Annotated in this window: 53 protein-coding genes and 1 pseudogene (2 of these 54 running past the window's edge); 32 read left to right on the forward strand and 22 right to left on the reverse strand. The window is 74.3% G+C overall.

What is annotated here, in order from left to right:
- Positions 1 to 432 carry the end of an aspartate aminotransferase family protein gene (locus BLS43_RS13955; RefSeq protein WP_093083886.1) on the forward strand. It extends 825 nt beyond the left edge of the window, so the window shows 432 of its 1,257 coding nt (coding positions 826-1,257); the start codon falls outside the window, past its left edge; the stop codon is at positions 430 to 432.
- A 47-nt stretch (positions 433 to 479) separates the two neighbouring features.
- On the opposite strand, the gene BLS43_RS13960 is transcribed toward BLS43_RS13955, so the two are convergent.
- The gene (locus tag BLS43_RS13960; protein WP_176921326.1) at positions 480 to 1,634 is read right to left on the reverse strand and encodes an Mrp/NBP35 family ATP-binding protein; all 1,155 of its coding nucleotides are present in this window, start codon (positions 1,632 to 1,634) and stop codon (positions 480 to 482) included.
- Between the two features lie 172 nt (positions 1,635 to 1,806).
- On the opposite strand from BLS43_RS13960, the gene BLS43_RS13965 reads away from it, so the two are divergent.
- A complete protein-coding gene (locus BLS43_RS13965; protein ID WP_237193702.1) occupies positions 1,807 to 2,235 on the forward strand; it encodes a MarR family winged helix-turn-helix transcriptional regulator in 429 nt (142 codons plus the stop codon).
- Positions 2,236 to 2,287: 52 nt separating this feature from the next.
- Here the strand turns inward: BLS43_RS13965 and BLS43_RS13970 are convergent, their stop codons facing one another.
- Together BLS43_RS13970 and BLS43_RS13975 are read right to left on the reverse strand one after the other, a co-directional pair.
- Entirely contained in the window at positions 2,288 to 2,773 is a 486-nt protein-coding gene (locus tag BLS43_RS13970) for a DUF1003 domain-containing protein (RefSeq protein ID WP_093083894.1), read from the reverse strand.
- Entirely contained in the window at positions 2,766 to 4,022 is a 1,257-nt protein-coding gene (locus BLS43_RS13975; protein ID WP_093084282.1) for a magnesium transporter MgtE N-terminal domain-containing protein, read from the reverse strand. Before BLS43_RS13975 ends, BLS43_RS13970 begins: the two co-directional genes overlap by 8 nt.
- Positions 4,023 to 4,077: 55 nt before the next feature.
- Here BLS43_RS13975 and BLS43_RS13980 point away from each other — a divergent pair, with 55 nt between their 5' ends.
- The 3 genes from BLS43_RS13980 (at position 4,078) to BLS43_RS13990 (ending at position 7,221) form a co-directional block, all read left to right on the forward strand.
- Positions 4,078 to 4,926, forward strand: a complete 849-nt coding sequence (locus tag BLS43_RS13980; RefSeq protein ID WP_093084285.1) for a PhzF family phenazine biosynthesis protein — start codon at positions 4,078 to 4,080, stop codon at positions 4,924 to 4,926.
- 118 nt (positions 4,927 to 5,044) lie between these two features.
- Positions 5,045 to 6,016, forward strand: coding sequence for an HpcH/HpaI aldolase/citrate lyase family protein (locus tag BLS43_RS13985; RefSeq protein WP_093083897.1), 972 nt, complete (start codon positions 5,045 to 5,047; stop codon positions 6,014 to 6,016).
- An 11-nt stretch (positions 6,017 to 6,027) separates the two neighbouring features.
- A complete protein-coding gene (locus BLS43_RS13990; protein ID WP_093083899.1) occupies positions 6,028 to 7,221 on the forward strand; it encodes an acyl-CoA dehydrogenase family protein in 1,194 nt (397 codons plus the stop codon).
- A 52-nt stretch (positions 7,222 to 7,273) separates the two neighbouring features.
- Here BLS43_RS13990 and BLS43_RS13995 read toward each other — a convergent pair whose 3' ends face one another.
- Entirely contained in the window at positions 7,274 to 7,507 is a 234-nt protein-coding gene (locus BLS43_RS13995) for a hypothetical protein (protein WP_143030041.1), read from the reverse strand.
- 367 nt (positions 7,508 to 7,874) lie between these two features.
- Here BLS43_RS13995 and BLS43_RS14000 point away from each other — a divergent pair, with 367 nt between their 5' ends.
- Together BLS43_RS14000 and BLS43_RS14005 are read left to right on the forward strand one after the other, a co-directional pair.
- Positions 7,875 to 8,396 (forward strand): YflT domain-containing protein, encoded by a 522-nt coding sequence (locus BLS43_RS14000; protein ID WP_093083905.1) that lies wholly within the window; start codon positions 7,875 to 7,877, stop codon positions 8,394 to 8,396.
- A gap of 51 nt (positions 8,397 to 8,447) precedes the next feature.
- Positions 8,448 to 10,004 (forward strand): class I SAM-dependent methyltransferase, encoded by a 1,557-nt coding sequence (locus tag BLS43_RS14005; protein ID WP_093083907.1) that lies wholly within the window; start codon positions 8,448 to 8,450, stop codon positions 10,002 to 10,004.
- A gap of 135 nt (positions 10,005 to 10,139) precedes the next feature.
- Here BLS43_RS14005 and BLS43_RS14010 read toward each other — a convergent pair whose 3' ends face one another.
- Both BLS43_RS14010 and corA read right to left on the reverse strand, forming a co-directional pair.
- The gene (locus BLS43_RS14010) at positions 10,140 to 11,099 is read right to left on the reverse strand and encodes a DUF5914 domain-containing protein (protein ID WP_093083910.1); all 960 of its coding nucleotides are present in this window, start codon (positions 11,097 to 11,099) and stop codon (positions 10,140 to 10,142) included.
- A 53-nt stretch (positions 11,100 to 11,152) separates the two neighbouring features.
- Positions 11,153 to 12,175 carry a magnesium/cobalt transporter CorA gene (gene corA / locus BLS43_RS14015; RefSeq protein ID WP_093084288.1) on the reverse strand — a complete coding sequence of 341 codons (1,023 nt, stop codon included), beginning with the start codon at positions 12,173 to 12,175 and terminating at the stop codon, positions 11,153 to 11,155.
- Between the two features lie 316 nt (positions 12,176 to 12,491).
- Here corA and BLS43_RS14020 point away from each other — a divergent pair, with 316 nt between their 5' ends.
- Positions 12,492 to 12,995 carry a MaoC family dehydratase gene (locus tag BLS43_RS14020; protein WP_093084291.1) on the forward strand — a complete coding sequence of 168 codons (504 nt, stop codon included), beginning with the start codon at positions 12,492 to 12,494 and terminating at the stop codon, positions 12,993 to 12,995.
- On the opposite strand, the gene BLS43_RS14025 is transcribed toward BLS43_RS14020, so the two are convergent.
- The gene (locus tag BLS43_RS14025; protein ID WP_093083913.1) at positions 12,992 to 13,417 is read right to left on the reverse strand and encodes an NUDIX hydrolase; all 426 of its coding nucleotides are present in this window, start codon (positions 13,415 to 13,417) and stop codon (positions 12,992 to 12,994) included. The genes BLS43_RS14020 and BLS43_RS14025 overlap by 4 nt on opposite strands.
- A gap of 100 nt (positions 13,418 to 13,517) precedes the next feature.
- Between BLS43_RS14025 and BLS43_RS30000 the strand changes: the two genes are divergently transcribed.
- The 6 genes from BLS43_RS30000 to mgtE are packed head-to-tail and all read left to right on the forward strand — an operon-like array spanning position 13,518 to position 17,579.
- Positions 13,518 to 13,682, forward strand: coding sequence for a hypothetical protein (locus BLS43_RS30000; RefSeq protein ID WP_093083916.1), 165 nt, complete (start codon positions 13,518 to 13,520; stop codon positions 13,680 to 13,682).
- Positions 13,682 to 14,236 carry a PH domain-containing protein gene (locus tag BLS43_RS14035; protein ID WP_093083919.1) on the forward strand — a complete coding sequence of 185 codons (555 nt, stop codon included), beginning with the start codon at positions 13,682 to 13,684 and terminating at the stop codon, positions 14,234 to 14,236. The genes BLS43_RS30000 and BLS43_RS14035 overlap by 1 nt, the downstream gene beginning before the upstream one ends.
- A 7-nt stretch (positions 14,237 to 14,243) precedes the next feature.
- A complete protein-coding gene (locus tag BLS43_RS14040; RefSeq protein WP_093083922.1) occupies positions 14,244 to 15,119 on the forward strand; it encodes a PHP domain-containing protein in 876 nt (291 codons plus the stop codon).
- On the forward strand, positions 15,116 to 15,946 hold the full coding sequence (locus tag BLS43_RS14045; RefSeq protein ID WP_093083925.1) for a RecB family exonuclease: 831 nt from the start codon (positions 15,116 to 15,118) through the stop codon (positions 15,944 to 15,946). Before BLS43_RS14040 ends, BLS43_RS14045 begins: the two co-directional genes overlap by 4 nt.
- The gene (locus BLS43_RS14050; RefSeq protein ID WP_093083928.1) at positions 15,943 to 16,227 is read left to right on the forward strand and encodes a hypothetical protein; all 285 of its coding nucleotides are present in this window, start codon (positions 15,943 to 15,945) and stop codon (positions 16,225 to 16,227) included. The genes BLS43_RS14045 and BLS43_RS14050 overlap by 4 nt, the downstream gene beginning before the upstream one ends.
- Before the next feature lie 2 nt (positions 16,228 to 16,229).
- Positions 16,230 to 17,579: a magnesium transporter gene (gene mgtE, locus BLS43_RS14055; protein WP_093083931.1), complete on the forward strand. Its 1,350-nt coding sequence runs from the start codon at positions 16,230 to 16,232 to the stop codon at positions 17,577 to 17,579.
- A 160-nt stretch (positions 17,580 to 17,739) separates the two neighbouring features.
- On the opposite strand, the gene BLS43_RS14060 is transcribed toward mgtE, so the two are convergent.
- On the reverse strand, positions 17,740 to 18,984 hold the full coding sequence (locus BLS43_RS14060; protein ID WP_143030042.1) for an Rv3212 family protein: 1,245 nt from the start codon (positions 18,982 to 18,984) through the stop codon (positions 17,740 to 17,742).
- Positions 18,985 to 19,007: 23 nt separating this feature from the next.
- Complete coding sequence (locus tag BLS43_RS14065; RefSeq protein ID WP_176921327.1) at positions 19,008 to 20,717, reverse strand: DEAD/DEAH box helicase; 1,710 nt, start codon at positions 20,715 to 20,717, stop codon at positions 19,008 to 19,010.
- A gap of 287 nt (positions 20,718 to 21,004) precedes the next feature.
- Between BLS43_RS14065 and BLS43_RS14070 the strand changes: the two genes are divergently transcribed.
- Complete coding sequence (locus BLS43_RS14070) at positions 21,005 to 21,658, forward strand: ferritin-like fold-containing protein (RefSeq protein WP_093083939.1); 654 nt, start codon at positions 21,005 to 21,007, stop codon at positions 21,656 to 21,658.
- A gap of 97 nt (positions 21,659 to 21,755) precedes the next feature.
- Positions 21,756 to 21,980, forward strand: coding sequence for a DUF3107 domain-containing protein (locus BLS43_RS14075; RefSeq protein WP_093083942.1), 225 nt, complete (start codon positions 21,756 to 21,758; stop codon positions 21,978 to 21,980).
- A 16-nt stretch (positions 21,981 to 21,996) separates the two neighbouring features.
- On the opposite strand, the gene BLS43_RS14080 is transcribed toward BLS43_RS14075, so the two are convergent.
- Positions 21,997 to 22,311 carry a DUF4873 domain-containing protein gene (locus BLS43_RS14080; RefSeq protein WP_093083945.1) on the reverse strand — a complete coding sequence of 105 codons (315 nt, stop codon included), beginning with the start codon at positions 22,309 to 22,311 and terminating at the stop codon, positions 21,997 to 21,999.
- Positions 22,301 to 22,972 (reverse strand): TetR family transcriptional regulator, encoded by a 672-nt coding sequence (locus tag BLS43_RS14085; protein WP_245707490.1) that lies wholly within the window; start codon positions 22,970 to 22,972, stop codon positions 22,301 to 22,303. Before BLS43_RS14085 ends, BLS43_RS14080 begins: the two co-directional genes overlap by 11 nt.
- A gap of 62 nt (positions 22,973 to 23,034) precedes the next feature.
- Between BLS43_RS14085 and BLS43_RS14090 the strand changes: the two genes are divergently transcribed.
- Genes BLS43_RS14090 through BLS43_RS14100 form a run of 3 tightly spaced genes read left to right on the forward strand, consistent with a single transcriptional unit; the run spans position 23,035 to position 25,564 of the window.
- The gene (locus BLS43_RS14090) at positions 23,035 to 23,838 is read left to right on the forward strand and encodes an SDR family NAD(P)-dependent oxidoreductase (RefSeq protein WP_093083950.1); all 804 of its coding nucleotides are present in this window, start codon (positions 23,035 to 23,037) and stop codon (positions 23,836 to 23,838) included.
- Complete coding sequence (locus BLS43_RS14095; protein WP_093083953.1) at positions 23,835 to 24,731, forward strand: AurF N-oxygenase family protein; 897 nt, start codon at positions 23,835 to 23,837, stop codon at positions 24,729 to 24,731. Before BLS43_RS14090 ends, BLS43_RS14095 begins: the two co-directional genes overlap by 4 nt.
- The gene (locus BLS43_RS14100) at positions 24,728 to 25,564 is read left to right on the forward strand and encodes an alpha/beta fold hydrolase (RefSeq protein WP_093083955.1); all 837 of its coding nucleotides are present in this window, start codon (positions 24,728 to 24,730) and stop codon (positions 25,562 to 25,564) included. Before BLS43_RS14095 ends, BLS43_RS14100 begins: the two co-directional genes overlap by 4 nt.
- A gap of 82 nt (positions 25,565 to 25,646) precedes the next feature.
- On the opposite strand, the gene BLS43_RS14105 is transcribed toward BLS43_RS14100, so the two are convergent.
- The 3 genes from BLS43_RS14105 to BLS43_RS14115 form a co-directional block, all read right to left on the reverse strand.
- Positions 25,647 to 26,291 (reverse strand): TetR/AcrR family transcriptional regulator, encoded by a 645-nt coding sequence (locus tag BLS43_RS14105; protein WP_093084294.1) that lies wholly within the window; start codon positions 26,289 to 26,291, stop codon positions 25,647 to 25,649.
- A 34-nt stretch (positions 26,292 to 26,325) separates the two neighbouring features.
- Positions 26,326 to 28,704, reverse strand: a complete 2,379-nt coding sequence (locus tag BLS43_RS14110; RefSeq protein WP_093084297.1) for a heavy metal translocating P-type ATPase — start codon at positions 28,702 to 28,704, stop codon at positions 26,326 to 26,328.
- Positions 28,705 to 28,766: 62 nt separating this feature from the next.
- Positions 28,767 to 29,681: a hypothetical protein gene (locus BLS43_RS14115; protein ID WP_093083958.1), complete on the reverse strand. Its 915-nt coding sequence runs from the start codon at positions 29,679 to 29,681 to the stop codon at positions 28,767 to 28,769.
- Between the two features lie 190 nt (positions 29,682 to 29,871).
- Here BLS43_RS14115 and BLS43_RS14120 point away from each other — a divergent pair, with 190 nt between their 5' ends.
- From BLS43_RS14120 to BLS43_RS31675, 6 genes and pseudogenes are all read left to right on the forward strand, one after another.
- A complete protein-coding gene (locus tag BLS43_RS14120) occupies positions 29,872 to 30,840 on the forward strand; it encodes an alpha/beta fold hydrolase (protein ID WP_093083961.1) in 969 nt (322 codons plus the stop codon).
- Positions 30,841 to 30,888: 48 nt separating this feature from the next.
- Entirely contained in the window at positions 30,889 to 32,061 is a 1,173-nt protein-coding gene (moeZ, locus tag BLS43_RS14125; protein WP_093083963.1) for an adenylyltransferase/sulfurtransferase MoeZ, read from the forward strand.
- Between the two features lie 2,240 nt (positions 32,062 to 34,301).
- A pseudogene (locus BLS43_RS32015) lies at positions 34,302 to 34,697 on the forward strand (hypothetical protein); the annotation flags it as partial.
- A 975-nt stretch (positions 34,698 to 35,672) separates the two neighbouring features.
- Positions 35,673 to 36,491: a TIGR02569 family protein gene (locus BLS43_RS14135; protein ID WP_093084300.1), complete on the forward strand. Its 819-nt coding sequence runs from the start codon at positions 35,673 to 35,675 to the stop codon at positions 36,489 to 36,491.
- 85 nt (positions 36,492 to 36,576) lie between these two features.
- The gene (locus BLS43_RS14140; RefSeq protein WP_093083968.1) at positions 36,577 to 37,755 is read left to right on the forward strand and encodes a uroporphyrinogen-III synthase; all 1,179 of its coding nucleotides are present in this window, start codon (positions 36,577 to 36,579) and stop codon (positions 37,753 to 37,755) included.
- Positions 37,752 to 37,883, forward strand: a complete 132-nt coding sequence (locus BLS43_RS31675) for a hypothetical protein (protein WP_281245834.1) — start codon at positions 37,752 to 37,754, stop codon at positions 37,881 to 37,883. The genes BLS43_RS14140 and BLS43_RS31675 overlap by 4 nt, the downstream gene beginning before the upstream one ends.
- 12 nt (positions 37,884 to 37,895) lie before the next feature.
- Here the strand turns inward: BLS43_RS31675 and BLS43_RS14145 are convergent, their stop codons facing one another.
- Together BLS43_RS14145 and BLS43_RS14150 are read right to left on the reverse strand one after the other, a co-directional pair.
- On the reverse strand, positions 37,896 to 38,189 hold the full coding sequence (locus tag BLS43_RS14145; protein WP_093083971.1) for an MGMT family protein: 294 nt from the start codon (positions 38,187 to 38,189) through the stop codon (positions 37,896 to 37,898).
- A gap of 13 nt (positions 38,190 to 38,202) precedes the next feature.
- Positions 38,203 to 38,973 (reverse strand): alpha/beta fold hydrolase, encoded by a 771-nt coding sequence (locus BLS43_RS14150; protein ID WP_093083974.1) that lies wholly within the window; start codon positions 38,971 to 38,973, stop codon positions 38,203 to 38,205.
- Between the two features lie 130 nt (positions 38,974 to 39,103).
- On the opposite strand from BLS43_RS14150, the gene BLS43_RS31680 reads away from it, so the two are divergent.
- The 3 genes from BLS43_RS31680 (at position 39,104) to BLS43_RS14165 (ending at position 47,123) form a co-directional block, all read left to right on the forward strand.
- Positions 39,104 to 42,682 carry an ATP-dependent helicase gene (locus BLS43_RS31680; protein ID WP_281245835.1) on the forward strand — a complete coding sequence of 1,193 codons (3,579 nt, stop codon included), beginning with the start codon at positions 39,104 to 39,106 and terminating at the stop codon, positions 42,680 to 42,682.
- A gap of 192 nt (positions 42,683 to 42,874) precedes the next feature.
- A complete protein-coding gene (locus BLS43_RS14160) occupies positions 42,875 to 43,804 on the forward strand; it encodes a glycoside hydrolase family 16 protein (RefSeq protein WP_143030046.1) in 930 nt (309 codons plus the stop codon).
- A gap of 31 nt (positions 43,805 to 43,835) precedes the next feature.
- The gene (locus BLS43_RS14165) at positions 43,836 to 47,123 is read left to right on the forward strand and encodes an ATP-dependent helicase (protein WP_093083980.1); all 3,288 of its coding nucleotides are present in this window, start codon (positions 43,836 to 43,838) and stop codon (positions 47,121 to 47,123) included.
- 31 nt (positions 47,124 to 47,154) lie between these two features.
- Here BLS43_RS14165 and BLS43_RS14170 read toward each other — a convergent pair whose 3' ends face one another.
- From BLS43_RS14170 to BLS43_RS14195, 6 genes are all read right to left on the reverse strand, one after another.
- Positions 47,155 to 48,804, reverse strand: a complete 1,650-nt coding sequence (locus tag BLS43_RS14170; protein ID WP_093083982.1) for a solute symporter family protein — start codon at positions 48,802 to 48,804, stop codon at positions 47,155 to 47,157.
- Positions 48,801 to 49,154, reverse strand: coding sequence for a DUF485 domain-containing protein (locus BLS43_RS14175; RefSeq protein WP_245707491.1), 354 nt, complete (start codon positions 49,152 to 49,154; stop codon positions 48,801 to 48,803). Before BLS43_RS14175 ends, BLS43_RS14170 begins: the two co-directional genes overlap by 4 nt.
- An 82-nt stretch (positions 49,155 to 49,236) precedes the next feature.
- Complete coding sequence (locus BLS43_RS14180) at positions 49,237 to 50,937, reverse strand: sodium/solute symporter (protein WP_245707492.1); 1,701 nt, start codon at positions 50,935 to 50,937, stop codon at positions 49,237 to 49,239.
- Entirely contained in the window at positions 50,934 to 51,242 is a 309-nt protein-coding gene (locus BLS43_RS14185; RefSeq protein WP_245707493.1) for a hypothetical protein, read from the reverse strand. Before BLS43_RS14185 ends, BLS43_RS14180 begins: the two co-directional genes overlap by 4 nt.
- A gap of 175 nt (positions 51,243 to 51,417) precedes the next feature.
- Positions 51,418 to 52,182, reverse strand: coding sequence for a LytR/AlgR family response regulator transcription factor (locus BLS43_RS14190; protein WP_093083989.1), 765 nt, complete (start codon positions 52,180 to 52,182; stop codon positions 51,418 to 51,420).
- Complete coding sequence (locus tag BLS43_RS14195) at positions 52,179 to 53,258, reverse strand: sensor histidine kinase (protein WP_093083992.1); 1,080 nt, start codon at positions 53,256 to 53,258, stop codon at positions 52,179 to 52,181. Before BLS43_RS14195 ends, BLS43_RS14190 begins: the two co-directional genes overlap by 4 nt.
- A 68-nt stretch (positions 53,259 to 53,326) precedes the next feature.
- On the opposite strand from BLS43_RS14195, the gene BLS43_RS14200 reads away from it, so the two are divergent.
- The 4 genes from BLS43_RS14200 to BLS43_RS14215 all read left to right on the forward strand — a co-directional run.
- A complete protein-coding gene (locus BLS43_RS14200) occupies positions 53,327 to 54,379 on the forward strand; it encodes an NAD(P)H-binding protein (RefSeq protein WP_218129819.1) in 1,053 nt (350 codons plus the stop codon).
- Positions 54,380 to 54,454: 75 nt separating this feature from the next.
- Entirely contained in the window at positions 54,455 to 55,510 is a 1,056-nt protein-coding gene (locus tag BLS43_RS14205; RefSeq protein ID WP_093083995.1) for a potassium channel family protein, read from the forward strand.
- An 11-nt stretch (positions 55,511 to 55,521) separates the two neighbouring features.
- Positions 55,522 to 56,370 carry an exodeoxyribonuclease III gene (locus BLS43_RS14210; protein ID WP_093083998.1) on the forward strand — a complete coding sequence of 283 codons (849 nt, stop codon included), beginning with the start codon at positions 55,522 to 55,524 and terminating at the stop codon, positions 56,368 to 56,370.
- A 117-nt stretch (positions 56,371 to 56,487) separates the two neighbouring features.
- Positions 56,488 to 57,059, forward strand: partial view of a DUF4142 domain-containing protein gene (locus BLS43_RS14215; RefSeq protein ID WP_176921328.1) — the 5' portion only. It continues 163 nt past the right edge of the window; 572 of the gene's 735 nt are visible here — the first part of the coding sequence; it begins with the start codon at positions 56,488 to 56,490; its stop codon lies beyond the right edge, outside the window.

A 57,059-nucleotide genomic window follows, 5' to 3' on the forward strand; every position in this document is an offset into this window, starting at 1 on the left:
TCGACCGAGCTGATGAGCAAGGCCCGCCCGGGGTCCCAGGGCGGCACCTACGGCGGGAACGCCGTGGCCTGCGCCGCCGCCCTGGCCACGCTCGACGTGGTGCAGGAGGAGGGCCTGGTCGACAACGCCCGGGTGAACGGGGCACGCCTGCTCGACGGGGTCGCGTCGGTGTCGAAGGGGGTCGGCACGGTCGGCGACGTCCGCGGGCTGGGCTTCATGGTCGCCGTCGAGTTCACGAACCCGGACGGCACCCCGGACCCGACCACCGCCGTCCAGGCGCACAAGGCCGCCGCCGACCACGGCCTGCTGCTGCTGACCTGCGGCCCCTACAACAACTGCGTGCGGTTCATCCCGCCGCTGATCACGACCGCCGAGCAGGTGGACGAGGGCGTGGCGCTGTGGAGCAAGGCGCTCTCGGACGCCACCGCCTGACCTCGTGAGTGGCGATGGTCGCCATGGCGACCATCGCCACTCACAGCTCACTTGCGGACGGGGCTCAGACCCAGGGACATGCCCGCCAGGCCGCGGGAGCGGACGGTGAGCTTGTCCGCGATGCCGCTGAGCACCCGCGCCGCCGGGGAGTCCGGGCTGCGCAGCACGATCGGGGTGCCGGAGTCGCCGCTCTCGCGCACGCCCGCCTCCAGCGGGACCTGCCCGAGCAGCGGGACCGAGGCGCCCAGGGTGCGGGTCAGGCGGTCGACGACGGTCTGACCGCCGCCCGCGCCGAAGACCTCCATGCGGCTGCCGTCGGGCATCTCGAGCCACGACATGTTCTCGATGACGCCCGCGATCCGCTGCCGCGTCTGCACGGCGATCGAGCCGGCCCGCTCGGCCACCTCGGCGGCGGCCTGCTGCGGCGTGGTGACGACGAGCAGCTCGGCGTTGGGGATCAGCTGCGACGTGGAGATCGCGATGTCACCGGTGCCCGGGGGCAGGTCCAGGAGCAGGACGTCCAGGTCACCCCAGAACACGTCCCCGAGGAACTGGGCGAGGGCCCGGTGCAGCATCGGCCCGCGCCAGACGACCGGGGTGTTGTCCTGCACGAACATCCCGATCGAGATGACCTTCACCCCGTGGCTCTGCGGGGGCATGATCATGTCGTCGACCTTGGTGGGCCGGTCCGCCGCGCCGAGCATCCGCGGGATCGAGTGCCCGTAGATGTCCGCGTCGACCACGCCGACGTGCAGGCCCTTGGCCGCCATCGCCGCGGCCAGGTTCACCGTGACGCTCGACTTGCCGACGCCGCCCTTGCCGGACGCCACGCAGTAGACGCGGGTCAGGTTGCCGGGCTGGGAGAAGGGGATCTCCGGCTCGGCGGAGTCGCCGCGCAGCTTCCTGCGCAGCTCGGTGCGCTGCTCGTCCGACATCACGTCGAGCTCCACGCGGACCTCGCGCACGCCCGCCACCGCGCCCACCGCGTTCGTGACGCGCGAGGTGATCGTCTCCTTCATCGGGCAGCCTGCGACGGTGAGGTAGACCCCGACCGACGCCACGCCGTCCGGGGACACCGCGACGCCCTTGACCATGCCGACCTCGGTGATCGGTTTGCGGATCTCGGGGTCCTCGACCTGGGCGAGCGCGGCTCGGACCGCCTGCTCGACGGCCTCGGTGCTGGTGTTTCCCATGACGGACATCAGGGTCTCCGTTGAGCCTTTCCGGGTCGGTGCAGGACCGCTCCATGCTACGTGCGCCCACGGACCGTCACGCAGGTCCGTACCATCTGTGACCGTGACGGACATCGCTGAAGGTTCCAGGCGGTCCGCGCACGGGGGGAACGACCGGGCGGGGGGATCTGCTCCACGGCAGGTGCCGCGCCCGGAGGAGCTGGCGTCGTGGCGGGCCTTCCTGCGCGCACACGCGACGGTCACCCGGGCGCTCGAGACCGAACTCGTGGCCGAACAGGGCCTCTCGCTCGCCGCCTACGACGTGTTGGTCCAGCTCGCCGAGGCGCCGAACCGGCGCCTGCGGATGACCGAGCTCGCCGACGCCGTGCTGCTGTCCCGTTCGGGCGTGACCCGCCTGGTGGACCGCCTCGAACGCGCCGGTTTCGTGCGCCGCACCCGGGTGGAGGGCGACGGCCGGGGGGTCGCCGCGGGCCTGACGTCCGCGGGGCTGGACCGGCTCCGCACCGCCAGCCGCACCCACCTGCGGGGCGTCACCGAGCACTTCGTCAAGCACTTGACCCCCGACCAGCTGGCCACCCTGGAACGGGTCACGCGCGAGCTGGCGCCGTAGGGGTCGTGCGTGGCGAGTGGTGCTCTGGCACCACTCGCCACGCACGGGCGCGTCAGCGCCGACGGGGTTTCTCGCGGCCCTCGACGATCGCGGCCAGTCGGTCGACCTCGCTGCGGAGGTAGTCGCGGGTCGCCACCTCGCCGAGCGCGATGCGCAGGGCCGCGAGCTCGCGGGCCAGGAACTCGGTGTCCGCCTTGGTGCGTTCGGCCCGCCTGCGGTCCTCGTCCAGGGCGATGCGGTCGCGGTCGTCCTGGCGGTTCTGGGCGAGCAGGATCAGCGGGGCGGCGTACGCAGCCTGGGTGGAGAAGGCCAGGTTGAGCAGGATGAACGGGTACGGGTCCCACTGCAGCCACCAGCTGGCGGCGTTCAGCGCGATCCAGGCGACCACGATCACGGTCTGGATCGCCAGGTAGCGCCCGGTGCCGAGGTAGCGGGCGACCCGCTCGGCGGCGCTGGCGAACGCGCTCGGGTCGAACTCGAGCCCGCGCCTGCCCAGCAGCGGCTGGTCGAGGCGGCGGCCGGGCTGCAGCTCAGGCACGGGTCACCTCCGGGTCGGTGAGGGGCTGGTCCCGCCAGCCGTCGGGCAGCAGGTGGTCGAGCAGGTCGTCGACGGTGACGGCGCCGAGCAGGTGGTCCTCGGCGTCGACGACGGGGCCCGCCACCAGGTTGTACGTGGCGAAGTAGCGGGTGATCTCGTCCATCCCGGCGTCCGGGTCCAGGCGGGCCAGCTCGCTGTCGACCAGGCCCGCGACCAGCTCGAACGGGGCCTCGCGCAGCAGCCGCTGGGCGTGCACGCAGCCCAGATAGCGGCCCGTCGGGGTGGCGCTGGGCGGGCGGCAGACGAACACCATGCTGGCGAGCGCGGGCGGCACGTCGGGGTTGCGGACGTGCGCGAGCGCCTCGGCGACCGTGGCGTCCGGCCGCAGCACGATCGGCTCCGGGGTCATCAGCCCGCCCGCGGTGCGCGCCGCGTAGGTCAGCAGCCTGCGGACCGGCTCGGACTCCTCGGGCTCCATCAGCGAGAGCAGCCTGCCCGCCTCCTCGTCGCCGAGCTCGCCGAGCAGGTCCGCGGCGTCGTCCGGGGACATGGCCTCCAGCACGTCCGCCGCGCGCTCGACGTCCAGGTGCCCGATCAGCTCGCGCTGGTCGCTCTCCGACAGCTCCTCGAACACGTCGGCCAGGCGTTCGTCGTCGAGCGCGTCGACCACCTCGTGCTGGCGCTTGCGGGGCAGTTCGGACAACGCGGCGGCGACGTCCGCGGGCCGCATCGCGTCGAACACCGAGAGCAGCCCCTCGGTGCCCTGCCGGTCGGACAGGGTGAGCCCGCTGACCGCGCTCCACGGCAGCACGCTCACCCCGGACCGGCTGCGGAACCGGCGGGGTCCGCGGCGGACGGCCAACCGCGCCACCACCCAGTCCCGCTTGCGGGTGGGCTCGATCGCCGCGTCGACGACCGTCGCGGGCTCCCCGGAGTCCCGCAGGGTGACCGGCGCGTCGAGCAGCTGGCCGAGCACCAGCGTCTCGTTGGGGCGCTGGGTGAAACCCGAGAGGCTCACCGAGCCGCTGGCCAGGGTGATGGCGGCGGCGTCGACGTCCGCCACCCGCAGCATGGGGACGAAGATCCGCCTCCGACTGGAGAGCTCGACGACCAGACCCAGCACCCGCGGCGGGGTCGCATCCACCCGCAGCGTGGTCACGACGTCCCGGACCTTCCCGATCCGCGCCCCGTCCGGGCCGAAGACGGCGAGCCCCGCCATCCGTGCCACGAAGATCCGGCTGGTGCCCATGAGCTGGAGCTTAGGCCGTGTGGCGGCGCGCGTGACGGCGCCTACGCTCGCGGCCATGGGGCTGCGCTTCGACGTCGTGGACGTGTTCACCGACCGGCCGTACGCCGGCAACCCGCTCGCCGTGGTGCGGTCGGAGGACCGGGAGCTGGACACCGAGGCGATGCAGCGGATCGCGGGGGAGTTCCACCTCTCGGAGACGGTGTTCACCCTGCCCAGCGAGGTCGCCGACTACCGGGTGCGGATCTTCACCCCGGCGGTCGAGCTGCCGTTCGCCGGGCACCCGAGTGTGGGGGCCGCCTGGGTGCTGGCGCGCGACGGCGCGATCGCGCACGGGGACGTCGTCCAGGAGTGCGGGGCGGGCCTGCTGCCCGTGCACGTCGACGCCGACGGCGCGCGGGTCGCGGGCGGTCGCCCGGAGGTGGGCGACGACGTGGACGCCCCGCTGCTCGCCGCGGCGGTGGGCCTGACCGCGGACGACGTCGACGGCGCCGCCGCCCCGGGCATCGCCGCGGCGGGCGTGCCGTACGCGTTCCTGCTGGTCCGCCCGGACGCGGTGGCCCGGTGCGCGCCCGACCCGCACGCGATCACCGCGCTCGGGCTGACCGGGGTGCTGGTGGCGAGCTGGGAGGACGGCCACGCGCACGCGCGGATGTTCGGCGCCGGGGTGGGGGTGGACGAAGACCCCGCGACCGGCTCCGCCGCCGTCGCGCTGGGGGTGTTCCTGGCCGACCGCGGCCTGCTCGACGACGGGGACACGGCCTTCACCGTCTCCCAGGGCGCGGAGATCGGGCGGCCGTCGACGCTGCACGTCACGGTGGCGTCCACCGACGGCCGCGCCACGGCGACGACCGTCCGTGGCGGCGTGGTCGCGGTGTCCCGGGGCGAGCTCACCGCCCTGCCCTGACCGCCGGGTAACCGCCCTCGACCTCCCGTGGGTGAGAAACCAATCACCTCGACGGCGCGTCGGGAGGGCGAACGTGCCACGATCCGACGAGTCCGAACCATCGACGAGGAGTTCGACAGTGACGTCCGACGCGACCCGCCCGCTCCGCCCCCGCAGGTCCTGCCTGGCGGTGCCGGGTTCGAGCCAGAAGTTCATCGACAAGGCCCGGACGCTGAACTCGGACCAGGTCTTCCTCGACCTCGAGGACGCGTGCGCGCCGCTGGCCAAGCCGGGTGCCCGCAAGACGATCGTCGCCGCGCTGAACGAGGGCGGCTGGGGTGAGAAGGCCCGCGTGGTCCGGGTCAACGACTGGACGACCGAGTGGACCTACCGGGACGTCGTCGAGGTCGTCGAGGGGGCGGGCGCCAACCTCGACGCCATCATGCTGCCGAAGGTGCAGACGCCGCAGCAGGTCGTCGCCCTGGACCTGCTGATGACGCAGATCGAGAAGACCCTCGGCTACGAGGTCGGCAAGATCGGCATCGAGGCGCAGATCGAGAACGCGCTGGGCCTGACGAACGTCAACGAGATCGCGCAGGCCAGCCCGCGCGTCGAGACGATCATCTTCGGCCCGGCGGACTTCATGGCGTCGATCAACATGAAGTCGCTGGTCGTGGGCGAGCAGCCGCCCGGCTACGACGTGGGGGACGCCTACCACCACATCCTCATGTCGATCCTGATGGCGGCCCGCGCGCACGACAAGCAGGCCATCGACGGCCCGTACCTGCAGATCAAGGACGTCGACGGGTTCCGGCGGGTGGCCGGTCGCGCCGCCGCGCTCGGCTTCGACGGCAAGTGGGTGCTGCACCCCGGCCAGATCGACGCGGCCAACGAGACCTTCAGCCCGTCGCAGAAGGACTACGACCACGCCGAGAACATCCTCGACGCCTACGACTGGTTCACCTCCGAGGCGGGCGGCAAGCGCGGCGCGGCGATGCTCGGCGACGAGATGATCGACGAGGCCTCGCGCAAGATGGCGCTGGTGATCTCGGGCAAGGGTCGGGCCGCGGGCATGTCGCGGACCGACAAGTGGACCCCGCCGCAGGACTGAGAGGTAGACCCATGGCCCGCCTGGCCCAGACCGCCGGTCTCACCGACGTGCAGGAGGAGATCATCTCCACCGTCCGTACGTTCGTGGACAAGGAGATCATCCCGCACGCCACCGCCCTGGAGCACGCGGACGCCTACCCGCAGGACATCGTCGACGGGATGAAGGAGATGGGGCTGTTCGGCCTCACCATCCCCGAGGAGTACGGCGGCCTGGGCGAGTCCCTGCTGACCTACGCCCTCGTCGTCGAGCAGATCGCGCGCGGGTGGATGAGCGTCTCCGGCGTGATCAACACGCACTTCATCGTGGCGTACATGCTGATGCACCACGGCACGCCGGAGCAGAAGCAGAAGTACCTGCCGAAGATGGCCGAGGGCGAGACCCGCGGCGCGTTCTCCATGTCCGAGCCGGACCTGGGCAGCGACGTCGCGGCGATCAAGACCCGCGCCAAGGCAGACGGCGACGACTACGTCATCGACGGCGCCAAGATGTGGCTGACCAACGGCGGCTCGTCGAACCTGATCGCGCTGCTGGTGAAGACCGACCTCGGGCAGCCCAAGCCCTACCAGAACCTCACCACGTTCCTGGTGGAGAAGCCGTCGGGCTTCGGAGAGGTCCTCCCGGGCCTCACCATCCCCGGCAAGATCGACAAGATGGGCTACAAGGGCGTCGACACCACCGAGGCGGTGTTCGACGGCTTCCGCATCCCCGGCGCCCAGATCCTGGGCGGGGAGGCGGGCAAGGGCTTCTCGCACATGATGGACGGCGTCGAGGTCGGCCGGGTCAACGTGGCCGCGCGGGCGTGCGGCATCTCGATCCGGGCGTTCGAGCTGGCGGCCGAGTACGCCCAGCAGCGCTCGACCTTCGGCAAGCCGATCGCCGAGCACCAGGCCATCGCGTTCAAGCTGGCCGAGATGGGCACCAAGGTCGAGGCCGCCCACCTGATGATGGTCAACGCCGCGAGGCTGAAGGACCGCGGCGAGCGCAACGACGTCGAGGCGGGCATGGCCAAGCTGCTCGCGTCGGAGTACTGCGCCGAGGTCACGCAGGAAGCCTTCCGGATCCACGGCGGCTACGGGTACTCCAAGGAGTACGAGATCGAGCGGCTGATGCGCGAGGCCCCGTTCCTGCTGATCGGCGAGGGCACCAGCGAGATCCAGAAGACGATCATCTCCCGCGGCCTGCTCAAGGAGTATAGGAGCCGCTGACCTCGTGAGTGGCGATGGTCGCCAGGGCGACCATCGCCACTCACGAGGTGGGTCAGCCGTCTCCCGCGCCGAAGCGTCGGACGCGGCCGCTGCCGCCGCAGCGCGTGCAGTTGCGGAACGACTTCGTATAGATGCTCCCGTAGCTCCGGGGTGATCCCTTGCAGCTGGGGCACACCTTGAACGGGTGCAGGAACACCGACACCACGTAGCCGAGCACCAGCACCACCACGAGCACCACCACCATGGTCGCGCCGCTCATTCCGCTCGCGGCCGATTCGATCGTCATGTGCACCCCCGTGCCGCGGGCATGACGGACCGGGGCGTATCCCGCCAGCCCGTGCCCGGGCATGCGGAAGCGCCCGTCTGATCCCCGCGATTTCCGCTCGGCCGACACGGCCGATTCCTGACCCCCGTCATCGACGGTACGGAGCGGATGACGCGGTTTCCTACCTCCGAACGGCCCAAACGGTTGCTTGGACCTGCGGAATCATCACGATCGGTGAGAGAGTTCCGAGTCGGGACGGCGGATCTCGGCAGGCTTCCGCTCGTGCCTCTATCGTGACCGTGGATGGGGCACTTCGGGGGCGCTCCTGTCGTTGACATGATGGACGCCGAGATGTTCCCGGTGTCCGATGTACTCGAGGAGTGAACCCGTGACCACCCCGTTCGGCGGCAGCGGGCGACCCGCGCCGGGGCTGCCCAACCTGCCCACCCCGCCCACCGGATGGCCGGTCGGCTCGTACGCCACCTACGAGGAGGCGCAGCGGGCCGTCGACCACCTCGCCGACAGCGACTTCCCGGTCCGGGACGTGACGATCGTCGGCGTCGACCTGATGCTGGTCGAACGGATCGTGGGGCGGTTGACCTGGGGGCGCGTGTTGGCGTCCGGCGCCGCCTCCGGCGCGTGGTTCGGGTTGTTCGTCGGGCTGCTGCTGTCGCTGTTCAGCACCGCCGGGGACTCGCTCGTGCGGATCCTGGTCGCCCTCGCGGGCGGCGTCGTGTTCGGGCTCGCGTTCGCCGCGGCGCAGTACTGGGGCACCCGCGGGCGGCGGGACTTCACCTCCGCCAGCCAGATGGTCGCCGGCCGCTACGACGTGCTGTGCCAGCCCCGCAACGCCGAGAAGGCCCGCGAGCTGCTCGCCAAGCTGGCCATGGGGACCACGGCCGGGTTCTGACACCCGCGCGTCCCCTTGGGCGCGCGCGGCTGATGCGCGAGGATCGGGGGCGTGAACGCCACCGAGACGGACACCCGCGCCCAGCCGCACGCGGCGGACGGCTCGGGGCAGCCGGCGCGGGCGTTCGACCGGCTGCTGCGCAACAACCCCACCTTCCGCGAGCAGCTTCAGCTCAGCGTGCACCGGATGGGGCTGGCCGGCACCGGGAAACGACTGCTGATCATCGGGGCGGGCAGCGGCGCCGCCGTGCAGGGCGTGCCCGAGGAGGCCCCCGGGTGGCGCGTCGTGGCCGTCGACGAGTCGCACGAGCTCACCCGGCACGCGCAGTCCGAGGACTGGCCGCCGGACTACTGGTTCGTCACCGCCACGCTCTACAACCTCGGGGACGCCCTCGCCCGCCGCAACCTGCCCGGCCCGTTCGACGCGATCCTCGTCGCCTACGAGATGCGTCACCAGCGCAACCTCGACGACACCCTCGCCTACCTGCGGGACCTCCTCGTCCCGGGGGCGCCGCTCGCCGTGCACGAGTACTCGGTGCGCGGGAACCGGGCGGCGCGCCGGACCTGGGCCGCGACCTGCCTGGCCTACCTCACGCGGATCCGCACGCACGGCCGCGTCCCGGGGATGGGCGAGTACCTCTGGCGCTCGGTCACGCGCTTCGACAGCGTCACCGAGTTCCGCGAGCGGCTGGGGCGGGCCCGGTTCACCGACATCCGGGTGCAGACCTTCGGCGGCCGGATGGAACACGTCCTGCACACCTTCCTCGCCCGCGCCCCGGTGCACGACGACCGCGGCGGCCCGGACGACCTCGGCCTTCCGTTCACCGACGCGCCCGCCCCGCGCGGCCCGCGGCCCGGTCCGGGCGTGCGCGGCCGCGTGGTGCTGCCCGCGCCGCGGGCGGTGCCGGAGCCCCCGCCGGAGGACGCGCCGCGCTCCGCCGGTCGTTCCGGCCCCGTCCGGGCCGACGTCGATCCCGAGGCCGATCCCGACGCCGAGACCCCGCCCCAGGGCCTGCGGGTCGTCCCCGATCCGCCCGCCGCGGGATTCTCGTCTGCACCTGGCGAGGCTGCGGGGCCCGAGGCGGGTCGGGCGCCTGAACCGGCGCCTGTCGAGCCCGAGACCGATGCGGGGCGCCCGGAGGCGGAGGCGGTGCAGTCTCGGCCGGCGCAGCCCGAGGTGGTGCAGTCCGAGTCGGCGCAGCCCGAGGTGGTGCAGCCCGAGGTGGTGCAGTCTCGGCCCACGCGGCCCGAGGTGGCCCAGCCCGTATCGGAGGCGGCACCGGTCGAGCCGGAGCCGGCCCCCTTCCGCCCCACGCCTGCGCCGCGGTCGCCGCGGTCGGAGGTGCGGGCCGTGGCGCCGAGCGATCCCGCGGACCCCTTCGAGCTGGACGACGACGAGGACGTCGCCCCGGTCAGCGAGCGGCCCGGCGTGCGCGAGAGCGATGCGAACGATCCGGGCGCGGACCCGGTGGACGAGGTGCCGCCGCTGACCGACGCACCGCAGCAGCGCCCCCGCCTGCGTGACCGGTTCACGCGTGCGCCCAAGCCGACCAGGTCGGACGGCGCGTGGCTCACCCGCGCCGAACGCGAGGACGACCCGCGTTCCTGATCGCCCGTTTCGTGCACTCAGTGCGGTGCGCACCACGCTGAGTGCACGGGACCGGTGATCATGCAGCAGTGAGTGCACGAAACGTGCGCTCTCGCTCCGCCGACCGCACTGAACGCACGACACGTGCGACCAGGCCTACCGCGAGCGGAGGGTGTAGCGCCGCTCGGCGTAGGCGATGTCGTCTCGCCACAGCCGCGCCGCGGCGGTGCGCATGAGCGGGCGCAGGACGGCGGCCACCTTCGCGGCGTGCCCGAACCCGGGGCGGTCCGAGTAGGCGACGACCGCCTCGATCACCGCCGTGCGGGGGGCGCCGTCGGGGCCCGGGCCCAGCGGGGTCGCGTGCGTCTCGACCACCGAGCCGGTGCCCTCGCCGTCGACGATCTCCATGGTCACCGTGCGCGGGTCGGGGCAGCTGAACTCGGCCTTCACCGGCACGCCGAGCCGCCCCGCGACCCGGAAGCCGACCTCGACGAGGAACCGGTCCTCCGGCTCCGCCGCGCCGGGCCGCGGCGCGGCGAGGACCCGCAGCTGCGCGAACGAGTAGGGGTGGAACCACGAGCCGTGCCAGGGGTCCAGCCGGTTGGCCAGGACGTCTCGCGGCTCGCAGCGCCCGATCACCGTCGCGACCGCGGGCACCCCGCCCGCGGGCGGGCGCGGGCCGAGCACCGGGGCGTCGAGCGGGGGCTCGCCCAGGGCGTCCAGGCGGACCCAGGCCAGCACGCCGTCGTCGTGCACGGGGTAGGTGCCCCAGTCCCGGCCCAGCGGCAGGCCGTGCCAGCGGCAGACGAGGTTCTCGCCGACCACGGGTGCGTCGCACAGGGCGGCGCCGAGGTGCGGACAGGCACCCGGCCCGGCCCGCAGCTCGCCGGACGCCGTCCGCCAGACGACGATCTCGCGGCCCGCCACCGTGCGGCCGAAGGTCGGCGCGATCTCGCGGCTGCCGCACACCACGACCCAGCCGCCGGCGGGCCGGGCCAGCGCCCGTTCCGTGGCCGCCTCGATGAGCGCGGGATCGGCCTGCGTCCAGGACGGCTCCTGGTCGGCCCAGCGGGGCAGGTCGAGCAGCCTGAGCGGGTTGACCGGTCGCTTCGGCACCCGGCCAGGCTACGGCGACCGCGACGGGGCGGCGCGCCGAGTCCTGCCGAGTCCTACAGCCAGCCGTTCTTGCGGAAGGACCGGTAGATCATGCCGCAGATCCCCAGGATCACGATGATCACCAGCGGGTAGCCGAACTGCCAGTGCAGCTCGGGCATGTAGTCGAAGTTCATCCCGTAGATGCCGGCGAACATCGTCGGCACGGTGATCAGCGCGGCGTACGCGGTGATCTTGCGCATGTCCGAGTTCTGCCGCATGGACACCTTGGCCAGCACGGCGTCCACCAGGGTCGTGAGGAGCTCGTTGAAGCCGACCACGCGCTCCGCGACGCTCGACAGGTGGTCCTCGACGTCCCGGAAGTACGAGCGGACCTCGTGCGGGACCAGCGAGCTGTACCCCTCGGTGATCTTGTGCAGCGGCTTGAGCAGCGGCATCACCGCGCGGCGGAGCTCGAGGATCTCGCGCTTCATCACGTAGATCTGCTCGGGGTCCATCGTGGAGCGCGGGGCGAAGACCTCCGCCTCCATCTCGTCGATGTCGTCCTCGATGGCCTCGACGACCTCGAGGTAGGTGTCGACGACGTGGTCGGCGATGGCGTGCAGCACGGCCGCCGGGCCGAGCGCGAGCTGCTCGGGGTCCTCCTCCAGTCTGCGCCGGACCTGCTGGAGCCCGGAGTGCTGCCCGTGCCGGACGGTCACCACGAAGTCCCGCCCGACGAAGGCCTGCACCTCACCGGTCTCGACGATCTCGTTCGCGCTGGTCGGCTCCGCGTGCCCGACGTAGCGGACGGTCTTGAGCACCATGAACAGCGAGTCGTCGTACCGCTCGAGCTTGGGCCGGTTGTGGGCGTGCACCGCGTCCTCGACGGCGAGCTCGTGCAGCCCGTAGGTCTCGGCGATGCCCTCGATCTGGTCGTCGTTCGGCTCGTGCAGGCCGATCCAGACGAAGCCCTCGCCACGCTCGCGGACCTCGTCGATCGCGCGGTCGTGCGACCATCGGCCGGGCAGTCGCCTGCCGTCGACGTACACCCCGCAGTCCACGACGTACGCGGAGACGGGGACCCGCAGCCGCGGCATCACGCTGGTGTGGGTGGAGCGCCCGTTGAGGGCGCGGCTGCCCGCGGCCTTGATGACAGGGCGGAGCCTGGACAGGGGCGGCACGGCGCACCTCCGGCGAGAGGACGGACGAGGACTGCGGAGAGCGCACGCCTCGCCGGACCGGAGCGGCTAGGAGGCCGCTGACACCGTGGACACGACGGGGACGCGCTTCGTACTACTGCCTGGCGCGGGATCCATGACGCGCGTCACCTCCTCCTGCTGAACGGGTCGCCACCCGTGGGCCACCGGATAGATTACCCGGCCGTAAGACCTATCGGCGATGGAGGCGAAGACGTTGCAGTTCGGGCGCTACTACGAGGAGTTCGAGGTCGGTGCGGTCTACAAGCACTGGCCCGGCAAAACGGTCACCGAGTACGACGACCACCTCTTCTGCCTCATCACGATGAACCACCATCCGCTGCACATGGACACTCACTACGCGGAGGAGACGACGGACTTCGGCAAGAACGTCGTCGTCGGCAACTACGTCTACTCGCTGCTGCTCGGCATGTCCGTCGCCGACGTCAGCGGTAAGGCGATCGCGAACCTCGAGGTCGAGTCGCTCAAGCACACCAGGCCGACCTTCCACGGCGACACGATCTACGGCGAGACCCGGGTGCTGGACAAGACCGAGTCGAAGTCCAAGGACGACCGGGGCGTGGTCTACGTCGAGACGATCGGCTACAAGCAGGACGGCACGGTCGTCTGCACGTTCCGGCGCAAGGTCATGGTGCCGAAGCGCTCCTACGGCGACTCGCGCGGTGGCGAGCAGCCGGGCCGCCCCACGCCCGCCGTCTAGGAGGGGAGCTGGCGGATCGACCCTCGGCGCGGGGGGAGCACACCCCAGCCGTCGAGGGTCTCCGCGAGGCCCTCGACGAGCGGGAGGGTGGCGAACTCCGCGGCGTCCACCCAGCGGGCGTCCGCGGCGTCGTCCCCGGCCCGCAGGGTGCCGCCGACGACGGTGCAGCGGTAGTCCGTGATGTGGAAGTCCCCGCGGACGACGGTGCCGACCAGCGCGCCGACCTCGACCGTCAGGCCGGTCTCCTCGGCCATCTCGCGGACCAGGGCCTGCGCGTCGGACTCCCCGGGCTCGACCCGCCCGCCCGGCACGGACCAGCGACCTCGGCCCGGCTCGTTCCGACGCCGGACCAGCAGGATCCGTCCGTCCCCCGTGTGGGCGATTCCTCCCACGCACGCAACGTGTCGGCTACCCTCGGTCATCGGTGATGACGGTACCCTGCCCCGCGTGGCCGATGTCCCGGTGACCGGGGGGATCGGTACGTTCGATCTTGCAAGCCCCCCTGCCGGAACGGTGGTCTGAGTGAACGTCAAGAAGCTGGTCGGGATCCTCGTCCTGGTCCTGGTGATCTTCTTCATCGTCACGAACCCGGGAGGTGCGTCCAACACGGTGTCCGGCATCGGCGGCTGGCTCGCCAGCGTGGGGAACAGCATCATCACCTTCTTCCAGGGCGTGGCCCCGAGCTGATGCTGGCCCCCCGGGAGATCGACGAGTACCTGCTGCCGACCGAGCGGCGGGTCATCCGGGTGCGTCAGCACTGGGCCGTCATGATCCCGCACATCTTCCAGACGGCCCTGTTCCTGATCGCCATGATCGCGATCGACCGGCTGCTGGACGGGCGCATCGGCGGCTGGGGCGAGGTGTTCGTCGACAACCTGACGTTCTACCTCGCGCTGGTCGCCGTGCTGCGGTTCGTCGTGAACTCCATCCTGTGGTGGATCGAGCGCATCGTGATCACCGACAAGCGCGTGATGCTCGCCCAGGGGATCATCACCCACAACGTGGGCATGATGCCGCTGGGCAAGGTCACCGACCTCACCTTCTCGCGCAGCGTCGGCGGCCGGATGCTCGGCTACGGCACGCTCATCGTGGAGTCGGCGGGCCAGATTCAGGCGCTGAACCGGATCGACTACATGCCGCGGCCCGAGGAGATCTACGAGGCCCTCTCCGAGCTGGTGTTCGGGGAGAAGGGGAAGACGCGGGCGACCGGGATGCTCGCCCGGAACCGCTGGCGTCGATAATCGCCCGGTGGCCCTGATCGACCTGCACACCCACTCGACGGTCTCCGACGGCACGGACACCCCCGAGGAGCTGGTGGCCGCGGCCGCCGCCGCGGGGATCGACGTGCTCGCGCTGACCGACCACGACACGACGGGTGGCTGGTCCCGCGCGGCCGCGGTGCTGCCCGCCGGGATGCGGCTGGTGCGTGGCGCGGAGTTCTCCTGCGTCAGCCCCACCGGGCGGCCGAAGACGCCGGGGGACCGGGCGACGGTGAGCGTGCACCTGCTGGGGTACCTGTTCGACCCGGAGCACCCGGCGATCGTCGCGGAGCAGGAGCGGCTGGTCGGCGAGCGGGTGGAGCGGTTGCGGAAGATGGCCCGCAACGTCGCCGCCGACTACCCGCAGCTCGACGCGGACCGCGTCTTCGACCTCGTCCCCGAGGGCACCACGCCCGGGCGGCCGCACCTCGGCCGGGCCCTCATGCGGGCCGGCGTCGTGGGCTCGGTGAACGAGGCCTTCGCCGAGATCCTCAAGACCGGCAGCAAGTACTACGAGCCCAAGACGGACACCCCTGTCGAGCGGGCGGTCCAGATGATCGTCGACGCGGGCGGCGTGCCGGTGTTCGCGCACCCGCTCGCGCGCAAGCGGGGCCGGGTCATCGAGACCTCCGTGCTGGCGGACCTCGCGAAGCTCGGCCTGGCGGGCGTCGAGGTGGACCACCCGGACCACGCGCCGGAGGACCGCGAGCTGCTGCGCGGCGTCGCGGCCGAGCTGGGCCTGGTGGCGACGGGCTCCTCGGACTACCACGGCACCAACAAGTCCACGCCGATCGCCGCGGAGGCCACGGCGCCCGACGCCCTGGAGGACCTGGTCGACCGCGCCTCCGGAGTGCCCGTCCTGTGACGCAGCTGGGGTTCGACGCGCTCGCGGGCGAGGAGGCCTGGGCGCGTCCGCTGGTGCGCGTCACCCCCGCGCGGCTCGGGACCTGGGAGGACTGCCCGCGCCGCTACCGGCTGACCTACCTGGACAAGGCGCCGGGTCGCGGCGCGCGGGCGGCGAGCACGCTCGGCTCGGTGGTGCACCTGGCCCTGCGGGCGCTGTTCGCCCGGCCGCGGGCCGAACGGACCCCGGCCGAGGCCGCCGCACTCGTCGACCGGAACTGGATCGGCGAGGGGTTCCGGGACACCGCGCAGCAGCAGGAGTACCGGCTCAAGGCGCGGACCTGGGTCGAGGACTACGTCGCCGAGCACGGCGCGCCGGACCCGCTCGCCGTCGAGCGGTGGGTGTCGGTGTCCACCGGCGGCATCGTCGCCGAGGGCCGGGTGGACCGGATCGACCCCGGGCCCGTGATCGTCGACTACAAGACCGGCAGGCACGTGCCCACCACGGCGGACGCCGGTGCCTCACCGGCGCTGGCGCTGTACGCGCTCGCCACCACCGCGACCCTGCGCCAGGAGACCCGCCGGGTCGAGCTGCACCACCTGCCCAGCGGCACCGTCGCCGCCTACGACCACTCCGCGGAGTCCCTGGCCGAGCACCGGGACCGGGCCGAGGCGGGCGCGCTCGCGGCCGCGGACGCGGCCGCCGAGCTGGTGGCGGGCGGCTCGGCGGACGCGCTGTTCCCGGCCCGTCCGGCCCCGCGCTGCGCCGTCTGCGACATGCGCCGCAACTGCCCCGAGGGCCAGGCCGTGGGTCCGGCCGCGCAGCCGTGGGAGCATCTGGTCACGTGACCGAACGCCTGCCCGGACGACTGCTGCGCGGCTTCTCCGGCGTGCTCTGCGCCGGGCTCGTCGCGTTGTTCGCGGTGCTGGTCGGCGGCTGGGTGTTCACCACCCGCACCGGTGCGCCCGGCCCCGGCCCCGGCATGCTGCTGGGCCACGGCCTGGCCGCCGCCGCGGCCGTCGCCGCCCAGCTCGTCGCGGACCGCCGCGCGGGCCGGGTCGGCGCGCTCGCGGCGTGGGTGGTCGTGGCCCTCGCGGCGCTGGTCCTCGGCGGGTACTGGCTGTTCTGAGCGTGATCGCCCGAGACGAGGACCTCGCCCGGTCCCTGACCGCCGCCCTCCACCGCGGCGATCTGACCGCGGCGGCCGAGGAGGCCGGCGGGAAGACGGCCCGGGAGCTCGCCGAGGTGCTGGCGCGGTGTGGGCGCGCCGACGCGGCCGTGCTGTTCCGGCTGCTCGACAAGGACGGCGCCGCCGAGGTGTTCGAACACCTCGACGCCGGCACGGTGCGCCACGTCGTCGAGGGCATGCGGGCGGAGCACGTCACGGAGCTGGTCGACGGCCTCGACCCGGACGACCGGGCCCGCCTGCTCGACGAGATGCCCGCCTCGATGGCGCACCGGGTGCTCGCGGGCCTGCCGCCCGAGCGGCGTCGCGCCACCGCGGCCCTGCTCGGCTACCCGGCGGGCTCCGTGGGCAGGTTGATGACACCCGAGGTGGCCAGCCTGCATGCGGGCGGCACGGTCGGCCACGCCCTCGCCCGCGTCCGGCGGATCGGGCGCACCGCCGAGACCGTGCAGGTCCTGCCGGTGGTCGGGCCGGGCAGGCTGCTCGTGGGCACCGTCGAGCTGGGTGAGCTGGTCCTCAACGCCCCCGAGACGCCGCTGGCCGACATCGTGGAGACCGACGTCGAGCGGGTCCGGGCGACCGAGTCCGCCGAGGCGGCGGCCCGGCTGCTGGGGGAGTCCGACCGGGTGGCACTCCCGGTGGTCGACGAGGAGGAGCGGCTGCTCGGGCTGCTCACGATCGACGACGCCGTCGAGGAGCTGGAACGGGCGGACTCCGAGGACGTCGCCCGCCAGTCCGGGGCCGCGCCGTGGCGTGGGCACTACCTGACCGTGGGTGTGGTGGCGCTCGCGCGGAGCCGGGTCGTCTGGCTGCTCCTGCTGCTCGTCGCGGCGACCCTGACGGTCAACGTCCTGCAGTACTTCGAGGACACGCTCGCCGAGGTCACCGCGCTCGCCCTGTTCGTGCCCCTGCTGATCGGCACGGGCGGGAACGCGGGTGCCCAGGCGGCCACGGCGACCGTCCGGGCGCTCGCGGTCGGCGAGGTGCGACCGTCGGACGTCCTGCGGGTGATGTGGCGGGAGGCGCGGGTGGGTGCCGTGCTCGGGGCGATGCTCGCCGTCGTCGGGACGACGATCGGGAGCCTGCTGGTGGGCGGGCAGGTCGCCCTGGTCCTGGGTGTCTCCCTGGTCGCGGTGTGTGCCTGGGCGGCGACCATCGGCGCCACCATGCCGCTGCTCGCGACCCGGCTGGGTATCGACCCCGCGGTCGTGTCCGCACCGGCGGTGACGACCCTCGTCGACGCCACCGGACTGCTCATCTACTTCACGGTGGCCCGGCTGGTCCTCGGCATCTAGTGCCCCGTCCAGAAACGTTCAGGACCGAACTCGGCGGCCCAGCCACCCGTGGGCGGCGTTGCCACCCCGGCCGAGTACGCCCGGTACGAGACCGGGGCGGCGCCTTGCCCACGAGCGGCTGGATCCCCCGATTCCGGCCCCAACGTTCCTGGACGGGGCACTAGTGACCCGAGTCCGGCCGCAGCGCCACCACCTCGGACCCGCGTTGCTCGAGGAGGACGTCGCCCTGGGCGGCGAGCATCACCGGGCCCGAGTAGCCGCCGCGGTCCACCGGGATCGTGCGCTGCACGACGCCGCGGACCGGGTCGACCACCGCGATCCCCGCCGCGACCGGGACGAGCAGGCTGCCCGCGTACGCGGTGCCGGGGCCGAGGGTGTCCCGCAGCGTCCAGAGCGGGGCGAGCGCGGTGCGGTCCAGGGCGACCGTGCGCGAGCCGCTCCACCAGTACACGCGGGCGCTGTCGGTGGCGGTCGCCGAGATCCCCCCGGCGGGCGGCGCGACCTCGCCCTCGGGGACGTCCAGCCCGATGAGGCCCACCTGCGTGCCGCTGCGGTCGAAGATCTGCAGCTCGGGCGGCCCGGGCAGGACGACCGCGGCCCGGTCCACGGACACCGCGACGAGCTGCGCGCCGCGGGTGGACAGCGGGACCGAGAACTCGACGGTCGGGGTGTCGGCGTCCCCCGTCCCGTCCGGGCGGAGCAGGGTCAGCCGGTCCGCGGCCTCCGCCGGGCACGACTCGACCACGCCCAGCCTGCCCGCGCCGAGGGCCACGGAGGTGTGCGTGCAGTCCGGGCGGGGCTGGCGGTCCGGCTGGGCGGGCGCGGTCACCGCGCCGTACTGCAGCGTGGTGACCAGGTCGGACCGCAGTGTCTCCAGGTAGGTGGGGGAGCTCGCCACCACGACGCTGCCCGACGCCGCGAGCCGGGCCCCCGCACCGACGTCCGGGTTCGCGGCGGGGCCCCGGGTCCCGAGGTCGGGGTTCAGTGCGGACAGCTCGCTGCACCAGGCGCCGTCCGCGGTGGCGTAGAGCGCCAGGACCTGCCCGAACCCCGCGCCGACCGTGCAGAGCGGCCGGTCGCGGGTGTAGCTCCACCGCGGGGCGCCGGTCGTCGCGTCCCGCCCGACGACCGCGTCCCCGTCCGCGGTCACCACGCCCGGGCCGCTCACGACGGGCTGCGGGGTCGCTCCGCTGGGCGCCCGCCACGCCTCCACGAACCCCGCCGGGACGACCTCCGCCACCGGCGGCTCGACGCCCGGTGCGTCCGCGGGCACCGACTCGGTGCGGGCGGCGGGGCTGATCAGCCCGTACCCCACGGCGACCGCGACGACCAGCAGAACGACGAACGCCGCCACCGCGAGATCTCTGCGGCGACGGCGTTCGGGGAGTTCGCGGGCGCGGAGCACGCCCCGAAGCTACTAGGTCGGGCTCAGCTGGCGGCGGCGTCCTGCTCGGCGCCGGCCTCGGTGGGGGTGGCGTCCCCGGAGCGGGAGCGGCCACGGCCCCCGCGCCGGCGACGGCGGCGCGGCTTGGTGCCGTCCCCCTCGCCGGTCGCGTCGGTGGCGGGCCCGCTCGCCGGAGCCTCGGCGGACACGGCGGGCGCGGCCGCCGACGCGTCGGCCGGTGCGGACTCGGCGGCGGGCTTGGCCCCCGCCGGACCGGCGACCGGGACCCCGGCGCGGCTGCGGGTGCGGGTCCGCTCCCGGCGCTTGCGCGCGGGCCGCTCGGCCGGGTCCTTGCGCTTGCTGCGGCCCTGGTGGTCGCCCTCGGTGTCCACGTACTCGGCCGACAGGCCGGCGCGGGTCCGCTTCGACAGCGGCAGGCGCCCGGTGGCGTCCGTGGGGACGTCCAGGTCCGTGTAGAGGTGCTCGCTGGTCGAGTAGGTCTCGACGGGCTCGGTGACGGCCAGACCGAGGTCCTCGGCCACCATCTTCCAGCGCGGCATCTCGTCCCAGTCGACGAGCGTGACCGCGACCCCGGTCTTGCCGGCGCGGCCGGTGCGGCCGATCCGGTGGACGTAGGTCTTGGAGTCCTCGGGGCACTGGTAGTTGATGACGTGCGTGACGTCGGTGACGTCGATGCCGCGGGCCGCGACGTCCGTGGCCACCAGCACGTCCACCTTGCCGGAGCGGAAGGCGCGCAGGGCCTGCTCGCGGGCGCCCTGGCCGAGGTCGCCGTGCACGGCGGCGGCGGCGAACCCGCGCTCGGCCAGGTCGTCCGCCACCCGCTGCACGGTGCGCTTGGTGCGGGCGAAGATCATGGTGAGGCCGCGCTCGCGGGCCTGCAGCACGCGCGTGACCAGCTCGACCTTGTCCATCGCGTGGGCGCGGTAGACGAACTGCTCGGTGCGCTCGTGGATCGAGCTCTGGTCCGGCTCCTCGGCCCTGATGTGGGTGGGCCGGTTCAGGAAGGCGCGGGACAGCGCGATGATCGGGCCCGGCATGGTGGCCGAGAACAGCATCGTGTGGCGCTCCTCGGGGAGCATCCGCATGATGCGCTCGACGTCCGGCAGGAAGCCGAGGTCGAGCATCTCGTCCGCCTCGTCGAGGACCAGGGCCTTGACCCGGCCCAGCACGAGGTGGCGCTGCTCGGCGAGGTCGAGGAGTCGGCCCGGGGTGCCGACGACCACGTCGACGCCCTTGCGCAGGGCCTCCAGCTGGGGCTCGTACGCCCGGCCGCCGTAGATGGCGGTGACCCGGACGCCGAGGTGCTTGCCCGCGTCCGCGAGGTCCTGGGCGACCTGCACGCAGAGCTCGCGGGTCGGGACCACGACGAGCGCCTGCGGGACGTCCTTCGTGCGGTCCGCGGTCTCGCCCTCGGCGGTCGCGGCGGCGCGCTCGGACGGCGGGGTGACCCGCTGCAGCAGCGGGACGCCGAAGCCGAGGGTCTTGCCGGTGCCGGTGCGCGCCTGGCCGATCACGTCCTCGCCCGCGAGGGCGAGCGGGAGGGTCAGCTCCTGGATGGCGAAGGTGCGCTCGATGCCGGCCTCGGCCAGCGCCCGCACGATCTCGGGGCGGACCCCGAGCTCGGCGAACGTGGGGGACTCAGATTTGACGGGGGCGCCCGCCGTGAGCGGGTGCGCGTCTGCGGTCGCTTCGGGGTCGACCGTGTCGGCGGGTTCGGTGTAGGTCTCGGACAAGGTGGGTGTCGCCTCTCTCCGCGTACAGGAGCCAGGCGCCCGGCTCGTCGACCACCGGCTGGGGAAGCCCGGGTGGGAGAGCCGTCCGAGGCGCTGTACGCACCAGTTCGTGTGCACACCGGTGAGTCGGGCGCCCGGTGGCGCCGACCCGTTACCCGGCGGTGTCGCAGTCGATCTGCGCGGCGCACCGGATGCCCGGGCGCTACGCGCAGGGCCATGATACCCCCGGCCCGGATCGCGGGGCACGGTGACGTGCGCCGCGCGCTCCGAGCATTAAGGTTTCGACCATGGCGGAAGTGGACGCGACCCGGCGCGCGGTCGTCGATCTCCTGGGCGCGCTGGCCTACGGCGAGCTCTCGGCGTTCGACCGGCTGGCCGAGGACGCGCGCACCGCGCCGACCCTCGCGGGCCGCTCCGCCCTGAGCGTCATGGCGGGCGCCGAGATGGGGCACTTCCGCATGCTGGAGGAGCACCTCGCGGGCCTCGGGGTGCGCGTGGACGAGGCGATGGCGCCGTTCGTCGCGGGAGTGGACGCCTACCACGCCACCACCCGCCCGCGGACCTGGCTGGAGTCGCTGGTCAAGGCGTACGTGGGCGACGGGCTGGCGGCGGACTTCTACCGCGAGGTCGCGGGCTGGGTGGACGGTTCGACCGCCGAGCTGGTCCGCACGGTCCTCGCCGACACCGGGCACTCGGCCTTCGCCGAGCGCGAGGTGCACGCGGCGTGCGCGACGAACCGACAGGTCCGGGACCGGCTCGCGCTGTGGGGCAGGCGGCTGCTGGGCGAGGCCGTCACCCAGGCTCAGCACATCGTCGCCGAGCGGGACGAGCTGGCGGACTTCATCGTGCGCGGGTCGGGGGACATCGCGGGCATCGCGGCGCTGATCAAGCGGCTGCAGAGCAACCACGGCAAGCGCATGGCCGCCCTCGGACTCAACTGAGGTTTCGCCCCTGGCGGACGGGCCGCGGTCGCGGTGTCCGACTCGACTAGCCTGGGTCGCGTAGTCCACCCGTACGTACTCACCAGGAGGTTCCCCGGTGGAGGTCAAGATCGGCATCGCGGAGAGCCCGCGGGAGCTCGTGGTGTCCAGCGACCAGACCGCTGACGAGGTCGAGAAGCTCGTCGCCGAGGCGCTGAAGTCCGGCGACGGCACGCTGTCGCTCGTGGACGAGAAGGGTCGCAAGTACCTGATCCCGGCCGTCCGGATCTCCTATGTCGAGATCGCGCCGTCGTCCGCGGCGAAGGTCGGCTTCGGCAGCTGAGGCTCCGGGAGCGGAGTCACTCCGTCGGGGGCTCGTCGAGCGGATAGGGCGGGCTCCCGACGCCGGACAGGCGGTACCGGCCCCACAGGTCGACGTCGCCGATCCGGCCGCGGGCGCTCCCGGTCGCCGTGGACACCACGACGTCGGCGTTGCGCCCGCCGAGCACCCCGGCCAGCGCGGCGCCGCTCGCGGGGTCCCGGGTCACCCGCCCGTACCAGTGGACCTTCCCGTCCTGGGGCTGGGTGTGGGCCTCCAGGCGCACGTGCACGTCGAGGGCGGTGCCGTCGATCGTCAGCGTGGCAGGGCCTGCGTAGTCGACCTCATCCGACACCGGGGTTCTCCTTCGGGACCATCCTGAGCACGGGGGATTCCACGTCCGGCGTGCCGAGCACGCCGTGCGCGCCGTTCCAGATCAGCGTGGTGAGGTAGCCGGTCAGGTCCGCGCGGCTCATCGTGCGGCGCTCCAGCCACCAGTCGCCCGCGCTCTCCACCATCCCGACCAGCCCGTACGCGTAGGCCTCGGCGCCGCCGGAGTCCTGCCCGGCCGCGCGCAGCCGCCCGCCGATGAGCTGGGCGAGCAGGGTCGCGATCTGGCCGCGGACGTCGTCGGCGACGTCGGTGGTCTCGGGCGCCGGGTTGTGCACCACGAACCGCCACAGCTCGGGCTCCTCCTCGACGCCCTGCAGGAACGCGTCGACCACCGCGGCGATCTGCGCGCGCGGTGCGAGGTCCTCCATGAGCGCGGGCGCCATCTTCTGCATGAGGTTCTCCGCGGCCCGCTTGCCGACGGCCCGCTGCAGGTCCGCGCGGTCGTCGAAATGGCGGTACAGCACGGGTTTCGTGATCCCGGCGCTCGCGGCCATGTCCGCCACCGACACCCCCGCGCCGTGCGCGCGCACCGCGGCCATCGCGGCCTCGACCATCTCCGCGCGGCGTTGGGCGCGGCGGGCGGCGCGTGGGTTCCCCTTGACAGTTCCGTCGTCGTCCGGCACGTTACCAGTGGTAACAGTTACCGCGGGTAACAGCAAGCGTTCGTCGACGGGGAGGAACGGCCATGCGAGTACTGGTCACCGGGGCGGCCGGGGGCTTCGGCGCGCCGACGGTCGCGCGGCTGCGGGAGCAGGGGGCCCGGGTCGTCGGGCTCGACCGGCACGGATCGGACGCCGAGTCGGTCCTCGCCTGCGACATCACCGATCCCGAGGCGGTGGAGCGTGCCGTGGCGGAGGCGGTGCGCACCCTCGGCGGGCTCGACGCGGTGGTCCACTACGCGGGCATCGGCATCCCGAACGACGCGGGCGGCCCCCTCGAGCCGGACGCGCTGAAGGTCATCGACACCAACCTGCTCGGGGCCTGGCGGGTCACCGCGGCGGCGCTGCCCGCCCTGACCGAGGGTCCGGAGAAGGGCCGCGTGGTCTTCGTCTCCAGCGAGCTCGCCTACCTCACGCTCCCGTTCGTCTCCGCCTACAGCGTGGCCAAGCGCGGCATGACCGCCTACGCGGACGCGCTGCGGCTCGAGTACGGCACCCGGCTGCACGTCACGACGGTGTACCCCGGCTACGTCCGGACGCCGATCCACGAGGCGGGCAAGGAGGTCGGGCTGAGCCTGGAGGGGCAGGTCCGGGCCGAGGAGGTCGACGACATCGTCGGCACCGTGTGCCGGCAGCTCGCCGCCCGACGTCCGCGCCGGGACACCGCGGGCACCCGCGCCGGGCAGGTCGAGCTGTGGGCCGGACGCCACGTGCCGGGCCTGGTCCAGCGCGGGGTCGTCGCCCGGGTGCGCAGACAGGTCGCCCAGGGCGTGTTCGACGGATCGGAGCCGGCCAAGGGGCTCGTGCTCCGGCTGGGAGGGAAGCGATGAGCGTCATCGACACGGTGAACGACCGCGAGGCCACGGCCACCCGGCTGCTGAAGTCCTCGGTGGAGAAGTCCTACGAGCCGCACCTGGACATCGACTGGGACGCCCCGCTCGTCGACGGGCTGTGGGGGCTCCCGGAGCACCGGGCGTCGCTCTACGGCACGCCCCTGTGGGAGGGCCTCACCGACGAGCAGCGGCGCACGCTGACGATCCACGAGGTCTGCAGCGTCGCGCGGATCGGGCTCTGGTTCGAGATCATCCTGATGCAGATGCTGCTGCGCTACGCCTACGACCGCGACCCGCGCCGCGCGCACATCCAGTACGCGCTCACCGAGATCGCCGACGAGTGCCGGCACTCGATCATGTTCGCGAAGATGACCGAGCGGTACGGCGTGCCCGACTACGCCCCGACCGGCCTCACCCATCAGCTGGGCAGGCTGTTCAAGACCGTCGGGTACGGCCCGGCGATGTTCGGCGGCACGTTGTTCGTCGAGGAGATCCTGGACCGCTTCCAGCGCGAGTCGATGCGGGACGAGACGGTGCAGCCGCTCACCCGCATGGTCAACAAGATCCACGTGACGGAGGAGGCCCGGCACGTCCGCTACGCCCGCGAGGAGCTCCAGCGGATCATGCCGAAGGTGACCCGGTCGCAGCGCGAGCTGGGGCGCTACCTGCTGGCCCGCATCGCGTTCGTCGTCGCCCGCAACCTCGTGCACCCGGCGGTCTACACGTCCGTGGGAATCGCGCCCGAGGAGGGTCGCCGGGCGGCGCTGGCCAATCCACACTGGCAGGAGTCGCTGCGCTGGTCGGCGGAGAAGTGCGTGGCGTTCCTGCGCGACCAGGGACTCGTCGGCGGCCCCACCGAGCTGCTGTGGAGGAAGGCGTACCTCGTATGAAGTCGGCGGACGGACGCGACCTGCACGGCGTCGTGTCGGGCGCCGGGCCGGTCACGGTCGTGCTGCTGCACGGGTGGACGCTGGACTCCACGTGCTGGGAACCCGTCGCCCGTGCGCTGACCGGGGTCCGGGTCCTGCGCTACGACCACCGCGGCCACGGCCGGTCGGCCGAGGTGGACGCGTCGACCATGACCCTCGAGCAGCTCGCGGACGACCTGGCCGCCGTGCTGGCGGCCGAGGTCCCGGAGGGGCCGATCGTGCTGGTCGGGCACTCCATGGGCGGCATGACGGCGATGGCGCTGGCCGAGCGGCATCCCGGGCTCGTGGCCCGGGTCGTCGGGCTGGGGCTGGTCGCGACCGCGGCGGGCGAGCTGGGCGCCACCTTCCCGGACTGGCTGCGGACGGTGAACGAGCGCCGCGTCTTCGCCTCGGCGGCGTGGACGGGCAGGCGGGCCCTCGCCCGCCACCCCGTGCTGCTGAAGCCCGCCATGCGGGCGATGCTGGTGGGGCGCCACCCGTCGCGGGCCGCGCTGCGCAAGACGAGCGAGACGATCGCCGCCTGCCGCCCCAGCACGCTCTCCGGGTTCTGGACGACCCTCGGCGCCCACCAGCGCCAGGCGGCCCTGGCGGCCTACGCCGAGATCCCGGTGCACATCATGGTCGGCACGCGCGACCGGCTCACCCCGCCGCGCTACTCGCGACGGATCCGCGAGGCGCTGCCGCACGCCGAGCTGACGCTGTTCCCCGACGCCGGTCACATGCTGCCGCTGGAGCGCACCGACGGCGTCACCGCCCGGATCCAGGCCCTGGTCGGCGCCGCGGTCTCGGCCTGAGCCCCGACCACCTCCGGGCTCTCGAGGTGGTCGGACCCGTGAGTGGCGATCGTCGCTCCGGCGACGATCGCCACTCACGGGATCAGTCGTGGATGAGCGGGAAGCCCGCCAGGCCCTTCCAGGCCAGCGCGGACATCAGGCCCACGGCCTCGTCCCGCGGGATGCCCTGGTCGGAGTCCAGCCAGTACTGGGCGGTGACCTGCGACAACCCCACCAGCCCGACGGCCAGCAGCCGGGCCCGGGCCACGTCCAGCCCCGCGTCCTGGGTGACGACCTCGGCCACGGCGTCGATGCACTTGGTGAGCGCCCCGTCGACGAGGGCGGCCGCCTCGGGCTCGCTGCGCAGGTCGGACTCGAACACCAGGCGGTAGGCGTGCCCCTCGCCCGCGACGAAGTCGAAGTAGGCCGCGACCGCCGCGTGCACGCGCTGGCGGTTGTCCGAGGTGTTGCCGATCGCGTCCCGCACCCGCGCCACCAGCTCGTCCGCGTAGGTGGTCAGCAGCGCGCGGTAGAGCTCGAGCTTGCCGGGGAAGTGCTGGTAGAGCACGGGCTTGCTGACGCCGGCCTTCTCGGCGATGTCGTCCATCGCGGCGGCGTGGTAGCCCTGCGCGGCGAACACGTCCCGGGCCGCCAGCAGCAGCTGTGCGCGTCGCGCGCTCCGGGACAACCGGGCGCCCCGGGCGGGGGCCTGTACCGATCCGGACGCCTTCGCTGCCGTCTCGCTCATCGGGCTCCCCTCGCCGTTCACGTGCCGAGTCACCTTACCCGTCGGTAGCCCCGAATGTGTGACGGCGCGAGCGAGTTCGGTGAGCGTCGTCGGTCGGCGGGGCGCTCGACCGGGGGACGGCGCTGCGGAAGCGGCGCAGGCGGAGGCTGTTCGCGACCACGAACACGGAGCTGAACGCCATCGCCGCACCGGCGATCATCGGGTTGAGCAGACCGAGCGCGGCGAGCGGCAGCGCGGCCACGTTGTAGGCGAAGGCCCAGAACAGGTTGCCTCGGATGGTGCCGAGCGTGCGGCGGGCCAGCCGGATCGCGTCCACCGCGGCCAGCAGGTCGCCGCGGACGAGCGTGAGGTCGGAGGCCTCGATCGCCGCGTCCGTGCCGGTGCCCATGGCGAGCCCGAGGTCCGCGGTGGCCAGGGCGGCGGCATCGTTCACCCCGTCGCCCACCATGGCGACGGTGCGACCCTCGGCCTGCAGCCGCGCCACGACGGCGACCTTCTCCTCCGGCAGGACCTCGGCCACCACCTCGTCGATCCCGATCTCGGCGGCCACGGCGCGGGCCGCGGCGGTGTTGTCGCCGGTCAGGAGTACCGGCGTCAGGCCCAGGTCGCGCAGCGCGGCGACCGCCGCGGCACTCGTCGGCTTGACGGTGTCCGCGACGACGAGGACGCCCCGCGCCCGGCCGTCCCAGCTGACGCTGACCGCGGTGCGACCCGCGGCCTCGGCCCGCTCCGCGGCCTCGGCGAGCTCGCGGGGCAGCGTGATCCCGTACTCGGCGAGCAGCGACGGCCGCCCGACGAGCACGGCGTGGGCGATCACCCGGCCGGCCCCGCTCGCCGGGGTGAGCGGCGCGGCCCCGGTCGCGGCCCGCACCGGGTCCGGCAGGCCGGGGAGCTGGGCGAGCTCGGCGACCACGCCCTGCACACCCAGCCCGGGCCGGTTCTCGAAGTCCGACACCGCGGGCAGGCTGCCGAAGCGCTCGCGGCCCGCCGCGACGACGGCCCGCCCCACCGGGTGCTCGGAGCCGTCCTCGACGGCCGCGGCGAGCCGCAGGACCTTCTCCGCGGACTCCCGCGCGGCGGGCACGACCTCGACCAGCTTCATCCGGCCCGCGGTGACGGTGCCCGTCTTGTCCAGCACGATCGTGTCGACCCGCCGGGTGGACTCCAGCACCTCCGGGCCCTTGATCAGCACGCCGAGCTGCGCGCCGCGGCCGGTGCCGACCAGCAGCGCCGTGGGTGTGGCCAGCCCGAGCGCGCAGGGGCAGGCGATGATCAGTACCGCGACCGCCGCGGTGACGGCCGCCGCGACGCCCGCGCCGCTGCCGAGCCAGAACCCGAGCGTGCCCACCGCCAGGGCGATGACGATCGGGACGAACACGCCGGAGACCCGGTCCGCGAGCCGTTGGACGGCCGCCTTGCCGCTCTGCGCCTGCTCGACCAGCTGCGCCATCCGCGCGAGCTGGGTGTCCGCACCCACTCGCGTGGCGCGCACGACGAGCCGCCCGCCCTCGTTCACACAGCCGCCGACGACCGCGGAGCCGGGGGAGACCTCGGCGGGCACCGACTCGCCGGTGATCATCGAGACGTCCACGGCGGAGGTGCCCTCGACGACGTCTCCGTCCGTCGCGACCTTCTCGCCCGGCCGCACGATGAAGCGGTCCCCGACCCGCAGGTCCTCGACGGGGATGCGGCGCTCGGTCGGGTGGGCGGGATCGCCACCGAGCACCGCGACCTCCTTGGCGCCCAGCTCCAGCAGTGCGCGCAGGGCGGCGCCCGCGGTGCGCTTGGAGCGCGCCTCGAAGTACCGGCCCGCGAGCAGGAACGTGGTGACACCCGCCGCCACCTCGAGGTAGATCGCGTCCGTGCCGCCGCCGCGGTCGATCGAGAGCTCGAACGGGTGCGTCATCCCGGGCACGCCCGCCCCGCCCCAGAGCAGCGCGTAGAGCGACCAGGCCAGCGCGGCCAGGGTGCCCATCGAGATGAGGGTGTCCATGGTGGCGGCGCCGTGGCGCAGGTTGACGAACGCCGCGCGGTGGAAGGGGAGCGCCCCCCACACCACGACGGGCGCGGCGAGGGTCAGCGAGATCCACTGCCAGTAGGTGAACTGCCAGGCGGGCACCATCGCGAGCAGGACGACCGGCACGGCGAGCACCGTGCTGACGACCAGCCGCTCCCGCAGGGCGCGGGCGTGCTCGGCCGCCGGATCGGCCTGCTCCTGCGCCGGGGCGGACGGCGGCTTCGGCAGCTGCGCGGTGTACCCGGCGGACTCGACCGTGGCGACCAGGTCCTCGGGCGCGACGCCCTCGGGGTAGCTGACGGTGGCCTTCTCGGTCGCGTAGTTGACCGACGCCGTGACGCCGTCCATCTTGTTGAGCTTGCGCTCGACCCGGTTGGCGCAGGAGGCGCACGTCATCCCGCCGATCGCGAGCTCGATGCGCAGCGCGGACGGGTCGGTCTGGGCGTCGGTGGGGGCGCTCACGAGTGTCCTCCCGGGTGTCCCGTGCCGGGCGCGGCTCCGGCGGGCGTGCCGAACGTGGGCACGGTGAAGTCCACGAGGTGCTCCGCGCCGCCGTGGTGGAACCGCAGGTAGAGGCGGTAGACACCGTCCGTCGGCACGGTGGTGGTGAAGGCGATGCCGGGCCCGGAGTGATCACCCGGGGCGGCCTTCGTCTGGGCCTCGACGGGCACGACGGCGAGGTCCCCCGCCCGCAGCGCCACCACGTCGCCGAACGCCCCCCGGTCGGCCTCCAGGTCGGTGACCCCGCGGCCGTCCTTGCTGATCGTGGCGAACACCGCGGACGGCGCGCCCGGGCGCAGGTCGCCGTCGAGGCGCACGACGTAGTCGTCCACCTGGGCGGAGCGCGCGGCCGGGAAGTCCAGCGGCGCGAACTGTCCGGGGACCGACACGTCCGTGCCGAGCGTGGTGGGGACGCCGTCGACCGGCGTGAACTCGGTGATCACCCGCCAGGTGCCCGCGGTGGGCAGGGTCAGCGGCGCCGTCCAGGTCCCGTCCGGGGTGCGCTGCGGGTAGAGCGCCTGGAAGCCCGCCCCGTCCCGCCGGACCACGAGCGCACGCAGCTCCGCGCCGTCCGGGCGGGGTTCGAGGGCTGCGGCGGGCCGCCCGTCCGGCCCGGTGACCGCCAGGACCAGGTCGGTGACGCGGTCCGCGGCGAACGCGGGCGTGCTCACGCTGAGGGAGTACCCGGCGTCCGTGGCGGACAGTCCGGCGGCGGGCACCGGCGGGGCCGCCGCGGCCGCGGGCTCCCCGTGCTGCTCGACGGCGACGGGTGCGGTGAACTCCGGGCGCAGCACCGCGCCACCCGCCCAGGCCACCCCGAACACCACACCGAGGATGCCGACGTAGCCGCCCAGTCGAACCGCCGTGAGCATGCGCGCCTCCCTCTGCGAGTGTCCCCGTCCGATGTCGCCAACATACCATCGGGGGGTATCCGTGCCGTGCCGCGCGGGGGTGGTCGGGTGATCGCTCCGGGAGCGGTCCTGCGTGTCGTCCCGGGTGTCGTGGAGTGGCGGAGGCGACGCGAGGTGGCCGGCGGGCGCCGATTCTTGTCATGCTCGGGACATGGCCGCGCTCCCCCTCGTTCAGGCGAGGTCCACCTCCGGGACCCGCTGGGGCGAGCCCGGGGACCTCGCCGTCCTGCCCGCCCTGCCGGAGCACCAGCCGCCGTGGCCCGGTCGGCAGGTGACCTCGGGCGGGGTCACCCTGCACGTGCGCGAGACCTCCGGCGACGGTCCGGACGCCGTGTACGTCCACGGGCTCTCCGGTTCCGGCACGAACTGGACCGACCTCGCCGCCCTGCTGTCCACCCGGGTCACCGGCCACGCCGTCGACCTGCCCGGGTTCGGCTACACCGAGCCCGTGCCCTCCTGCGACTACACGCCCGCCGGACACGCGGACGCCCTGCTCTGCTGGCTGGCCGGGCGCGGCAGGCCGGTCCACCTGCTCGGCAACTCACTCGGCGGGATCATCGCCATGCTGGTGGCGGCCCGGCGGCCGGAGCTGGTGCGCACGCTCACCCTCGTCTCGCCCGCGATGCCCGACCGGCGCCCCGACCCGCGCCGCATGTCGGACCCCCGGATGGCGCTGGCCTGGATCCCGGGCCTCGGCAACAAGGCCCGCGCGCAGCTCGCCGCGATGACCCCGCGCGCCCGGGCCGAGGCCACGATGACGCTGTGCTTCGGCGATCCGACGCGCGCCACCGACGTCCGGCTCGACGAGACGGCCGAGGAGATCCGCGCCCGCGGACGGCAGCCCTGGGCCGGTCAGGCCATCGACCGGTCCGCGCTCGGCATGTTCCGCAGCTGGGTGGGCCCCGGGCTCTGGCGCGCGGCCGCGCGGGTGCCGGTCCCCACCCTCGTGCTGTGGGGCGACCGCGACCGGCTGGTCAGCCCGCGGTTGGCCGCCCGCACCGCCCGGACCTTCCCGGACGGGCGGTTGGTGCTGCTCGACGGGGTGGGGCACATCGCCCAGATCGAGACGCCGGATCGGGTCGCCGCGGCCGTCGCCGCCTTCTGGGAACATGTCGCGTGAGTAACGGGTTGCGCTAGAGCGACCGTCTATCAGCTTGGAGTGGGAAACATGGCGCTACCGCCGCTCGTGGAGCCGGCCGCCGAACTGACCAAGGACGAGGTGGAGCGCTACAGCCGCCACCTCATCATCCCGGACGTGGGGATGGCCGGTCAGAAGCGGCTGAAGAACGCGAAGGTGCTGGTCGTCGGCGCCGGCGGGCTGGGCTCGCCCGCGCTGCTGTACCTGGCGGCCGCGGGAGTGGGCACGCTCGGCATCGTCGAGTTCGACGAGGTCGACGCCTCGAACCTGCAGCGCCAGATCATCCACGGGCAGTCGGACGTGGGGCGGCCCAAGGCCGAGTCGGCGCGGGACTCCATCAAGGAGGTCAACCCGTACGTCGAGGTGCGCCTGCACCAGCTGCGGCTCGACTCCTCCAACGTGATGGACGTCTTCGCCGACTACGACCTGATCCTGGACGGCACGGACAACTTCGCCACCCGGTACCTGGTGAACGACGCCGCGGTGCTGTCCGGCAAGCCGTACGTCTGGGGTTCGATCTTCCGCTTCGAGGGTCAGGCCTCGGTGTTCTGGGAGGACGCCCCGGACGGGCTGGGCCTGAACTACCGGGACCTCTACCCCGAGCCGCCGCCCCCCGGCATGGTCCCGTCCTGCGCCGAGGGCGGCGTGCTGGGCGTGCTGTGCGCGTCGATCGGCTCGATCATGGTGAACGAGGCCATCAAGCTGATCACCGGCATCGGCGAGCCCCTGCTGGGCAGGCTGATGATCTACGACGCGCTGGAGATGACCTACCGCCAGGTCAAGATCCGCAAGGACCCGGACACCCCGAAGATCACCGAGCTGATCGACTACGAGGCGTTCTGCGGCACCGTGTCCGACGACGCGCAGCAGGCCGCGATCGGGAACACGATCACCGCCCTGGAGCTCAAGGAGATGATCGACGCGGGCAAGGACTTCGCCCTGATCGACGTCCGCGAGCAGAACGAGTGGGACATCGTCAACATCCCCGGCGCGCAGCTGATCCCGAAGGACCGCATCCTCTCCGGTGAGGTGCTCTCGGAGCTGCCGCAGGACAAGCCGATCGTGCTGCACTGCAAGTCCGGTGCCCGCTCGGCGGAGGCCCTGGCCGTGCTGCACAAGGCGGGCTTCTCCGACGCCGTGCACGTCGGCGGCGGGGTCCTGGCCTGGATCAAGCAGGTCGAGCCGGACAAGCCCACGTACTAGGCACGTCCGCCGAACCGCCCGTGTCCCGAGGGGGAGACGGGCGGTTCGTCGTTTCCGCGAGTCCCGCACTTCGGACCCGCGGGTCGTCCGCGGTGATGACACGTGACACCTTCTCGGCATTGGATGTGCTTTACCTCACATTGCTGCAACCTTTTCCGTTGCTGTTGGTGAGCGAGGCAAGTGATAGGCCAACAGTGCGTAGTCAATTGCGCCGTTTGCGTTATCGATCTACTCCATGTCTCCCTGTCGGCGCCTCGTCGCCCCTGATTCGGCTGGGTAGCGTCCCGCTCCCGCGCGGCGATTGATCGTCCGAGCAGGAGGGAGTGGGCTGTGGCGGAGTGGTCGACGGACGGTGCGGGTCGGAACCGAGCGGTGTGCGCGTTGCCGGGGTGCGACCTGGAGGTCGAGTCGGCGCCCGGCCGCCCCGAGCGGCTCTACTGCAGCGCCTCGCACCGCCTCGCCATGCGCAGGCTCCGCCGGGCCGCGGCGCACGCGGCGGAGGACCCCACGGTCGTCGACACCCTTCCCTGGCTGCGGGAGCCGATCCGGTCGAGCCCGCGGCGGCCGGACCCGACGGGTGGTCGCGAGACCGGGCCCGCACCGGTCGCCGCCGAATCGGAGGGGCGGGCGTCGGCGGACGCCGCACCGCCGGTCGACCGGCCCGCCCGCTCGGCGTGGCGGAACGCGATCGCGCGGAACCGTCGCGCGGTCGCGGTGCTGGGGGCGACCGCGGTCGTCCTGGGCGGGTACGCCGCGACGCTCGGCCCGCCGGACGCGACGCCGCCGCCCGCGGTGTCCGCCCCGACGTCCGAGGAGACGTGGGCCGGGCAGGCGGAGCTGGCGCTGGCCTCGGTCACCGGGCAGCTGGAGAGCCTCGCCGCGGCGCAGCAGGAGTGGGCGGCCTCGCCCGCGGCGCGGGAGAACGGCCCCCGACCGCCCGCGGTGCGCCGCATGGAGCAGCGCCGACAGGTCCTCGAACAGCAGAAGGCCACGCTGCAGTCGCAGCTCGAGGGCTACCGCGAGCTCGAACGCAGCGCGGACGAGCTGCGACGGGCCGACGAACAGCTCGCCGCCATCGACGGGTTGCTCGCCGCCGACACCGGCCGCGACCAGGCGTGGTCCACGGCCCTGGCCGAACAACGCGAGCTGCGCGGCCGACACCGCGACGGCGTGCAGCAGCAGGTCGCGACCCTCCGGGAGGGCGTCGACGTCGCGGTCCGCACCCCGCTTCCCGACGAGCGGTCGGAGACCGGGCGGACCGCGCAGGTCGCCGAGGAGGTGCGGGCCCTCGGTGAGGGGCGCCCCACCCCGGCGCCGTCCCCGACGACGGCCTCCCGTCCGCCGCTGGCGCAGGGCCGCGAGGAGGAGCAGAACCCGGGCGTCCCGGTCGGGACCAGCGGCCCGCCCGACCCCCGCGGCCCCCAGGACGAGTCCACCGAACGCGATCGCCCCGCCCCCGAGCGCCGCCCCGCCGCCGAGGGCGCGGGCCGCGGCGGCGCTGTGGGCGGTGCCGGGCGTGGTGCCGGGGAGGCGGTCTCGGGTGCCGGACGTGGTGTGGGTGAGGCGGCCGAGGGTGTGGGTCGCGGAGCGGGTGAGGCGGTCGGCGGTGCTGGGCGTGGTGCCGGCGAGGCGGTGTCGGGTGCCGGGCGTGGTGTGGGTGAGGCGGCCGGGGGTGTGGGTCGCGGTGCCGGTGAGGTGGCTGGCGGCGCCGGGCGCGGCGTCGGTGAGGCTGCGGAGGGTGTGGGTCGTGGGGCCGGAGAGGCGGTCGGCGGCGCCGGACGCGGTGTCGGCGGCGCGGTGTCCGGTGCCGGGCGCGGCACGGGCGAGGCCGCGGAGGGTGTGGGTCGCGGTGCCGGTGAGGTGGCCGGCGGTGCCGGGCGGGGTGCCGGTGAGGCGGTGTCCGGTGCCGGGCGCGGGGTGGGCGAGGCTGCGGAGGGTGTGGGTCGCGGTGCCGGTGAGGTGGTCGGCGGTGCCGGGCGCGGTGTCGGGCAGACCGTCGACGGGGCCGGTCGCGGGTTGGGCGACGCGGTCGAGGGAGCGGGTCGCGGGCTCGGCGAGGCCGTGAGCGGCGGGCGTGATCGCGCCGACTCCGGGCAGGCAGCCGGCGGGGCGGACGCTCGCCCGACACGCGCGGGCGCGGACGGTCGCCCGGCAGGCGCTGCCGGCTCCGACGCGGCGCCGTCCGCAGCGCCCCGAACCGACGGTGCCCGGATCAACGGTGCCCAGTCCAACGGTGCCCAGTCCAACGGTGCCCAGTCCAACGGTGCCCAGTCCAACGGTGCCCAGTCCAACGGTGCCCAGTCCAACGGTGCCCAGTCCAACGGTGCCCGGGCCGACAGGTCCGCGGCGACAGCGGCGCAGTCGGGCGGGGGCACGGCGCAGGGACAGGGAGGTGCCGCCGGCCCCTCCGCTGCCGTGGCCGAGGATCGTCCTGCTGCTCCGGACGCGAGCACGGGGCGGACGCAGCCGTCCGCCCCGGATCGCGCGGACCAGCCTCGGTCCGGCGCGCCGGCGTCGGTCCCGGTCGCGCCGGCCGGGACGGCGGCGCCGGGGGTGGCGTCGGCCGTCGCCGGTCCCATGGTCCGGTCGATGACCTCCTCGTTCGCGGCGCCAATGGTCGAGGCTGCCCTGCGTGACGCCGACCGGCGGATCGCCGAGGAGGGGGCGGCCCGCACCGTCGACCAGCGCTCCACCGGCAGCACCTCGCCCGGCGACGAGCGCGCGACGTCCGGTTCCGGGAGCGCGAACGGCGCCACCGGAAGCCGGAACGGAGAGTCGGGCGACGGCTCGACCGCGACCACCTCTCGGAGCGGGCCGGGCACGAACCAGGACGAGCGCACCCGCGCCACGACGACGCGGGCCACGGCCTCGCACGACGGCGCGAGCACCACCTCCGAGCGCAGGAGCTCGGACGGCAGCGGCAACTCGAACCGCAGCGGCTCCGAGGGCAGCGAGTCTCACGGAAGCCGCTCCGGCAGCAACAGCTCGGGCGGCGGCTCCGGCAGCAGCGGCACCGAGCGCAGCGGCTCGGAGGGCGGCGACTCTCGCAGCAGTGGTTCGGACAGCAGTCGCTCCGGCGGCAGCAGCTCGGACCGCAACAGCTCGGACCGCAACAGCTCGGACCGCAACAGCTCGGACCGCAACAGCTCGGAGGGCAGCGACTCTCACACCAGCACCTCGGGCGGCAGCCATTCCGGCAGCAGTGGCTCGGACCGCAGCGGCTCGGACCGCAGCGGCTCGGACCGCAGCGGCTCGGACCGCAGCGGCTCGGACCGCAGCGGCTCGGACCGCAGCGGCACGGACCGCAGCGGCTCTCGCGGCAGCGGGTCCAACGGCAGCGGGTCCAACGGCAGCGGCTCCGGCAGCGGTGGCTCGGACCGCAGCGGCTCGGAGGGCAGCGACTCTCGCAGCAGTGGTTCGGACAGCAGCGACTCCCCTGGCAGCGACTCGCGTAGCAGCGGCTCCGACGGCGGCGGCTTCGACGGTGCCACCGGCGGGAACGGCGGCGCCTCGGACTGGAGCCGGATCGTCGCCGACAGCACCGCCGGCGGCTGAAGTCACTCCCGCGTGGCACCTCGGATCCGCAGGACGGCGCAGGTAGCGTGGCCGCCGTGACCGCAGCACCCACGGCCCCGCAGGCGGCAGCCCTCCCCGAGCACGTCCGCGTCGCGTTCGGGGTCAAGGATGCCGTCCCGCGCCCGGTCGTCTGGGCGGGTCAGCGCGCCTGGCACTGCGACGAGGTGCTGCTGCGTCCGGTCGCCGACAACGCCATGGCCGCGTGGTCGGCGGGCGTCCTGGAGAACCTCGACGTCGAGGCCGTGCGGCTCGCCCGCCCGGTCCGCTCGTCGGACGGCCGGTGGGTCGTGGCGGGCTGGGCCGCCTCCCGCTTCCTGGCCGGTGCCTCCGAGCCCCGCCACGACGACGTCGTCTCCGCCAGCCTCCGCCTGCACGCCGCGACCGCCACGGTCCAGCGGCCCCGGCTGCTCGACAGCCGAGACGACCTGCTGGCCCGCAGCGCGGCGGCCGCCTTCGGGGAACGCCGCTTCGCCCTCGACGACGCGGCGGGCGGCCGCCTGTTCGGCGAGCTCGCGGCGCACCGCCGCCCCATGAAGTCCCCACCGCAGGTCGTGCACGGTGAGCTGTTCGGCGCCGTGCTCTTCGACGGCGACGGCGTGCCCGTGGTCCTCGACCTGGTCCCGTTCTGGCGCCCGGCCGAGTGGGCCGCCGCGGTCGTCGTGGTCGACGCGATCGCCTGGGGCGGCGCCGACGAGGGGCTGATCGACCGCTGGGCCCACCTCGACGAGTGGCCGCAGGCGCTGCTCCGCGCGGCCCTCTACCGGCTGGCGCTGCACGCCCAGCACCCCGACGCGTCGGCGCGCAGCGTGGCCGGCCTCGAACGCGTGGCCGGGCTGGTGTCCGCCCGTCTGTAGGTCCCGCCGCGGGGTGGATGTTGAGTTCTGGTTACCGTGATCGCGCTCGCGAGCTGCGGCCTCGATGATGTCGCAGGATGTGCCGATGAGCGCCCCCACCACCGATGACGAGGCACCCGTGCCCGCGCTCGCCGGGTTCACGGTCGGCGTGACCGCCGCTCGCCGTGCCGAGGAGTTGGGCACGATGCTGGAGCGCCGTGGCGCCACGGTGCGCCACGGGCCCTGCATCCGGATTGTGCCGCTGGCGGACGACACGGACCTCCAGGCGCGGACCCGCGACCTCATCGGCAGGCCGCCGGACGTCACCGTCGCGACGACCGGGGTCGGTTTCCGCGGGTGGGTCGAGGCCGCGGCGGGCTGGGGTGTGGGGGAGCAGCTGCTCACGGCCCTCGGCACCAGCCGCATCCTCGCCCGCGGACCCAAGGCGCGGGGGCAGATCCGCGCGGCGGGGCTGAGCGAGGTGTGGTCGCCTGCGTCCGAGTCCTCCGCCGAGATGCTGGACCACCTGTTGGCGGAGGGGGTCGCCGGGCAGCGCATCGCGGTCCAGCTGCACGGGGAGCCGCTCCGACACGTCGTCGAGGCCCTCGAGCGCGCGGGCGCCGAGGTCGTCACGGTCCCGGTGTACCGGTGGATGCTGCCGGTCGACCCGGTACCGATGGACCGGCTCACCGACGCCGTCCTGGCCGGCGCGATCGACGTCCTGACCTTCACCAGCGCGCCCGCCGCGAGCGCGCTGCTCGCCCGGGCGGGGGAGCGCGGCCTTCGGGACGACCTGCTCGCCGCCCTCCGGACGACGGTCCGCGTGCTGTGCGTGGGGCCGGTCACCGCGGCCCCGCTGGAGGCTCTCGACGTGCCGACCTGGCAACCGGCGCGGTCGCGGCTCGGGGCGATGGTCCGCACGCTCGAGTCCGCCGCGCCCTCCCTGGTTCGGCGGCTGCCGGTGGCAGGGCACGTCCTGGAGCTGCGCGGCGACGCCGTGCTGGTCGACGGCGAGCTGAAGACCGTCCCTCCGGCCGGGATGGCGGTGCTGCGGGCGCTGGCCTGCCTGCCCGGGCGGGTGGTCCCCCGGGAGGAACTGGTGCGGGCCCTGCCCGGGGGCGATCACGACGTCGAGTCGGCCGTGGCCCGGCTGGGGGCCTGGCTCGGCCCTGCGACGCTGATCCGGACGGCGGACGAGCGCGGGTATCGCCTCGCAGTGGACCCTGCCGTGGACCCCGCCGTGGACCCCTCCCGATACGACGACCAGCACGGCGAGGAGCGGTGAAGCGGGTGGTGCGCCGCCGCCCGGCCGACCTCCGTCCGCTCCCGGAACCCCAGGCCCGCGACCGGGTCGCCGCCCCGGGCCCGCCGTGGGAGTCCACCGTCCTGCCGACCAGCGGGGGACCGCGCTGAGGGCGCGCGCCCTCACGGTTCTCGGCGGGAACGGAATGCCTTCGGCAGCCGCCCGCCCTCCACCAGGATCCCCTCGGCCCGGAGCCGCGCGGCCTGCTCCTGCGCGACGTGCGGCGCGCAGGTCCCGTCCGCCCGCAGCACACGGTGCCAGGGCAGGTCGTGCCCGTCCTCGCGGAGCACCCGCCCGACCAACCGCGCCCGCCCCGGCAGGCCCGCCTCGGCGGCCACGGCGCCGTACGTGCTCGTGGTGCCCGCCGGGATGGCCGCCACCGCCGCCCGGATCCGCTCGTGCGCAGCCTCGTCCATCACGCCTCCCCGCTCACTCCCCGACGAAGTCGCCGATCAGGGCCGCCGACTCCGCGGGCCGCTCCAGGTAGACCATGTGCCCGGTGTCGACCCGTTGCACGGTGAGCGAGTCGCCGAGCTCGGCGGCGCAGGCCGCGAGCCACTCGTCGGACACGAAGTCCGCCTTGGTGGCGGGCAGGACCAGCGTGCGGGTGCCCGCGGGCGGGATTGCGGCGGGCCGGGCCATCTCGCTCCAGGCGCCGATCACCGAGGCGCGCGAGTAGCGCCAGGACCATACGCCGCCCTGCTCCTCGAGGTGGGCTTCGACCTCCGCGTCCACCCAGCGGTCCGCCACGCCCTCCCAGCTCTCGGCCTTGGCCGCCCGCGCGGCGGCGCGATCGGGGTACGACTCGTCCGGACGCGTCTCCTCCGCCGTCTCCAACATGTCCTGGGGGTCCAGCCCCAGCGCGGGATCGACCAGCACGAGGCACTCCACCCGCGCGGGCGCGGCCCGGGCCAGGTGCACGGCGATCGCCCCGCCGAAGGAGTGCCCCACGACCGCGGCCCGCTCGATCCCCTGCGCGTCCAGCACCGCGAGCGCGTCCGCCACGTGCTGCTCGAGCCGCCACGGCGGCGCCCACGGCGACCGGCCGTGTCCGCGCAGGTCCGGGGCGACCCAGCGCAGGTGCGGGAGTTGCTCGGTGAGCGGGCGGAAGCGCAGCCCGTGCCCGGTGACGCCGTGCAGGGCGAGCACCGGCGGCCCGGCGGGATCACCGGTCAGGTGGACGTGCAGGGGTTCGACCATGCGGTGATCGTGCCATCCGGCTCGACCGTGAACCTCCGCGTGCGGCGTGCCGGACCCGAGTTGTCCACAGAAACCGGCACCTGTGGACACCGCCGTCACGATGTCGGTGGCACGTGGTTGCATCGACGCCGTGACGACACCCGACTCCCGTCCGCCTGTCGGCGGCGGCCGCGCCCCCGCGGCGGAGGGCCCACTGCTCGTGCGGCCCGCGCGGTCGCCGCGGCCTGCGCCCGAGTGGAGCGGGGCCGCGCGGCGGGTGGTCGACCACCACACCGGGCCGCTGCGGGTGCTGGGCGGACCCGGCACCGGGAAGACCACGCTGCTCGCCGCGAACGTCAGCGGGCGGATCCGCGCCGGGGTCGACCCGGGGCGGATCCTGGTCCTGGTCGGCAGTAGGCGCGCCGCAGCCGACCTGCGCGAACAGCTGGTCCGGGCCGTGGTGCCGGCGGAGGGGGGCCTGCACGGCACCACCCGCGAGATGCTGGTGCGCACGGTGCACTCCTACGCGTTCGGGATCATGCGCCTGCACGCCGCGCGGGCGGGCGATCCACCGCCGCGCCTGCTGGCGGGCGCGGAACAGGACGCGGTGGTCCGTGACCTCCTGGCCGGTGAGCTGGCGAACTGGAACGGGTCGGTGCCCGGCTCCGACTGGCCGGACCGGGTGCGGGCCGCGCTCGCGGTACCCGCCTTCGCGGGAGAGTTGCGGGAGCTGCTGTTGCGGGCCGAGGAACGCGGGCTGGGCCCCGAGGAGCTGCTGGCGCTCGGGACCCGCCACGGCGTGCCGGAGTGGGAGGCCGCGGGCCGGTTCTTCCGCACCTACGAACAGGTGATCCTGTTGCGCGGCGCCGCGGGTCGGGCCGCCCCGCAGGCCACCGCCCCCGCCCTCGACTCCGCGGAGCTGGTCGCCGCGGCGCTCGACGCGCTGGCCTTCGACCCCGACCTGCTCGCCGCCGAGCGGGAGCGGGTCCGCCACCTCTACGTCGACGACGCTCAGGACCTCGATCCGCAGCAGCTCGAGCTGGTGCGGGTGCTGGCGCGCACGGCCACGAGTGCGTGGATCGCGGGGGACCCGGACCAGGCGGTCCTCGGGTTCCGCGGCGCCGAGCCGGAGGGTCTGCGGGCGCTCGAGGCGCCCACGGAGATCCTCACGGTCGACCATCGCCAGCGAGACGCGGTGCGTGCCGCCGGGTCCCGGCTGGCCTCCCGGCTGTCCGGTTCCGGGGAGGCGCGGCTGCGGATCGCGCCGCCGGACACCGAGCTCGCCGACCCGGGCGCGGTCCTGGTCCGCACGTTCACCTCCGCGGCCACCGAGGCGGCCTGGATCGCCGACCGGCTCCGCCGCGCCCACCTGCTCGAGGGGGTGGCGTGGTCGGACATGGCGGTGCTGTCGCGCTCCGCGCGGCGGACCCTGCCCGCGCTGCGACGGGCCCTGGTCGCGGCGGGCGTGCCGATCGCGGCGCCGCCCGAGGAGCTGCCGTTGGCCCGCCAACCCGCGGTGGTGCCGTTCCTGCTGATCCTGCGCGCCGCCACCCGCCCCGACACCCTCGACGCGGACGCCGCCACCGCCCTGCTCACCTCCGCGGTCGGCTCGGGCGATCCCATGCGCATGCGCCGGCTCCGCCGTGGGCTGCTGCGTCTCCACGCCGCCGCCCGCCGCCACGGCGCGGACGATCCCTGGAGCCCCCCCGCCCCGCCTCCGGGCGATGCCCAAGCCGCGACGGACAGCGCGGACAGCATGGACGGCGCGGACAGCGCGGACAGCGCGGACAGCGCGGACAGCACGGACAGCGCGGATAGCACGGACAACACGAACAACACGAACAACACGGACAGCACGGACAGCACCCCAGGCGATCCCGACGAGCCCGACTCGGCGCGCACCCGAGCGGCGGCGGAGTGGGCCCCGACTGCGGAGGACGCGGAGCGGGCCGGGTCCGACCCGCTGCTGGTGGCGGCGCTGCGGGCGGCGGCGCGGGGGAGGCCGGACCCGCTCACCGCCCTCCCACCCGGCGACTCCGCGCCCTTGCGCGCAGTGTCCGCCCTCCTCGCCACCGCGGCGGCGGCCGCCAAGGAGGGCGGGAGCGTGGAGGAGGTGCTCTGGCAGGTCTGGCAGCGGTCGGGCCTGGCTCGGCGCTGGGCAGGCGCCAGCGCGCGCGGTGGCCCGGTCGGTGCCGCGGCGGACCGTGACCTCGACGCGGTCCTCGCCCTGTTCGACGCGGCGGCCCGCTACACCGACCGGCTCCCGGGTGCGGACGTCGCCGGCTTCGCGGAGTACCTCGGTGACCAGCACCTCCCCGGGGACACCGGAGCAGTCGCGGCGCCGCGCGAGGAAGCGGTCGCCCTGCTGACCGCGCACGCCGCGCGCGGGCGGGAGTGGGAGGTCGTCGCGGTGCCGAGCGTGCAGGAGGGTGCGTGGCCCGACCTGCGCCTGCGCGGCAGCCTGCTGGGCAACGAACGGCTGGTGGACGTCGTGGCGGGCGTGGCGGAGCCCGGCGAGGGCGTGTCCCGCACGGCGCCCCTGCTGGCCGAGGAGCGCAGGCTGTTCTACGTCGCCTGCACCCGGGCCAGGCGGACCCTGCTGGTCAGCGCGGTGCACGCGGAGGACGAACAGCCCTCTCGCTTCCTCGACGAGCTGGACCCGCTGCCTGCGGACGCGACGGAGGGGCGCCTGCCCACCCGGCCCGGGCGCGCCCTCGTGCTCGCCGAGCTGGTCGGGGAGCTGCGCCGGGCGGTCGCCGAACCGGACCACGGGGACCCGGAGCGGGTGGCCCGGCGCAGGCGGGCCGCATTGCAGCTCGCCCGGCTCGCCGCCGACAAGGTTCCCGGCGCGCACCCGGAGGACTGGTACGGCGTGGCCGAGCCGTCCAGCGGGGACCCGCTGCGCCCGCCCGGTGAGGTCGTGCCGGTCTCGCCGTCGGACGTCGAGCGGATCCTCGCGTGCCCGCTGCGGTGGGTCCTCGAACGGCACGGCGGGGCCGAGGTCGGGGCGCTGTCCGCCGTGACCGGCTCGCTGGTCCACGCGCTGGTCCAGGCGGGCGCCGCGGGGGCGCCATCGGAGGAGATCGACGCCGCGCTGCGCACCGCCTGGGCCCGGCTCGACGCGGGCGCGCCCTGGTACGGCAGGCGCGAGCTGGAGCGGGTGCGCGGGATGCTGGCCGGGTTCGACCAGTGGCTTCGCGAGAGCCGCGAGGCGGGGCTGCGGCTGCTCGCCGTCGAGCATCCCGTGCAGCTCGACATCGAGGGGGACGCCCCCGGCGCGGTCGAGGTGGGCGAGCCCCGGCCCACCATCCGGCTGCGCGGGCGGGTCGACCGCCTGGAGGTGGACGACCGGGGCAGACCCGTCGTGGTGGACGTCAAGACCGGCAAGACCGCGGTCAGCGCGGCGTCGGCGGCCGAGCACCCGCAGCTGGCGGTCTACCAGCTGGCGGCCACGCTCGGTGCGTTCTCCGAGCTCGTCGGGGAGGGGGCGGAGCCGGGCGGGGCGCGCCTGGTCTTCGTGGCCGACCGCAGGTCGGGATCGCCGAAGGAGCGCGACCAGGAGCCGCTCGAGGGGGAGGCGGTCGGGCACTGGCTCGGGGAGGTCCGCCAGGCGGCGGGCCGCACGGCCGGGCCGTCCTATGTGGCGCGGGTCGGGCCGGACTGCGACCGTTGCCCCGTTCGGACTAGTTGCCCGGCGGTCGAGTCCGGTCGGCCGGTGGTCGACCCGTGAGCCGACCGGCGGCAGTCCTCGACCGTTGTGGGCGGCCCGGCACACCGAGCGCACCGGGCACGCCGTTCGAGGGCCGATGCGGGTCGGAGCCCTGCGGACCCGGTACCGTTCGGCCCGCATCCCCCGCGTTCCCCCTGTCCTGTCGCGTACCGGCGCTCCCCGCCTCCGGTGCGCCCCGAGGAGGCTCCCCCGGTGTCCCGCCCGCGTTCCCGAGTTCTCGCCGTCGCCGCTGCCGGTGTCCTCACCGTGCTGCTGGCCGCCTGCGGGTCCGCGGCGGAGCCGGAGCTGACTCCGTCGCCGGACTCCCAGGGGGCCGCGCTGGCGGCGCCCACGACCACGGTCCCGCCGCCGCCCACCACCACGGTGGCGCCGACGACCACACCGAAGCCGACGACCACGCCCCCGCGGACCACCACCCCGAAGCCCAAGCCCGCCGCGGCCGTGCACCAGGCGGATCCGGTGCCGGGCGTCGCCTGGGCGCCCGCGGGTGGCGACGAGTTCTCCGGGGGCGCGATCAGCGGGCAGTGGAACGTCTACGACTCCGTCGGCGCCTTCAACAACGGCCGCCGCACCCCGGACGCGGTGACCGTCGGCGATGGGCTGTTGACCATCACCGGCCGGTCGGCGGACGGTGGGACGTCGGGTGGCATCGGGATGAAGTCGGGCCAGCTCTACGGCCGCTGGGAGTTCCGGGCGCGCACGGACAAGGGCGTCGGGTTCGGATCGGCGATCCTGCTCTGGCCGGACTCGGAGAAGTGGCCGGACGACGGCGAGCTGGACATGATGGAGGTCCCGAGCCCCGAGCGGAACCTCGCCCACACGATCATCCACTGGGGTGCGGACAACCAGACCTTCGGCGGCTCCACGCCGGGGGACTTCTCGCAGTGGCACACGTTCGCGTTCGAGTGGCTGCCCGACCGGCTCACGATGTACGTCGACGGGGTCAAGACCTGGGAGTCGCTGGACAAGGCGATGATCCCGACCAAGCCGATGCACGCCACGATCCAGCTGGACCAGGGCCCGGCCCCGGGCTGGCTCGGCGCCCCGGTCGAGGGCGCCCCGGACATCCGGCTCCAGGTCGACTACCTGCGGATCTCGAGCCTGCCCGGGCAGCCCGTCTGAACCGTCGGGCCCCTGCGGTAGACAGGTCACCGTGACAGTCGCCGCCGGTCCGCTCCCGCCCGCGGTCCTCGCGCGGGCGCTGGGCCTGCACCCGCCGACGGAGGAACAGGCCGCGGTGATCGCGGCACCCGCCGAGTCGGCGCTGGTCGTGGCCGGTGCGGGTGCGGGCAAGACGGAGACGATGGCGGCCCGCGTCGTCTGGCTCGTCGCGACCGGCCAGGTCCTGCCGGAGCAGGTGCTCGGCCTGACCTTCACCCGCAAGGCGGCGCAGCAGCTCGGCACGCGCGTCCGGTCCCGGCTGCGCCGCCTGGCGGGGTCCCCGCTGCTCGACGAGTTGGATCCCAGCGGGGCCCGCCGCGCGGCCCTGCTCGCGGGCGAGCCGACCGTCGCGACGTACCACGCCTATGCCGGGCGGCTGGTGTCCGAGCACGCCCTGCGGCTGCCCGCGGAACCGGCGTCCCGGCTGCTGGGGCAGACGGCCTCCTGGCAGCTGGCGCACCGGGTGGTCAGCTCGTGGGCGGCGGACCTGGAGGTCGACCGCGTCCCGGCGACGGTGACCGGTTACCTGTTGGCGCTGGCGGGGGAGTTGGGGGAGCACCTCGTCGAGCCGGAGCGGCTGCGGCGCTTCACCCTGGAGCTGCTCGAGCTGATGGAGACGGCGCCGCCCGCGAAGCGCCAGCGCGCCGAGCCCGCGCAGAAGTACAAGGACAAGATGTCCGCCCAGCGGCTGCGCATCGAGCTGTTGCCGCTGGTCGAGGAGTACGCGCGGCGCAAGGCGGCCGAGCGGGCGATGGACTTCTCCGACCAGCTCGCGATCGCCGCGCGGGTCGCCGAGGCCCGGCCCGAGGTCGGGGAGATCGAGCGCGGCCAGTACCGCGCCGTCCTGCTCGACGAGTACCAGGACACCGGACACGCCCAGCGGGTGCTGCTGCGGGCGCTGTTCGGTCGCATCCCCGGCGAGCCGGTGCGCGCGGACACCCTCGCCGTCACCGCCGTCGGCGACCCCTGTCAGTCGATCTACGGCTGGCGCGGGGCCAGCGCGGGCAACCTCGCCCGCTTCCGCACCGACTTCCCGGCCCCGGGCGGCGAGCCCGCCGCCCAGTACGGCCTGCTCACCAGCTTCCGCAACCCCGCCGAGGTGCTCGACCTGGCGAACGTCGTGTCCGAGCCCCTGCGGGAGGACGTGGGGGCGCTGGTCCCGGGCCCGACGGCGGCGCCAGGAGATGTGCGCGTCGCCCTGCATTCGACCGTCCTGGAGGAGGTCGCGTGGGTCGCGGACGGGATCGCCGAGCAGTGGCGGGCCCGGGCGGAGGCCGGCACGTCGCCCCCGACCAGCGCGGTGCTGGTCCGCCGCCGCGGAGACATGGACGCGCTCGCCGCCGCGCTGCGCGACCGCGGGCTCCCGGTCGAGGTCGTCGGGCTCGGCGGGCTCCTCGACACACCCGAGGTGCGCGACCTGGTCAGTGCGTTGAAGATCGTCGCGGACCCGCTGTCCGGCCCCTCCGCCGTCCGGCTGCTGACGGGTGCGCGCTGGCGGCTCGGCGTCGCCGACCTGGCCGCCCTGTGGGAGCGGGCCCGCGAGCTGGTCCCCCCGCTGCCCGCCCGGCATGGTCCGCTGCCGCCCGCCGAGCTGGCCCTCGGCGCGCTGCCGGGCGAACAGGCGGAGCTGGCGGGCCTGGTCGACGCGCTGGACGACCCGGGCCCGCCCGAGCAGTACTCCGCGGCCGGGTTCGCCCGGATCCAGCGGCTCGCGCGCGAGCTGTCGTGGCTGCGGTCGCGGGCGTCGGCGCCCTTGCCGGACCTGGTGGCGGACGTCGAGCGGGTGCTGCTGCTGGACGTCGAGACCGCCGCCCGGCCCGGCCCGGCGGGCCGCGCGCACCTGGACGCGTTCGCGGACGTCGTGGCGGACTTCGCGGCGGGTGCGGAGGTGTCGAGCCTGCCGGCGCTGCTGGACTACCTGGACACCGCCGAGCAGGCCGAGGACGGGCTCTCACCCGGCGAGGTCGAGGTCGCGGAGGACCGGGTGCAGATCCTGACGGTGCACGCGGCGAAGGGCCTTGAGTGGGAGGTCGTGGCGGTCCCGCACCTGGTCACCCAGGTGTTCCCGGGTCGGAAGATGTCCGGCAGCTGGATCACGAACGTCGCCGAGCTGCCCGTCCCGCTGCGGGGGGACGCGGACGACCTCCCCGGCCTGTACGTGCCGCCGGCGCCGGACCGCAAGCAGGTCGAGCTCGCCCTGGACGAGCACGAGTCCGGGCTGGAGGCGCGCCGCAAGACCGAGGAGCGCAGGCTCTTCTACGTCGCGCTCACCCGGTCCGAGCGCGTGCTGCTGTGTTCCGGGCACCAGTGGGGCGCCACCGGGTCCACACCGCGTGGGCCCTCGGAGTTCCTCGCCGCGATCGCCGCCGTCACCGCCCCGGAGATCTGGGCGGACCCGCCGGAGGAGGGCGCGGAGAACCCCGTGCTCGCCCGCGAGGTCACCGCCGAGTGGCCCGCGGACCCGCTCGGGGCCCGGTCGGCGGCGGTGCACGAGGGCGCGGACCTCGTCCGGGAGGCGATCAGGGCCCGCGAACGGGCCCGGCGCAAGGCCAGGCGGCAGGACGAGAACCAGCTGAGCCTGGAGATCGAGGAACCCGAGGACCCGGACCCCGAGGGTTGGGCCGCGGACGTGGACGTCCTGCTGGCCGAGCGTGCGGCCGGGGTCGCCCGCCCCACCGTCGCGCTGCCCGGGCAGGTCAGCGTCAGCCAGCTCGTCGAGCTGGCGGCGGACGAGGCCGCGTTCGCGGCGGGGCTGCGCCGCCCGTTGCCGCTGCAGCCGAACCCGCACGCGCGGCGGGGCACGGCGTTCCACGCCTGGCTGGAGCAGCGCTTCGGCGCGGAGAAGCTGCTGGACGTCGACGAGCTCCCCGGCGCCGCGGACGACGAGGCGGCGGGCGATGCGGCACTGGAGGAGCTGCAGGAGGCGTTCCTCGGCAGCGCCTGGGCGGACCGAGTGCCGGTCGAGGTGGAGGTCTCGTTCGAGACGGTGCTCGCCGGCGTGGCGGTGCGGGGCCGGATGGACGCGGTGTTCGCGGACCCCGACGGCGGCTTCACGGTCGTCGACTGGAAGACCGGCGCGGTGCCGGAGGCGGACCGCTGGCACGCCGTCGGCGTCCAGCTGGCGATGTACCGCCTGGCCTGGGCCGATCTGGCCGGGGTGGAGCCCGCCCGCGTCCGAGCGGCGTTCCACTACGTGAAGGAGAACGCCACCCTCAACCCGGCCGACCTGATGACGGAGCGCGAACTTGAGTCCCTGCTCAGACCCCGTGAGTGGCGATAGTCGCTCTGGCGACTATCGCCACTCACGGGTCTCAGTGGGCGACCGCCTTCTCCGCGCCTGCGCCGGTGAGCGAGCGGACCTCCATCTCGGCGGCGCGCTTCGTGTCGGACTTCTCCTTCGACAGCACCGTGCCCAGGTAGCCGAGCAGGAAGGACAGCGGGATCGAGACGAGGCCCGGGTTGTCCAGCGGGAACCAGTGGAAGTCCACGCCCTGCAGCATCGACGCGCTCCGGCCCGTGGTCGGGTTGACCGGCTTCCCGGACACGACCGGCGAGAAGATGATCAGGACCAGGGTGATCGCCAGACCGCCGTAGATGCTCCACAGCGCGCCCTGGGTGTTGAACCGCTTCCAGAACAGCGAGTAGAGGATCGTCGGCAGGTTCGCGCTGGCGGCGACGGCGAAGGCCAGCGCCACGAGGAATGCGATGTTCTGCCCGTTGGCCAGGATCCCGCCGAGGATGGCGACGATGCCGATCACCACGGCCGTTCGGCGGGCGACCTTGACCTCGGTGGTCGACTCGTCCTGCACCTGGCCGTGCTTGATCACGTTCACGTAGATGTCGTGGGCGAACGAGGCCGACGCCGTGATCGTCAGCCCGGCGACGACGGCGAGGATGGTCGCGAACGCCACCGCCGCGATGATGCCGAGCAGGACGGTGCCACCGAGCTCGTAGGCGAGCAGTGGGGCGGCGGAGTTGGCCGCACCCGGCGCGGCGCGGATCGCCTCCGGCCCGACGAGTGCGCCCGCGCCGAAGCCCAGGACCAGGGTGAACAGGTAGAACAGCCCGATCAGCCAGATCGCCCAGACGACCGAGCGGCGGGCCTCCTTGGCGGTCGGCACGGTGTAGAAGCGCATCAGGATGTGCGGCAGACCGGCGGTACCGAGCACGAGCGCGAGGCCGAGGGACACGAAGTCCAGGCGGGTCGTGCCGCTGGCGCCGTACTGGGCGCCCGGGGCGAGCAGCTTGGTGCCTGCCTGACCGGCGCGGGCCACGGCGTCGTTCATCAGCGACGACAGGTTGAACCCGTACAGCGAGAGCACCCAGAGGGTCATGATCCCGGCGCCCGCGATGAGCAGGACGGCTTTGATGATCTGCACCCACGTCGTGCCGCGCATGCCGCCGATCAGCACGTACGCGATCATGACCGCCCCGACGACGGCGATGACGATGCTCTGCCCGGTCGTGCTGCGGATGTCCAGCAGCAGGGCCACGAGCCCACCCGCACCGGCCATCTGGGCGAGCAGGTAGAAGAAGGACACCGCGAGCGTCGAGGTGGCGGCGGCGGCCCGGACCGGGCGCTGCCTCATCCGGAAGGCGAGGACGTCGCCCATCGTGAACTTGCCGGTGTTGCGCATCAGCTCCGCGACCAGCAGCAACGCCACCAGCCAGGCGACGAGGAAGCCGATCGAGTAGAGGAAGCCGTCGTAGCCGTAGAGCGCGATGGCGCCCGCGATGCCGAGGAACGACGCCGCCGACAGGTAGTCGCCGGAGATCGCGATGCCGTTCTGGGCGCCGGAGAAGCCGCCGCCCGCGGTGTAGAAGTCCGAGGCGCTGGCCGCGGCCTTGCGCCTGCTCACGTAGATCACCACGCCGAGCGTGATGACCACGAAGACGCTGAAGATCGCGATGTTCAGGATGGGGTTCGAGCCCTCGATGGAGGACCCCTGCGCCAGAGTCACAGCGTGCCTCCCTCGATCTCCTCACGGATGGCCGTGGCGTGCGGGTCGAACCGCTTGTCGGCCCACCGCACGTACCAGGTGGTGATCGCGAAGGTGGACACGAACTGCAGCAGGCCGAGGATCAGGCCGATGTTGATGGCGCCGACCACGGGGATCGCCATGAACGCGGGCGCGTAGCTGGCCAGCAGGACGTAGGCCAGGTACCAGGTGAGGAACGCCGCGGCGACCGGGAACACGAAGCGCCGCAGCCGACTGCGCAGCGCCTGGAACTCCGGGCTCGCCTGGACCGTTTCCCAATCGGGCTGAGCCCTCTCGGGTTCCGTCTTGCCGGACGGAGTCTCTGTGCTCACGGTGCCTCCTCGCACGGTGGGATGCGCCCAGGAAAGGGGCTTCCCGCGCGGCGCGGAAGTAACCCACGACACACCGCAACCCTCACCGACGAACGGCCGACGAACGGTCGGGATCCGAGACGAACGGTGACGTCTCGTCGAGGTGCAGACGGAGCATCGCGGCATCGGAACCGGGTGCCGGACGGCCGCGCAGCGAGACCGCGATCATGGTCAGGAAGGCCAGCGGGACGGAGAACAACGCGGGCTGGCCGAGCAGCAGCGCGGCGAGGCCGGGCTCGGGCCGCAACACCAACCCGAGCGCCATCACCCCCGCGCTCGAGAGCAGCCCGATCGCCATCCCCGCGAACGCGCCGCGCGCGGTGAGCCGCCGCCACCAGATCCCGAGCACCAGCATCGGGCAGAAGGTCGACGCCGCCACCGCGAACGCCGAGGTCACCACCGCCCCGACGTCGATCCGCACGGCGGGCAGCGCACACAGCACGATGACGCCCGCGGCGAGCAGCGCGGTCAGCCGCAGCCTGCGCAGCGAACCGGGCAGCAGGTCGTGGGCCACCGCGCCCGCCAGCGCGAGCAACAGCCCCAGCGAGGTGGCGAGGAACGCGGCGAAGGCGCCCGCGGTGAGCAGCGCCGTGAACAGGTCACCCGCCACTCCGCCGTCCACCCGGGACGGCAGCGCGACGACCGCGGTGTCCGTCGCCCCGGACAGGTACAGCTCCGGCAGCAGCACGGACCCCAGCAGCCCGTACACCACCGTGAACACGTAGAAGGAACCCAACAGCCCCACCGTGATCGCGGCGGTGCGGCGCGCGGCGCGCCCGTCCGGGCTGGTGTGGAACCGGACGATCACGTGCGGCAGCCCCATCGTGCCCAGGGCCGTGGCGACCAGGATCGACCAGGTGGCCAGCAGGGGGTGGCCGTTGCCGCCGTCGAGCAGGGGGCGCTGCCAGGTGTCGCTGCCGGGCAGGGCCACCCCCGCGATCTCCGGCACCGCCGCCCCCGCCGGGAACACCCAGGTGGCCTCCCCGGGCGCGACGTGCTCGCCGGGCGGCAACGTCGTCGGGACCCCCTGGGCGACGACGGTCACGGGCGCGGTGACCTGCAGCCGGGTGTCGAGCCGGAACGTCACCGACGTGGGCTCGGGGAAGATCGAGTACTCCGCCGGGCGCAGGGCCTCGGCACGGGTCTCGGCGCCGACCGCGACCAGCAGCCACACCGCCGGGACGATGAACAGCACCAGCTTGAGGACGAACTGGAACGCCTGCACGTAGGTCGCCGCGCGCATCCCGCCGAGGGCGAGCGTGATGCTCACCGCGGCGCCCGCGACCACGATGCCCACCCAGTACGGGGCGCCGCTGACCAGCGTCAGGACCTGGCCCGCCGCGGTGAACTGGGGGACCAGGTAGAGGCCTGCGATCACCAGCACGACGACCGCCGAGAACCGCCGCAACCGCACCGACCCGAGCCGGGCCTCGGCGAAGTCCGGCACCGTCAGCGCGCCCGTGCGGCGCATGGGTGCGGCGACCAGCACGAGCATCAACAGGTAGCCCGCGGTGAACCCGACCGGGTACCAGAGCGCCCCGACGCCGTTCTTCACCACGAGCCCCGCGATGCCCAGGAAGGACGCGGCGGACAGGTACTCGCCGCTCACCGCCGCCGCGTTCAGGGTGGGCGACACCCGGCGGGAGGCGACCAGGAAGTCCGACGTCGAGCGCATCGCGGCCACCCCGCGCGCGCCGATCAGCAGGGTGGCCAGGACGACGGGGACGACGGCGAGCGCGATCACTCGACCCGCTCCGCGCGGCGCAGCTGCACCCAGGCCAGCGTCGCGAGCACGGGGTAGGGCAGGACGGCGACGGCCAGCCACACCACGGGCATGTCCCCGAGCCGCCAGTCCCGGGGCAGCAGGTCGAGCAGGGCGGGCAGCCCGACCAGGAGCAATGCGGCCCCGACCAGCGTGCCCGCCGCGACCCGCAGCTGCGCCCGGCGCACCCGGCGGGCACGGGCGAGCGCCTCGGCGTCGAGCGAGGTCACGGGCCCGGCCCGCCGCGTGGCCAACGCCATCCGGGTCTGGGGCGAGGTGACGGCCACGCGTTTTCCGCGACTCACGCCCGCCCCCGGCCCCACTGACGCTTGGGACGCCCAAGCGCCATGCAGCGACGCTTGGGCCGCCCAAGCACCGGGCCCCACTGACGCTTGGGCCGCCCAAGCACCACAGAGCGACGCTTGGGCGTCCCAAGCGTCAGCCCCAGCGAGCGGAGGCCCCTCACCGCGCACCACCCGCGAAATCCCCGCGTTGCGCGGCTTCCAGGAGGCGGTCGCGCAGGTCGCGGGCGTGCCGGCGGCTCACCGGGACGTCGCCCGCGTCGGTGTGCGCCAGCAGCCCGCCGCTCGCGTCGCTGCGCAGCTCCTGCACCGCGGGCACGGCGAGCAGGAAGCTGCGGTGCACGCGCACGTACCCGAACGCGGCCCAGTGCTCCTCGAGCCGCGAGATCGGCATCCTGACCAGGTGCGATCCGCCCCGGGTGTGCAGCCGCACGTAGTCGCCCTGTGCCTCGGCGAACCGCACGTCCGCGCGCCGCACGTACCGGGTGCGCCCGCCCAGCTCCACCGACACGGCCGCGAGCTCGTCGACCGCGGGCGGCGGGGGCTGGGTCGCTGCGGGCCGCGCGACGCGCACGATCCGGGCCAACGCGGCGTCGAGGCGTTCGCGCGCAACGGGTTTGAGGAGATAGTCCACCGCCCCGACGCCGTAGGCGGACACCGCGTGCTCCTCGAACGCGGTGACGAACACCAGCTCCGGGGGATCGGTCATGCGGGCGAGCACACCGGCCAGCTCCAGCCCGTCCATGCCGGGCATGGAGATGTCGAGGAACACGGCGTCGAACCGCGCATCCTTGATCAGCTTCAAGGCGGACAACGCATCCCCCGCGGGCACGACCTCACTCACGTGCGACGAGGCGGCCAGCAGGCGGGACAGCTCGGCGAGCGCGGGGGCGACGTCGTCCACGGCGAGCACCCGGAGCGTCACGAGGCCACCACCCCGGCCTGGAAGCGCGGCACCCGCACCACCACGCGGGTCCCCTCGCCGAGGGCGGTCTCGATCACCAGGCCGTACTGCGGCCCGTAGACAGCGCGCAGTCGACGGTCGACGTTGGTCAGCGCCAGCCCGTCACCGGCGGTGGCGCCCGCGAGTACGGCGCGCGCGTGGTCGGGGTCCATGCCCGGGCCGTCGTCCTCGATCGCGATGACGCACTCCGAGCCCTGCGCCTCACCGCTGACCTGCACCGACCCGCCCTCCTCGCGCCGCTCGACGCCGTGTTGCACCGCGTTCTCCACCAACGGTTGCAGGGCGAGGAAGGGCAGCGCCACCGGGAGCACCTCGGGTGCGATGCGGACCTGGACGCGCAGCCGGTCGCCCAGCACCGCCCTGGCCAGCGTCAGGTAGGCCTCGATGGCACGGAACTCGCCCGCGAGGGTCGTGTAGTCGCCGCGGCGGGCGACCGAGTGTCGGATGTACTCGGCGAAGTCCAGGATGAGGTCGCGCGCCCGCTCGGGGTCGGAGTCCACGAAGGACCCGATGGTGGTGAGCGCGTTGTAGACGAAGTGCGGGGAGATCTCCGCGCGCAGGGCCCGCAGCTCGGCCCGCGCGGCCGCCTCCGCGGAGGCCTCGAGCCGCCCGCGTTCGAGGGACTCGGCGACCCAGTCCGCGGTGCGCCGCACCGCCCCGCGCGGGACGTCCCCCGCCACGACCAAGACCCCCGCGACCTCGCCCCGGACCAGCAGCGGGACGGCGGTCACGCCACCTGCCGAGGCCCGGTGCCCGTCCCGACGCACCTGTTCGACGAGGTCCTCGGCCGCCGCCGGGGCCCGCCCGGCCCACGCGGGAGCGCCGTGCAGGCCCGCCAGCCCGACGGCGTCCGCCCCGAGCAGCGACCGCAGCCGCCGGACGGCCCGGGCCACGGGATCGGCGCCGAGGTCGAGCGCGCGGGGGCTGAGGCCGCCGCGCAGGTCCTCGGCGATGGCCGAGCCGACGGCGAGCACAGCGGTGGCGTCCGGCGCGGCGCGGCGGAAGAACCGTCGCCGGGGCGCGTCCTCGGTCACCACCGCAGCAGCGTAGCCACCCACGGACGGCAGCGGTGTTCTGAGCGGCCGGGCCCAGTACGGTCGGGCCCGTGACGGGACGGATCGTGCTGTTCGGCGCCACGGGGTTCACCGGCGGGCGCACCGCCGAGGCGATGCTCGCGCGGGGCCTGCGACCGGTGCTCGCCGGGCGGAACCCCGAGGCACTGGGCGCGCGGCTGGGCTGCGAGACCGCCAGGGCGGACGTCACCGACATGGCGTCCGTCGCCGCCCTCGTCGGGCCGAGCGACGTCCTGGTCAGCACCGTCGGGCCGTTCGCCGAACTCGGCGGCGCCGCCCTGGCCGCCGTGGTCGCGGCGGGTGCGACCTACCTGGACTCGACCGGGGAGGGCCCGTTCCTGCGCGAGGTCTTCGAGCTGCAGGGGCCGGCCGCGCAGCGCTCCGGGGCCCGGCTGATCCCCGCCTTCGGCTACGACTTCGTGCCCGGCGTGCTCGCCGGTGCCCTGGCCCTGCGCGAGGCGGGGGAGCGGGCGGCGCGGGTCGACGTCGGCTACTTCCTGACCGGCGGCGGGCGGTGGTTCTCCCGCGGCACGGCCGAGTCGGCGGTCACCGTCGCGAGCAGCCCCGCCTTCGCCGTGGCCGACGGCGCACTGGTCACCGAGCCGGGCGGACGCAGGCTGCGCACCTACCTCGTCGACGGCGTGCCGCGCCCGGCCTTCTCGATCGGTGCCCTGGAGCACTTCGCGCTGCCCCGCCTGGCGCCGGGGCTGCGCACCGTCGACGTCCACCTGGGCTGGTTCGGGCGGGCGAGCACGGCGGTCCACCGGCTCCCGCCGCCGCCCGGGATCGCCCTGCGCGGTCTGCGCCGCCTCACGACCCGGATCCCGCGCGAACCCGATCCGGCCGCCGCGGCGGCCGCCCGGTCCGAGACGGTCGCCGAGGTGTTCGACGCGGGCGGCACCCTGCTCGCCCGGACCCGGCTGCGGTTCGGCGACCCCTACTCGCTGACCGCCGCGCTGCTGGCCTGGGGCGCCGCGCACGCGTCGGAGATCGAGGGCGTGGGCGCGCTGGACCCGGTGTCCGCCTTCGGTGTCGACGCCCTCGTCGACTCGGCCTGCGCGGACGCGGGCATCACGATCGAGTGACCCGGAGCGCCCGCGGTCCGGCGTCCGCGACCGCGCGCTCCCGGGCGGGGACGATCACCGCTATTCTGCGCCGCGATGCGTGATCGGACCCGCCGCCCGCCCGTCGATCCGCAGGTGATCGGCGCCCTCCGCATGCCCGACAACCCGGAGCGCCCGCTGGTCGCGCTCCTCAAGCGGGTGGCCGTCGCGTTCGGCGCGCTGCTCGCCGCGGCGCTGATCGTCTGGATCGGGCGGGACGGCTACGTCGACAACAACGGCGAGGGCCCGATCTCGTTCAACGACGCCCTCTACTACGCCACGGTGTCGCTCTCCACGACCGGCTACGGCGACATCGTGCCCTACACCCCGCTCGCGCGGCTGCTCACCACCGTGGTGATCACGCCGCTGCGGCTGCTATTCCTGATCGTCCTCGTCGGCACGACCGTCGAGCTGCTCACCGAACGTTCCCGGCAGTCGTTCCGCATCCAGCGCTGGAGGTCACGCGTGCGCGACCACACGGTCGTCATCGGCTACGGCACGAAGGGTCGTGCCGCCGTCGAGACCCTGCTCGGGGACGGGACCGAGCCCGAGCGGATCGTGGTGGTGGACACCGACCGCGCCCAGCTCGACGCGGCCTCCGCCCTCGGCCTCGTGACCGTGACCGGCAACGCCACCCGGTCCTCCGTGCTGCGGATCGCCGGGGTGCACCAGGCCTCGGCGGTCATCGTGGCCACGAACCGGGACGACACCGCCGTTCTCGTCACTTTGACGGCGAAGGAGCTGTCGCCCAAGACGCGCATCGTGGTGGCGGTGCGGGAGTCGGAGAACGTCCACCTCCTCCGCCAGTCCGGCGCCGACTCCGTGATCGTCTCCGCGGAGACGGCGGGGCGGTTGCTCGGCGTCGCGACCCGCACCCCGAGCGTCGTCGAGGTGGTCGAGGACCTGCTCACCCCGGACGCGGGCTTCGCGATCAGCGAGCGCGAGGTGGAGGCGAGCGAGGTGGGCGGGTCGCCCCGGCACCTCGCGGACATCGTGCTGGGCGTGGTGCGGGGCGAGCAGCTGTACCGGGTGGACGCCTCGAAGGTCGACGCCCTCGAGCGCGGCGACCGGCTCCTCTACGTCCGCAAGGCCACGCCTCCGGACGAGGATTAGTCTTCGCGGTCGTGCGTGTCGCGACCTGGAACGTCAACTCCGCCAAGTCCCGCCTCCCCCGGCTCCTGCCGTGGCTGGACGAGCGGGCGCCGGACGTCGTGTGCCTGCAGGAGACCAAGCTGTCCGACGACGACTGGGCGAAGGAGCTCGACGGCCCGATCCGCGAGCGCGGCTACGAGGTCGCCCACCACGGGCAGGGTCGCTGGAACGGGGTCGCGCTGCTGTCCCGCGTCGGGCTGGTGGACGTCGTGCGCGGGCTGCCCGAGGAGCCCGAGTTCGACGGCTCCCTCGACGCCCGCGCGATCACCGCGACCTGCGGCGGGCTGCGCGTCACCTCGGTCTACGTGCCGAACGGCCGCACCCCCGACGACCCGCACTACGGCTACAAGCTCCGCTGGCTGGAGTCGCTGCGACACCTGGTGTCCGCGGGCGACCCGGCCACCACGGTCGTGGCGGGCGACATGAACATCGCGCCGACCGACGCGGACGTCTGGGACCCGGCGGTGTTCGTCGGTTCCACGCACGTCACGCCGCCGGAGCGAGAGGCCCTGGCGGCGCTGGAGGCGACCGGGCTCGCGGACGTCGTGCGGGACCGGTGGCCGACCGAGCGGGTCTTCTCCTACTGGGACTACCGCGCGGGCCGCTTCCACAAGGACCTCGGGATGCGGATCGACCTGGTGCTCTGCGGCAGCGACCCCGCCGGGCGGGTGCAGGCGGCGTGGATCGACCGCAAGGCGCGCAAGGGATCCGGGCCGAGCGACCACGCCCCGGTCGTGGTCGACCTCGACGCGGCGCCGGACGGCGACATCGGCCCGGTCGTCCCGCCGCCCTCGACGCCCGCGCGGATCCCCGGGCGGTGACGGGCGGACGCCCTGTGTTCCCCCGCCGAACGGGTGTCAATCACCTCGGCTGAACGGAGTACACGATAGGACTCCGTCCGGTTGCGGGGATCCGTTGCGCCGCGATACTCGGACGCTGTGACGTTCCGTGCTCGCCTGACTACAGGCACTCTGCTGTCCGTACTGGCCCTGACCGGCGCCGTCGCCTGCTCGTCGCCGAGCGACCAGGCTCCCGCCATCCCCACCGACACCGCCGCCCCCGCGCCCGACGCGGGTGGGCAGGCCACCGACGCCACCCGCGAGGCCTTCGGTCAGGCGAACCAGGGGGCTCTCGCCCTGGTCGCGCTGGGCGGGCTCGGGACCGAGAAGGGCGTCGGCGAGCAGGTGACCGGCCTCGCGCCGGAGCTGACCACCCAGGGGCAGGCGCTGCTCGACCAGGTCAAGCAGGCTGCGACGGCGGCCGGGGTGACCCTCGGCGACCAGCTCGACGCCCAGCAGCAGGCCCTCGTCGCAGACCTGCAGGCCCGCTCCGGGCAGCCGTTCGACACCGCCTGGCTGCAGGCCGCGCAGGCGCTGATGCAGCAGGCGCGCGATGCCGCCCAGGCCGTCCTGGCCGACCCGAACGCCACCCCGGAGGCCAAGGCCGCCGCCCAGGAGGCCCTGCGCAAGCTCGACGCCCTCGCGGGCCGGGTGAACGCGGCGACGTCCGC

The sequence above is a fragment of the Pseudonocardia oroxyli genome (assembly GCF_900102195.1).
Classification (GTDB): Bacteria; Actinomycetota; Actinomycetes; order Mycobacteriales; family Pseudonocardiaceae; genus Pseudonocardia; species Pseudonocardia oroxyli.

Excerpts from the sequence above, each read along its gene's own strand:
- BLS43_RS14120 (WP_093083961.1), top strand. The coding sequence starts at position 29,872 with ATGGCCGCGCTCCCCCTCGTTCAGGCGAGGTCCACCTCCGGGACCCGC.
- BLS43_RS14025 (WP_093083913.1), bottom strand. The coding sequence starts at position 13,417 with ATGACCGAGGGTAGCCGACACGTTGCGTGCGTGGGAGGAATCGCCCAC.
- BLS43_RS13960 (WP_176921326.1), bottom strand. The coding sequence starts at position 1,634 with ATGTCCGTCATGGGAAACACCAGCACCGAGGCCGTCGAGCAGGCGGTC.
- BLS43_RS14140 (WP_093083968.1), top strand. The coding sequence starts at position 36,577 with ATGAGCGCCCCCACCACCGATGACGAGGCACCCGTGCCCGCGCTCGCC.
- BLS43_RS14070 (WP_093083939.1), top strand. The coding sequence starts at position 21,005 with ATGGCGGAAGTGGACGCGACCCGGCGCGCGGTCGTCGATCTCCTGGGC.
- BLS43_RS14105 (WP_093084294.1), bottom strand. The coding sequence starts at position 26,291 with ATGAGCGAGACGGCAGCGAAGGCGTCCGGATCGGTACAGGCCCCCGCC.
- BLS43_RS13975 (WP_093084282.1), bottom strand. The coding sequence starts at position 4,022 with ATGGGCACCAGCCGGATCTTCGTGGCACGGATGGCGGGGCTCGCCGTC.
- BLS43_RS14100 (WP_093083955.1), top strand. The coding sequence starts at position 24,728 with ATGAAGTCGGCGGACGGACGCGACCTGCACGGCGTCGTGTCGGGCGCC.
- BLS43_RS14115 (WP_093083958.1), bottom strand. The coding sequence starts at position 29,681 with ATGCTCACGGCGGTTCGACTGGGCGGCTACGTCGGCATCCTCGGTGTG.
- BLS43_RS14205 (WP_093083995.1), top strand. The coding sequence starts at position 54,455 with ATGCGTGATCGGACCCGCCGCCCGCCCGTCGATCCGCAGGTGATCGGC.
- BLS43_RS14090 (WP_093083950.1), top strand. The coding sequence starts at position 23,035 with ATGCGAGTACTGGTCACCGGGGCGGCCGGGGGCTTCGGCGCGCCGACG.
- BLS43_RS14150 (WP_093083974.1), bottom strand. The coding sequence starts at position 38,973 with ATGGTCGAACCCCTGCACGTCCACCTGACCGGTGATCCCGCCGGGCCG.
- corA (WP_093084288.1), bottom strand. The coding sequence starts at position 12,175 with ATGCCGCGGCTGCGGGTCCCCGTCTCCGCGTACGTCGTGGACTGCGGG.
- BLS43_RS14110 (WP_093084297.1), bottom strand. The coding sequence starts at position 28,704 with ATGACGTGCGCCTCCTGCGCCAACCGGGTCGAGCGCAAGCTCAACAAG.
- moeZ (WP_093083963.1), top strand. The coding sequence starts at position 30,889 with ATGGCGCTACCGCCGCTCGTGGAGCCGGCCGCCGAACTGACCAAGGAC.
- BLS43_RS13980 (WP_093084285.1), top strand. The coding sequence starts at position 4,078 with ATGGGGCTGCGCTTCGACGTCGTGGACGTGTTCACCGACCGGCCGTAC.
- BLS43_RS14145 (WP_093083971.1), bottom strand. The coding sequence starts at position 38,189 with ATGGACGAGGCTGCGCACGAGCGGATCCGGGCGGCGGTGGCGGCCATC.
- BLS43_RS14095 (WP_093083953.1), top strand. The coding sequence starts at position 23,835 with ATGAGCGTCATCGACACGGTGAACGACCGCGAGGCCACGGCCACCCGG.
- BLS43_RS13995 (WP_143030041.1), bottom strand. The coding sequence starts at position 7,507 with ATGACGATCGAATCGGCCGCGAGCGGAATGAGCGGCGCGACCATGGTG.
- BLS43_RS13990 (WP_093083899.1), top strand. The coding sequence starts at position 6,028 with ATGGCCCGCCTGGCCCAGACCGCCGGTCTCACCGACGTGCAGGAGGAG.
- BLS43_RS14035 (WP_093083919.1), top strand. The coding sequence starts at position 13,682 with ATGCTGGCCCCCCGGGAGATCGACGAGTACCTGCTGCCGACCGAGCGG.